This window comes from Myroides sp., from assembly GCF_032073645.1.
GTDB classification, from domain to species: domain Bacteria; phylum Bacteroidota; class Bacteroidia; order Flavobacteriales; family Flavobacteriaceae; genus Flavobacterium; species Flavobacterium odoratimimum.
The window spans coordinates 269,889-326,557 of record NZ_DAMANB010000001.1 but is presented as its reverse complement, the minus strand read 5'-3'; the positions used below and the strand labels follow the sequence as shown (position 1 = coordinate 326,557).

Here is a 56,669-nt window from a genome sequence, read left to right as displayed (position 1 = left end):
AAAAACACCATCACAAAAAAACACCATCACAAAAAAACACCATCACAAAAAAACACCATCACAAAAAAACAAACCTACTATCAACTATCTTTTTTATTTAAGATACTTTGATTCTGTATCGAATGCTTTATCTTTGTGTCTTAACAACACAATCTAAAATATGCTAACAGAATTAAATGCTATTTCGCCTATCGATGGGCGTTATAGAGGTAAGACCAATGCACTAGCTAATTATTTCTCAGAAGAAGCATTAATCAAGTACAGAGTATTAGTAGAAGTAGAGTACTTTATTTCTCTATGTGAGCACAATGTCCCTCAATTAGCCAATGTCCCAAGTTCTATCTTTCCTGAATTGCGTAAACTGTATCAAGAGTTTACCACAGAAGATGCTTTGTGGATCAAGGAGATGGAGAAAACGACGAATCACGATGTGAAGGCAGTAGAGTACTTTCTGAAAAGCGCATTTGACATTTTAAAGTTAGAAGAGTATAAAGAGTTTATTCACTTTGGACTAACTTCTCAGGATATTAATAACACCTCTATACCTTTATTGACTAAAGAAGCATATGAGGATGTGTATAAACCATCTTTACTAACTGTTATCAATAGATTAAAAGAGTTGAGCATAGAGTGGAAGGATGTACCTATGTTAGCACGTACACATGGTCAGCCTGCTTCTCCTACACGTCTAGGTAAAGAGATTTACGTATTTGTGGAGCGTTTAGAACAGCAGTTAGCATTATTAGAGCAAGTACCTTTTGCTGCTAAATTCGGTGGTGCTACAGGTAACTTTAATGCCCACCATGTAGCTTACCCAAAACAAGATTGGAAACAGTTTGGAACTGACTTCGTAGAATTGACTTTAGGGCTTAAGCATTCTTTCCCGACTACACAGATAGAGCACTATGATCACTTCGCAGCATTCTTCGATGGATTAAAACGTATAAACACGATACTGATAGACTTAGATAGAGATATCTGGACGTATGTATCGATGGATTACTTTAAACAGAAGATTAAGGCAGGAGAGATAGGTTCTTCGGCTATGCCTCATAAAGTGAATCCTATTGACTTCGAAAATTCAGAAGGAAACTTAGGTATTGCTAATGCGATCTTTGAACATTTAGCTGCTAAGTTACCGATATCACGTCTTCAACGTGACTTGACAGACAGTACAGTGTTGCGTAATATAGGAGTGCCTTTTGGACATACGCTTATTGCATTTGAGTCTACATTAAAAGGATTGAATAAGTTATTGCTGAATGCAGATAAGTTTGCTCAAGACTTAGAGAATAACTGGGCTGTAGTAGCAGAAGCTATTCAGACTATCCTAAGAAGAGAAGGATACCCTAATCCGTATGAAGCATTAAAAGATTTGACTAGAACGAATACAGTGATTAATAAAGAATCAATGCATAATTTCATCGAGACATTAAATGTATCTGATGCGATTAAAACTGAACTTAAAGCAATCACACCAGCTAATTATTTAGGAGTAGATATTCTATCATAAGAATTTACTATAAAATGAATAAGCGAGTCTTTCGAAAGAAGGACTCGCTTTTTTATTTCATGGTTAGAACACTGTTTCTAGAATAGATAAATAAAAAACGGGCTACCTTAAGGCAGCCCGTTTCTATATATTGAATAATCTAATTCTTATAAGTGGATTACTTCACCGTAAGCATCAGCTACAGCTTCCATCACAGCCTCACTCATAGTAGGGTGTGGGTGCACAGCTTTAAGGATTTCGTATCCAGTAGTTTCTAATTTACGAGCAACTACAGCCTCAGCGATCATATCTGTAACACCAGCTCCGATCATGTGACATCCTAACCACTCACCATATTTAGCATCAAAGATAACTTTAACGAATCCATCAGGAGTACCAGCAGCTTTTGCTTTTCCAGATGCAGAGAATGGGAATTTACCTACTTTAAGTTCATAACCGGCCTCTTTCGCTTTAGCCTCAGTCATACCTACAGAAGCAATCTCTGGAGTAGCATAAGTACATCCTGGGATATTTCCGTAATCTAATGGCTCTACATGGTGTCCAGCGATTTTCTCAACACATAAGATACCTTCAGCAGAAGCTACGTGAGCTAACGCTTGTCCAGGTACTACGTCACCGATAGCATAGTATCCAGGTACGTTAGTTTGGTAGAAATCGTTTACTAAGATTTTATCTCTATCTGTAGCGATACCTACTTCTTCTAATCCGATGTTCTCGATATTCGTTTTGATACCTACAGCAGATAATAAGATATCAGCTTCTAATACCTCTTCACCTTTAGCTGTTTTTACATATGCTTTTACTCCTTCACCTGTAGTGTCGATACGCTCTACAGAAGAATTAGTCATAATGTTGATACCATTTTTCTTTAAAGAACGCTCAAATTGTTTTGAGATATCTTCATCCTCTACAGGAACGATATTTGGCATAAACTCAACAATAGTTACATCAGTTCCCATTGATTTATAGAAGTAAGCGAACTCAACTCCAATAGCTCCAGAACCAACAACAATCATTTTCTTAGGTTGTTGAGGTAATGTTAATGCTTGTCTGTATCCGATTACTTTTTTACCATCTTGAGGTAAGTTAGGTAACTCTCTAGAACGAGCACCTGTAGCGATGATAATATGGTCAGCAGATAGTTCAGTTACTTTTCCATCTTTGTCAGTAACGTCTACTTTCTTACCTGGTTTTACTTTTCCGAATCCGTCGATAACTTCGATCTTATTCTTTTTCATTAAGAATTGAACTCCTTTGCTCATTCCTTCAGCTACGTTACGAGAACGTGCGATAACAGCATTGAAATCTTTATCTACATCACCATTGATAGTCAATCCGTAGTCAGAAGCGTGTTTAAGGTACTCAAACACCTGTGCCGATTTAAGAAGAGCTTTCGTTGGGATACATCCCCAGTTTAAGCAGATACCTCCTAAATTTTCTTTTTCAACAACTGCAACTTTAAAACCTAACTGAGAAGCTCTAATCGCAGTAACGTAACCTCCAGGGCCACTTCCTAAAACAATAATATCGAATTTCATATATCTATATATTTCTATATTTTATGCTACGAAAATAATCATTTATTTCTGTTATTGAAACTTTCAATACGAAAAGTTGATAGGCTGTAACTAAGGTAATTGCAAGGAGTGTGGCTTATTTGGCTATTAAGACGTGACAATTATTATCAAAAAGGCAATATTGTTGATAATCTTTTAAAAAACTAGGAGAGAATAGCGTACTAAAAAATATTGAAATTTTAGAACAAAAGTATTTCTACTCTTCGGAAGTTTTCGTCTAATTCATTTTGGGTAGAGAAACCATTGTTATAATGAACAATAAAAAAGCGATAGATGTGGATCTATCGCTTCTGTATATTGAGCTATATTTGTTTGTTAAACTGTGACTCGTGTAGGTTTTTATAGTATCCGTTTTGGATTTCTAATAGGTCTTTATGAGTTCCTTTTTCTACTATTTTACCTTTATCCATTACGATAATTTGATCAGCGTTTACTATCGTTGCTAATCGGTGTGCTATAATGATAGACGTTCTATCTTTAGTTAGATAGTCAGTCGCTTTCTGTAGTAATTCTTCTGAATGTGTATCGATAGAAGAGGTAGCTTCATCTAGTATCAGAATACTAGGATTACTAACATACGCACGTAAGAAAGCGATCAACTGACGCTGTCCAGATGATAGCATGACACCGCGTTCCTTCACATTATAATCATATCCACCAGGGAGTTGTAAGATGAAGTCGTGTATCCCTATTTTCTTAGCAGCTTCGATGACAGTCTCTCTTGTGATACTCTCATCATGTAGCGTGATATTATTGTATATTGTGTCACTAAATAAGAATACATCCTGAAGTACCACTGCTACTTGTTTGCGCAGTGTAGCTAGTTTATATTCATTGATATTGACACCATCGATACAGATCGTACCACTGTCTATATCGTAGAATCTATTTAATAGATTGATGATAGTAGACTTACCTGCACCAGAACTTCCCACGATCGCAATGGTGCTACCAGCAGCTATATCTAGGTTAATCCCTTTTAGTACTTCTGTTCCTTCGATATAACTAAAGCGAACAGCTTTTAGTTCTATTTTACCATTAAACTGTGGGGCAGTGACTGTACCGCTATCGTCTATCTGTTCTTCTGTTTCTAATACTTCGAATACACGCTCTGCTGCGATAATCCCCATTTGCATGACATTGAACTTATCAGCTATCTGTCTCAATGGGTTAAATAGCATGGTGATCAACATCGTATAGGCGAATAAATCTCCGAAAGAAGTAAGGTTGTCTCCTTGTACGATAGACATCCCTCCATACCAAATCACAAAACCAAGAGTAAGAGAAGATACGATATCCGCTATCGGAAAGAAGATAGAGTTATACAGAATATTCTTTAGCCAAGCCACATTGTGTTTATGGTTAATCTCTTTGAATTTTTCGTATTCTATTTCTTCTCTCGTAAAGAGTTGTACGATCTTCATTCCCGTTAATCGCTCTTGTACGAATGTATTTAGATTAGATATCTGTGTACGTACTTCTTGGAATGCAGTTTTCATGTGTCGTTGGAACTCTCGAGTAGCATATAATAGAATAGGCATAGCTATCAATACGATACAGCTCAATTTCCAGTTCATATAGAACATGATACACAGTACCACGAACATCTTTAGTAAGTCACTGACGATCATAAAGAGTCCTTGACTGAAGATACTAGCGATAGATTCTATATCAGATACTGCACGTGTCACTAATTTTCCTACGGGTTCGTTATCGAAATAACGCATTCTGAAGTTGATGATTTTATCAAATAGTTTCTCTCGAATGTCTTTTACGATATCCTGTCCTAACCAGTTCGCCCAATAGGTAAAGAAGAATTGTGAAGATACTTCTAGTACGAGTACTAATCCCATCAGTAGGATATAGAGTAGCAACCCAGATTGATCTTGTTTCTGTACGTATTCATCTACAGTTATCTTTAGCATATACGGACGTATGGCAGCGAATATAGAAAGGGAAATCGCAAATACAACTACCCAATTAAATCGTTTTTGATACGGCTTAGTATATTGTAATAATTTCTGTAGAGGTAATGATTTTAGTTTTTTCATAAATAAGGGTAACTAACTTGAGTTAAATAAAGACCTTTTCCAGGTACAGAAAAGCCAGCTTTGCCTCTGTCTTTACTTTCTATTATCGTTCTGAAGTCATCTAGTGTTATTTTTTCATGCCCTACATTGACTAAAGTACCCACTATCGCTCTGACCATATTGCGCAGGAAGCGATTAGCAGAGATGGTAAATACTAGTCTGTTATCAGGTAGAATATCCCAATGTGCTTTATAAATAGTACAATTGAAGGTGAATACATCTGTATGTGTCTTAGAGAAACATTCGAAGTCTTCATACTCAAATAAGATTTGAGCAGCTTGATTCATTAATTCTACATTCAGCGGTCTAAAGTGGTAGTAGCTACCCGCATTACAAAACGCATCTTTATACTGATGAATGTGATACTCGTAGGTACGTGCTGTCGCATCAAAGCGTGCGTGGGCATCATCTGCTACCGTATGTATATTATAAATAACAATGTCTTCAGGTAAAAAAGAATTCATTCGTTGTACTAAAGAATCTTTGTCAAAAGGTAACTCGTGATCAAAGTGTGCATACATCTGTTTAGCATGTACTCCAGCATCTGTTCTACCTGCTCCCACTAGCTCTATAGGGATGCGTAGTAGAGTAGAGATAGCTTTAGTCAGTACTTCCTGTACTGATATAGCATCAGGTTGTAATTGCCATCCGTGATAATGTGTTCCGTTATATGCGAATTCTAAAAAGTATCTCAATGTAATTCTCTTTGTTTTGTAAAACGCAAATATACTTTAAAATCGGGACTAGGTAGTTGATGTTATTATAAAATTAGGAACTCATTTTTTGAATAGAAGAACAAATAACTAAGAAATGAAAGGGCTAGACGGATTACTATTGGTATTTAGTAAGAAGGCGGATTTTAATTTATTTAGGGCTGTATTGCTAGAATAGTGATCGTGGTTTGATGCCATAGTGGTCGCATAGTTTTAGCCCTTTTTTATGCGACCACTATGCGATCACTATCCGACCACTATGCGACCACCTCAAAAAACATCCCTTTTTCGACCTGTTATAATTATGTACTTAATATGTATAACTCTAGTGTGAACGGTGGATTAGGGAGATGGCTCTGATAAGTTTGCGTTGGTTATATTAGAAAAACTAGTTCTAAAGAGAGATCAATTAAATCGATCTGAAGTAAACAACGTTAAAAGCAAGAGATAGTTTAGAAATATGTTTATTTTTACGACTTGACTTGTTGTGACAAGTAACTAACCCAATTAACCTAACTATATTAATAATGAAAAAACTACTAGTATTACTGGGCTTGTGTATAGGCTCTTATGTACAGGCACAGGATTTTAATCAATATTTTGAAGACAAAACATTGCGTCTAGATTATGTATTCGGAGGAAATAACGAGAGACAATTTATCTTATTAGATGAATTAATTTCTTTGCCTTCATGGGCTGGGCGTACACATAACTTAGGAGAGAATGCCTTAAAAGGAAATGGACAAGTACGTGTATACGATGAGCAAACAAATACATTAATCTATACTAATAGCTTCAGTACACTATTCCAAGAGTGGTTATCTACAGAGGAAGCGCAGAAGAATACCAAGAGCTTTGAGAATGTATTCTTAGTACCGTTTCCGAAAGATAATGTGCGTATAGAATTAATCCTATTCGATGCTGATGGAAAAGAAAAAGATAAATTAGTACATCATGTAGATCCTAAAGATATATTAATCCATACTAAGGGAACTAAGGATGTGACTAAACATGAGTATGTACATAAAGCGAAAGACAATGCTAAGGCTATCAATGTAGTATTCGTTGCAGAAGGATTTAAGGAAGAAGAAATGGGGAAATTTATGGATGCTGTAAAGGTGTCTATAGAACAATTATTAGCACATAAGCCTTTCGATAAATTTGCTGATAATTTTAATTTTATTGCTGTAAAGAGTGCTTCTAAAGACTCAGGGGTAAGTGTCCCAAGACAAGGAGATTGGAAAAAGACAGCTGTAGAGTCTAATTTTGATACTTTTTATTCGGAGCGTTATTTGACTACGAACAGAATTAAGAAATTACACGATGTACTAGCAGGTATTCCTTATGAACACATTATCATTCTTGCGAATACAGATGTGTATGGAGGAGGAGGAATCTATAATTCTTATACATTGACGACTACAGGACATAAGGACTTTAAGCCTGTGGTAGTACATGAGTTTGGGCATAGCTTTGCAGGATTAGCAGATGAGTATTTTTACCCTAATGATGTGTTGAGTGATTTAATTTCTAATCAGACAGAACCTTGGGAGCAGAATATAACTACATTAGTAGACTTCGATAGCAAGTGGAAAAAAATGCTTAAAAAGGGAACTCCAGTACCTACATTAGAAAAAGACAGTAAAAAATACCCACTAGGAGTATATGAAGGACTAGAAGGACGCAAGGTGTATAAAGGTACGTTAGACTGTAGAATGAAAACGAATCAGTATCCAGAGTTCTGTCCAGTTTGTCAGAATGCAATAGAAGAATTAATTTTGTTTTATACAGAGTAATCATAGTATAGCCTCTCACTAAGAGAGGCTATCTTATTATAAATAGATAAAGGTGAAAAAAATATTATTATTATCGGATACACACGGCACTATAGATGAGTCTATCCTGAAGTATGTCAGACAGGCAGATGAGGTGTGGCATGCAGGAGATATAGGAGACTTAGTAGTGACTGATACCATAAAGGCGCTAAAACCACTTAGATGTGTATGGGGAAATATAGATGGTAAAGAGGCTCGACTAGAATTTTCTGAAGAGTTATTCTTTGAGTGTGAAGGGATGAAGGTCTATATGATCCATATAGGTGGATATCCAGGGAAATATAGAGCTAATGTAAGAGAGCGAATCAAGCAAGAGAAGCCTGCTATCTATATCTGTGGGCACTCACATATACTGAAGGTACAGTATGATCAGATGATGGGAGTACTACATCTAAATCCTGGTGCAGCTGGTATAAGTGGTTTTCATCAGGTGCGTACGATGTTGCGCTTTGTGATAGATAACGGAGCGATAAAGGATATGGAAATTATCGAATGGCCTAAAAACAAAAAAGCCGAACTCATATAGGTTCGGCTTTTTTAACGCACTAATAAACTAAGATGTTAGGTTTATCGTAAACGATCCACAGATTTTACGAGATCTTCATCCTTCTTAATGGCTCTGTTCGCTAAGACAAGGAACAGGATAGAAATAATAGGGAGGAACATCCCAATACCTTTCTCAGAAATAGCTTCCGCAGTTTCTCCAGATACTGTTAGCGCACGATATACAAATAATCCTAATAGTATAAAGTTTGATATTATATTCAATCTATTAATTACAAACTGTCTCTTTCTATTTTTATACCCCATAATAGCTACTACTGTAAGAGCAGTAGATAATCCGAATAGGATAGTAGATGAAGGCATCATCATGAAATAGATAGGTTCATTCGCACCATTTGTCCATAATGGGATGAAAAAAGGTAGTACTCCCATAATGATAAAGACAAGAATCAAATAAACAGTCTGTATTCTCTGTAACATAATTGTAAAAATGTATGAAGTACAAAAATAGTGTTTCTTTTTTATAAAAACCTATTGTTTATAAAATTTTATTCGTAATATTGCATCAGTACTGTCGTAAGTTCTTCATAATACGGCAATTCTATTTTAAATTTCCATTCTTATTTAAAATTACACAACTCAATATTTTTATAATCTATAAACATTTATATGTTTGAAATTTCCGAACTAAAAAAAATGAAGGTCGCAGATCTTCAGGAGATTGCTAAAAAAGCAAAAATTGCTAAGGTGGCTTCTTTGAAAAAAGACGAACTTATAGGGCAGATATTAGAACATCAACAAGCGACAAATGCAGAGGAGAAAAAAGCACCTGTAAAAGCTAAACCTGTGGATAAAGCTCCTTTAGAGGAAAAGAAGGCTCCTGCAGTAGCTAAAAAAGTAGCTGTGGATAAGGCTAACAATGATGTAAAAACAGATAAAACAGTTAAACAAAATACAACTCCTACTACTGAGAAATCAAGAAGACCGAGACTAGGTAAATCTAATGAGGATGAGGGGAAGGTAGAGAGTAAAGTGGAGCAGGCTTCTCGTGTATTAGCAGATAATACACAACGCAAAACAACTCACCAGAGAAATGAAGAAGCTCCTGCGAAACAAGAACAAAAGAAAGAAACCGTAAGTGAATCAACTGCTGAAGAAAAAGGAGGTTCTACAAACGAAAATAGAAGGGATTTCAAAAAGAGACAACCTGATAATAATAGACGTGATGGGCAAAAACGTGATTTCAAATCTCGTCAGCAACAATCACAACCTAAGAATAATGCTTCTACTGAAGTAACTAATGTTGCAGCAACAGATAGAGAGCCTGTAGCGAAAGAGGAAATATCTACTGTAGATAATACTGCTCCTCAACAGTCTGAAAACGACAATCAAAAAAGAAATAACAATCAACAGAATAGAAATAATAACAACAAAAAGAATAATTTCAGAGAACCTGATTATGAATTTGATGGTATTATAGAGAGTGAAGGGGTATTAGAAATGATGCCTGATGGATATGGATTCTTGCGTTCTGCGGATTACAACTATTTATCTTCTCCAGACGATATTTATTTATCTCAGTCACAGATTAGATTATTCGGTCTGAAAACTGGTGATACTGTAAAAGGAGTGGTGCGCCCTCCGAAAGAAGGAGAGAAGTTCTTCCCATTAGTAAAGGTGTTGAAAATTAATGGTCACGATCCTCAGTCTGTTCGAGATAGAGTATCTTTTGAGCATTTGACTCCTTTATTCCCGAATGAGAAGTTTAATCTAGATGCGAAGAGTAGTACTATTTCTACTCGTCTAATGGATATGTTTGCTCCTATCGGTAAAGGGCAACGTGGTATGATCGTAGCTCAACCAAAGACAGGTAAAACTGTTCTTTTAAAAGAGGTAGCGAATGCTATTGCAGCTAATCACCCTGAGGCATACTTAATCGTGTTACTTATAGATGAGCGCCCTGAAGAGGTGACAGATATGCAGCGTAGTGTGAATGCTGAGGTAATTGCTTCTACATTCGACGAACCAGCTGAGAGACATGTGAAGGTAGCTAATATCGTATTAGAGAAAGCAAAGAGATTAGTAGAGTGTGGTCATGATGTAGTAATCTTATTAGACTCTATCACGCGTTTAGCAAGAGCTTATAATACCGTACAGCCAGCATCTGGAAAGGTATTAAGTGGAGGGGTAGATGCTAATGCATTACAAAAACCAAAACGATTCTTCGGAGCGGCTCGTAATATAGAAAATGGTGGATCTCTTAGTATCATCGCTACAGCGTTAGTAGATACGGGGTCTAAAATGGATGAAGTGATTTTCGAAGAATTTAAAGGTACTGGTAATATGGAGTTACAGTTAGATCGTAAGTTGGCAAATAAACGTATTTTCCCTGCGATAGACATTACTTCATCTAGTACACGTAGAGACGATTTATTATTAAACGAATGGGAGCTTAAGCGTGCTCTTATGGTTAGAAGATATATAGATGATATGAACTCTGTGGAGGCGATGACATCTATCATTGACAATGTGAAAAATACTACGAATAATGACGAGGTATTAAAAACATTAAGCAAGTAAAAATAACCTGTATGTATATTGAAAAAGAGGACATTTATAATTTATAAATGTTCTCTTTTTTTTATAAATAGTTTCTTAATTGTTATATAAATGCGTAATTTTCAATACTAAATGTTTTGAGAATAAAACAAAAGTTGTTTCTTTGACTCAGTTTTAATGACAGAAGAAATGACGATATAAAGAGAAGATAGTAGTAGAATGCTGTATCGGTTTTTATCTAGTTGTTTTTTGTCAGAGTATAGGGTGTAAAAGAAGAAGATTATGTATGAACTAACAATATTTATAGTAGTAGCTATACTAGCCTATTTTATCGTTAGAAGGTTTTTCTCTATTAAGCGTTTTAATACCAAGGAAGAATATCTTCAGTATAAACGGGAACAAGAGGAATTGTTGAGAGAGGAAGAAGAGGAATGGGACGATGATTTAATCGATAAAAAGAGTTTTGACTTCTTATTTATAGGAGTTGTAGCAACTGTGTTATTTTTGGTCTGTGGTCTTTTTACAGGTAATCCATTCTATTTTGTTTTGATGATTTTCGTTATTACAGCGATATTATTCTTGCACTATTTTCCCTCTAAAGGAGATTTTTAAAGTTTTTGTTGTCACTAATACTGTCTGTGGTGTTAGATATAGACTCACTTTTGACGCGTTTTTCTCTTATAGATTCAAATAAATATTACCTGAGAAATGAAAGAAGCTAATGTTTTAGTAGAAAAGGTCAAATAAAAGAGATGTTAAAATTACTTTTTTTTAGATCATTAAACGATTAATAGTAAGAAAGTTAAAAAATAGAGGTAAAAATTAATTGATATTTTTTGATTGCTGAGTTTGTATTTACGGAATATCGTCCTATATTTGCACTCGCAATTAAGCAATAGGCCACGTGGCGCAACTGAATAGCGCATCTGATTACGGCTCAGAAGGTTGCAGGTTTGAATCCTGCCGTGGTCACTAAAGTCTTGATTCAAATCAAGACTGTGATAGAAATAAATAAAAGAATAATGGCCGCGTGGCGCAACTGAATAGCGCATCTGATTACGGCTCAGAAGGTTGCAGGTTTGAATCCTGCCGCGGTCACTAAAAGCTTCTCATTCGAGAAGCTTTTTTTATTTATATGTATTTTTGTAGAAGAATCTTTACTATAATGCGATGGCTAAGAAAGAAAACTATTTTAGATATTGGTGGAAGTCAAGTAATGAACATGGGGTGCATTCTCCATTTATATTTAATTTATTGACTAAAGGATTATATCCTAAAGATAGCAGATGGAGAGGGATGGCAAAGAAAGATGTTTTTATACTACGCATGCTAAATTACTATCAGCCTCAGTCTCTCGCCGTACATGGGACACTCTCTGTGGAGGTGGCTTGTGTTAAATCATTAAAAGAATCTTCTGATGCAGTAGATATGATCTATATGTCTAGTGTGAACGATATTGCTATAACTGATGTATGTACTCGTATGCATAATGATAGCGTCCTTGTGATTGATAGAAGAGAAGGGCGAGAAGAGATAGAGGCTTTCTGGGAGCAGATCGTGTTAGATGAGCGCTTCAGTGCTACGATCGATTTCTATTATTACGGTGTAGCATTTATTAGATCAGAACAATTAAAACAACATTTTATTCTACGTATGTAATTTGTTCTGTTAGATAGTTAGTAAGTAGATGTATTATTTCTAGTAATTTATTTATCTTAGAAGAGTCTTTCGGATTATTAGAAAAGATAATGAACTAAAAGCATAACTAAACTATCTATTATGTCTACTCATATTATTCAAGTAAAAGATATTAAACGCGATTTTAAATTGGGATCTGAAACAGTATATGTGCTGAAAGGTGTGAATTTAGAAATAGCAAAAGGAGATTATGTTGCTCTAATGGGACCTTCAGGAAGCGGTAAGTCTACCTTGATGAATATCTTAGGATGCTTAGATACGCCTACTTCCGGTAGTTATTACTTAGATGGTAAAGATGTTAGTGCTCTAAAAGATGATCAATTAGCAGAGATTCGTAATAAGCATATTGGTTTTGTATTCCAGACTTTTAATTTATTGCCTAGAACGACTGCGTTAGATAATGTGGCATTACCTATGGTGTATGCAGGTAACTCTAAAGCAGAACGCAATGCTCGTGCAAAAGAAGTGTTAGATCAGGTGGGATTAAGTGATCGTATAGATCACCATCCTAATCAACTCTCAGGAGGGCAGAGGCAACGTGTAGCTGTAGCTCGTGCTCTAGTAAATAAACCAGCTATTATATTAGCTGATGAACCAACAGGAAATTTAGATACTAAGACTTCTGTTGAGATTATGAGTCTATTCGATGAAATACATGCGAATGGAAATACGGTTATACTAGTAACACATGAAGAAGATATAGCTGCACATGCACATCGCATCATCAGACTTAGAGATGGAGTGATAGAGAGTGATGAACGTATTAAGTAGATCGTAGTTCTTAGAAAGTTATTTTTATGTGTTATTAAGGTTTATCTTATATCAATAGATCTTTGATTAGAAATAATAGAGATTTCGTTAGAGAATAAGCTTTAGACATTTCTTTTTTTGTTGTACTTTGTGAGTTAATTAAACCAAGAACAATATTATGAAAGTATATACAAAAACTGGAGATAAGGGAACAACAGCATTATTTGGTGGTACACGTGTGCCAAAACATCACATCAGAATAGAAAGTTATGGTACGGTAGATGAATTGAATTCATATATCGGTTTAATTCGCGATCAAGAGATAAATCCCTTGTATAAAAAAGTATTGATAGAGATTCAGGATAGATTATTCACTGTAGGAGCTATATTAGCTACTGATCCAGAGAAAGCAATTTTGAAAAATGGAAAAGAAAGACTAAATATTCCAAAAATAAGTGTGGCTGATATAGAGCTATTAGAAAATGAAATTGACCGTATGGAAGATTCATTACCACAGATGACTCATTTCGTTTTGCCAGGTGGACATACTACTGTGTCATATTGTCATATCGCAAGATGTGTTTGTCGTAGAGCAGAGCGTTTGTCAGTGAGTCTGAATGAGTCAGAGCCTGTAGACGAGTCAGTTTTGAAGTATTTAAACCGACTTTCTGACTATCTTTTTGTGTTGGCACGAAAGTTGACTTTTGATTTACAGGCTGAAGAAGTGAAATGGATTCCAAGAAAAGAAGACTAAAAAAGTGTTATTTTTCTTAAAATCTGTAGATTTTAAAAAGCTACGTTCTTGAAAACAGCTGAAATAAATAAAAAAAAGCTTGATAATTTCATAATAAAAATTATTTTTGCATTAAAAATTTAAAACGAATAGAGATGTATTGGACATTAGAATTAGCATCTTACCTAAGTGATGCTCCATGGCCTGCGACGAAAGATGAGCTTATTGATTATGCAATTAGAACAGGTGCTCCTCTAGAGGTAGTAGAAAACCTTCAATCTATAGAAGATGAGGGAGAAATCTATGAATCAATGGAAGAGATATGGCCAGACTATCCGACTGACGAAGATTACCTTTGGAACGAGGATGAGTATTAAGATATAGATAAGAAAAAAGCCTCTAAAAAGGCTTTTTTTTTATTTAATTTTACGATTTGACAGTAATAAAAAAATAAACCACATAAATTTATGAGTATCATAAACAGCATATTAAAGGTGTTTGTTGGAGATAAATCAGAAAGAGATATCAAAGACATCAAGCCTTTAATTGAGAAAATAAAAACGTATGAAGGAGCTTTATCTAGCCTTTCAAACGATGAACTAAGAGCGAAAACAATTTACTTCAAAGAAAAGATACAGCAATCTAGAGCAGATCAAGATGCTAAAATCGCTTCTTATAAAGAAGAAATTGAGAAAACGCAAGATATCGATAAGAGAGAGTCTATCTACGCTAGCATTGATAGCTTAGAAAAAGAGGCTTATAACAACTCTGAGAAATTGCTATTGGATATTCTACCAGAAGCATTCGCTGTAGTAAAAGAAACAGCTCGTCGATTCAAAGAAAATGAAACAGTAATCGTTACTGCAACAGAACAAGATAGAATCTTCGCAGAGACTAAACCTTATGTGACTATCGTAGATGATAAGGCACATTGGGCGAATACATGGTCTGCTGCAGGAAAACAAGTTACTTGGGATATGATCCACTACGATGTACAGTTAATCGGGGGAATCGTATTACACCAAGGTAAAATTGCTGAGATGCATACAGGGGAAGGGAAAACGTTAGTAGCAACTTCACCATTGTACTTAAATGCATTAACAGGAAATGGAGTTCACTTAGTAACAGTGAATGACTACTTAGCAAAACGTGATAGTCAGTGGAAAGCTCCATTGTTTGAGTTCCACGGAATGACTGTTGATTGTATTGATAATCACCAACCAAACTCTCCAGGTAGAAAAGCGGCTTATGCTGCGGATATTACATACGGTACAAATAACGAATTCGGTTTTGACTACCTACGTGATAATATGGCACATACGCCAGAAGAATTAGTACAGAGAAAACACAACTTTGCAATCGTGGATGAGGTGGATTCTGTATTAATTGATGATGCTAGAACGCCATTGATTATTTCTGGACCTGTACCACAAGGAGATCGTCATGAATTTAATGAATTAAAACCAGAAGTAGCTAACTTAGTAGAGATGCAAAGAAAGCTAGCTAATGGATTCTTAGCAGAAGCTAAAAAATTAATTCGTGAAGGAAATACTAAAGAAGGTGGATTCTTATTGTTTAGAGCATATAGAAGTTTACCTAAGAATAAAGCGTTAATTAAGTTCTTAAGTGAAGAAGGAGTAAAACAATTACTTCAAAAAACTGAGAACCACTATATGCAGGACAACAATAGAGAAATGCATAAAGTAGATGAGGCGTTATACTTCGTGATCGAAGAAAAGAATAATCAAGTACAGTTAACTGATTTAGGTATTCAATTCTTATCAAAAGATACAGATCAAAACTTCTTCGTACTTCCAGATATTGGTGTTGAAATCGCTAAGATAGAAGCACAGAATCTATCTAAGGATGAAGAGGCTGAAGCAAAAGAAGTATTGTTCCAAGACTTCGGAGTGAAAAGTGAGCGTATCCACACTTTAAGCCAGTTATTAAAAGCTTATACTCTATTCGAAAAAGATACTGAATATGTAGTAATGGATAACAAAATTATGATCGTAGATGAGCAAACGGGACGTATCATGGATGGTCGTCGTTACTCAGATGGATTACACCAAGCTATCGAGGCTAAAGAGAATGTGAAAATTGAAGCAGCTACTCAAACATTTGCTACAATTACATTACAGAACTACTTCCGTATGTATAACAAACTAGGAGGTATGACTGGTACGGCGATTACAGAAGCAGGTGAGTTCTTACAGATTTATAAATTAGACGTTGTAGAGATTCCTACGAATAGAGGTATCGCTCGTCATGACAAAGAAGATAAGATTTATCGTTCAGTACGTGAGAAATTTAAAGCAGTAATCGAGGATGTGGTAGAGTTATCAAATGCTGGACGTCCAGTATTGATCGGTACAACATCAGTTGAGATTTCTGAGTTATTAAGTAGATCATTGAAAATGCGTGGTATTAGACACAATGTGTTGAATGCTAAATTACATAAACAAGAGGCTCAAATCGTAGAAGAAGCAGGACAATCAGGTATCGTAACTATTGCTACAAACATGGCAGGTCGTGGTACAGATATTAAGCTTTCTCAAGAAGTAAAAGACTTAGGAGGTCTTGCTATCATCGGTACTGAGCGCCATGACTCTCGTCGTGTAGACCGTCAGTTAAGAGGTCGTGCAGGTCGTCAAGGGGATCCAGGTAGTTCACAGTTCTATGTGTCACTAGAGGATAACTTAATGCGTCTATTCGGATCTGATCGTGTAGCTAAATTAATGGACAGAATGGGATTAGAGGATGGAGAAGTAATCCAACACTCTATGATGACAAAGTCTATCGAAAGAGCTCAGAAAAAAGTAGAAGAGAATAACTTCGGTATTCGTAAGCGTTTATTAGAATATGATGACGTGATGAATGCACAACGTGAAGTAATCTATAAACGTAGAAAGCATGCCTTATTCGGAGAGCGTCTTAAAGTGGATATCGCGAATATGATGTATGACCTATGTGAGCGTATTGTAGAGACTAACAAATTAGCTAGTGACTATAAAAATTACGAATTTGATATTATCCGTAATTTCGGTACGAACAATGTGGTTAGTGAAGAAGAGTTTGCAAAAGGTGATGTAGTTGCTATCGCTAATAAGCAATACGATATCGTTTATAATGCTTATGCAGATAAATGTAAACGTAGTGCAGCAGAAGCATTTAAAGTGATCAAAAATGTTTATGAGAACAATGCAGGTCAGTTTGAGCGTATTGTAGTTCCTTTTACAGATGGTGTTAAAACGATTAATATCGTAACTAACTTAGAAGAAGCTTATGCAACAGAAGGAATGTCATTAATTAATGATTTTGAGAAAAACATTACTTTGACTATTCTAGATGAGGCATGGAAGAAGCATTTAAGAAAAATGGATGAATTAAAGCAATCTGTACAGTTAGCTGTACATGAGCAAAAAGATCCATTGTTGATCTATAAATTCGAAGCATTTGAGTTATTTAGAAAGACTATTTTCGAGATTGATTCAGAGGTAATGACATTCTTGACTAGAGCAGATTTGCCACAACAAGAACAACCAGCAGAAGAGGTATCTGAAGCTTAAAAATAGATATGTCATAATAAGATGATATATGAAATAAAAAAGACGTGTTTTAACCACGTCTTTTTTTGTTTCTATAGATTTTGTAGTTAGGAATATTAAATGGTTTTATACAGTGCTAAATGAGTAAATAAGGAGTGCTCTGGTATGTGGAAATAAAAAAGGATTGACGTACGTCAATCCTTTTTGTAATTTTAAATATCTCGGAATATTACTTTTCAGTAGTCATTTCTAATTGGAAAACTAAATCAGTGTTAGGAGGGATAGGACCAACTCCACGTTCTCCATAAGCTAAATGAGAAGGGATAAAGATAATCGCTTTGTCTCCTATTTTCATTTGCTCTATTCCTTCAATAAAACCTGGTATTAAACCTGTTTTAGTACCATATTTAAAAGGGATAGGGATGTATTGGTTAGCGTTAGCTCTTCTTTGATCAAAAGTACCGAATAGCTTAGATAATTCTTCATTACTTGAATCAAACATAAGTCCGTTTTCAAAGAATCCTGCGTAGTCAATCATTACATCTTGCCCGATATTAGGTTTTTTACCTTCTCCTTCATTAATGATAACGTAAGATAGACCTGAGTGTGTTTTAGTAGCTTTTGCTTTTAATTCTGCGAATTTAGTAGCGTATTCTTTTTGGGCACCTTCTACTTTGTCTGCTTGATCTTTTTTAGCTTTGTCAGCGTCTTCAAAGTATTTTTTAAACACTTTGACTGCGTTGAATTTTTTAGCTTCTTTTCCTACTCTAATGATTTTTACAGACTCCATTTTGTCTCCTTGAGTGATAGCATTAACTATATCAAGACCTTTTACAGTATATCCAAAAACTGAATGCATTCCATCTAAATGTGGAGTAGCTTTATGTGTAATAAAGAATTGACTTCCGTTTGTAAAAGGACCGCTGTTTGCCATAGATAAAGTACCTGCTTTATCATGTTTTAAACTTGGGTCAAATTCGTCTTTAAATACATATCCTGGTCCACCAGAACCTGTACCTGTAGGGTCTCCACCTTGTATAACAAAATTAGGTTCTACTCTGTGAAAGGCGATACCATCAAAATAAGGTTTGTCTTTATATTGTTTGTCCACAAAAGGGTTATTACCTTCTGCTAATGAAACGAAGTTAGCAACTGTTACTGGTGCTTTCTCATATTCTAGTTCAACAACGATATTACCTTTTGATGTTTTGATATCAGCATATAAACCATCAGGTAAATCTGTCTTAGCTGAAGTACAAGAAGCAGCTAATGCTACAATACTTAGAATTAAACTTGTCATTTTTTTCATATTATTTTAGTTACTTTTTTCTATTGATTTTAAATCTATAGTGAATATTAATGGTTGATTTTTACCTATTTTGTTTCTGTCGCCTAGATAGCTGTATGCTAATATAGAAGGGCTAAGTACTTTGATAGACTCATTTTTCTTCATGAGCTTGATAGAGTGTCTTAATATAGGAAGGATGTCTTCTTTATCAACTATATAAGATAGTACTCCGATGTCATTAGAAGAATATAATAAACTGTCTTGTAAAGTGCTTATTTCATAAGTGTACATGACAGTATTACCTTCTGAAGGTCTGATAGAGTCATGTATTTTTCGTTCTTGATAGCTGTACCAAAAACCGTTTTTAGAATTGATATATGTATTATCTTTATCTGTTTCTATGTATTGGCTTATGAGTTCTTCTTCACTTTTAACCATATCCATATTTTTCAAAGCAGAGCTTTGTATAATGCTTTCTTTTGACTTTGATATCGGTTTTCTTGCTTCTTTATCTTGATTACAACTAGTAGCAAAAACAGCAAATAATGCTATACTTAGAAACTGAATAGATTTATACATAGAATTCTTTTTTATGCTTTTTAATGATGTCTGTAAATCGAGTTATTGTATCTTCTAAAGATAGTGTAGATTTACCACCTGCGGCATTTACATGCCCTCCACCTTCGAAATATTTACGTGCTAGTTGGTTCACGTCCATATTGCCTTGTGATCTTAGTGATATTTTTACAATGCCTTCATCTTTTCTTTCAATAAAGAAAAAGGTTAGGTCAATCCCTTTAATTGATAATCCGTAGTTAACAAAACCTTCTGTGTCTCCTTTTTGATGTTGGAACTCGTTAAGTTCTTTATCAGTCAGATATATATATGATGTATTGTATTCAGGTAATATTACCATGTTTTGGAGTGCTTTACCTAATAATTGTAATCTGTTGTAATTACTGTTGTCAAATAAAGCATTGTGTATAGCAGGGTTGTCTATTCCTTTGTCTATCAATTCTGCTACAACACGGTGAGTGTTGGCATTTGTTTTAGGGAACCTAAAAGAACCTGAGTCAGTTACAATACCTGTGTATATACATGTAGCAGCATCTTTATCAACTAAATGAGTTAGTTTTAATGCTTGTATAATAGTGTATAGAAGTTCGCATGTAGACCCAAACTCTGGATTAGAGAAGGTTAATGTAGCATAGTCACCGGGCATTTGGTGGTGGTCTATCATTACAAATGGAGCAGTCATCTTTTCAAGAACTTTTTCCATATCCTCCCCTGTTCTTAATAGAATATTAAAGTCTAAAGTGAAGATATAGTCACTAGAAGAAAGAATCTGATTAGCTAATTCTCTTTTTTTATCAAAGATGATAATGTTTTCACTAGCTGGCATCCAGGCAAGGAAGTGTGGAAAATCATTAGGAGATATAATATATGCGTCATGTCCTAATGCTTTTAAAATATGGTACAACCCTAATGTAGAGCCAATGGCGTCACCATCAGGATTTCTATGAGGGATAATACTTATCTTTTTTGGCGAGCTTAAAATAGATTGTAGTTGCTCTATATATTTTTCATTCATCATGTTGCGAAAATACATTATTTTAAGAATATTAAATAATGATATCTAAGTTTAAATGATAAAAAGTTACGTTAAAGAATGAATGATATTATTGAGCTAATGCTTTTAGTTCGTTTTTGTCTTTTAGAATAATCTTTTTACCAGATAATTCTATTATACCGTCCTTTTTAAGCTCTGATAATAAGCGAATACAGCTTTCTGTGGCAGTACCGACCATATTAGCAAGATCTTCTCTTGATAATTGGATATTCAGTGCATTATTTTCTGGATTAATACCACCTACTTCCTCAAGTTTTAGAAGTATAATAGCAAGACGCTCTTTAACTGTCTTGTGAGTGTGATCAGCTAAGCCTTTGTCTGCATCTTTTAAGTGGTTACAGATGTCTCTTGTTACAAGTAAAGAGAATTTATTGTTATCTGTGAAGTATTCCATCATTTCTTTCTTAGGAATAAAACAGATTTGCATATCTTCAATCGCTGTTGCAGTAAGATTAGATGTCTCTTCATTAATGATAGAGCGTTGTCCTAGAAGGTCTCCATTCTTAGCAAGCTTAACAATTGTGTCTTTACCATTAGAGTTGAGTTTTGTTAATTTACAAAAACCGTCCTTGATACAAAATACACCATTAAGGTTATCACCTTCACTGAAGATGGTTTCCCCTTTCTTTACGATAAAGTGAGTTTTAGTTTCAGATATTGTTAAAAGCTCTTCTCTAGTTAATGCTTTTAGAGAACTAAATTCTCTAATAATACACTGTTCACATCTGCCCATGACCAAGTAGTTTTTGTTAAAATAACTCTACAAAGATAGTGATTTTTTATGATAAATGTCATATATTCTCCATTATTAAACGTAGACCTTTGGTATAGGTAAAATGAGCAATAAATTATGGATAAAAATAAGTGTTATCACTGTGGTAATGAGGTGACAACCTTTAACCGCATTGACTTCGATGATAAAGAATTTTGCTGTAATGGGTGTAAGACAGTTTATGAGATTTTTAGCGATAATGATTTAAGCTGTTATTATGATATGGAGACTACTCCAGGGGCTACTCCAGAAGAAGCAAATGGTAAATATGATTTTTTAGAGAAAACAGAAATTATTAACAAACTCCTAGAGTTCAATGAAGGAGCAACTAATATTGTTTCTTTATATATCCCACATATTCACTGTAGTTCTTGTATCTGGATATTAGAGAATCTGCACAGACTAAATGACGGTGTGATTCGAGTATTGGTTAATTTCCCTGAAAAGAAAGCAACAATTACATTTAATTCTGAAAAGGTATCTTTAAAAGAGTTAGTTCTTCTACTAACGAAGATAGGTTACGAACCTTATATAAGTTTAAAAAATTATGAAGATAAGCCTCAGGCTATAGATAGAAGTTTAATTTATAAAATAGGGATAGCATTTTTTAGTTTTGGAAATGTTATGATGCTTTCTTTCCCAGAGTATTTTAATATTGATGATATCTGGATGAGAGAATATAAGGATTTTTTTAGATGGCTTATATTACTTATTTCTTTACCCGTATTTTTTTATTCTGCTTCTCCTTACCACTTGGCTGCTTGGAAAGGGATTAAAACAAAAAATTATACCATAGACATTCCTATGTCTTTAGGAATTATAGTGATGTTTATTCGAAGTACGATAGATATTATATTTGATTTAGGCCCAGGTTTTTTTGATAGTATGACTATGTTAGTCTTCTTTATGTTGTTAGGAAAACTGTTTCAACAACGTACTTATAACTTCCTATCTTTTGAAAGAGATTATAAATCCTATTTTCCTATTGCGATTACTAAAATTGGAGAGGATGGAGTAGAAGAACCTATTCAAGTCTATGAGGTTGTAAAAGGGGATCGTCTTCTGATCCGTAACCAAGAACTAGTACCTGTGGATTCAATATTGATTTCAGAATCAGCTTTTATTGACTATAGTTTTGTAACAGGTGAAGCTGTTCCTGTAGAAAAGAAATCAGGAGATAAAGTTTTTGCAGGAGGAAAACAAGTGGGAGACGTTATTGAGATAGAGGCAGTGAATACTGTTTCTCAAAGTTATCTAACTCAGTTATGGAGTAATGATGTCTTCCAGAAAAAAGTGGATATTAAGTATAAAACTATTACGGATACGATTAGTCATTATTTTACCCCTGTATTATTGCTGATTTCTATATCTGCTTTTATAGGTTGGGCTTTTGTGGATATCAATGCCGCTTTTAATGTGTTTACAGCTATTCTAATCGTTGCTTGTCCTTGTGCCTTAGCTTTGACTGCTCCATTCACTTTAGGTAATGCTATCCGTATTTATGGTAGAAATAAGTTCTATTTAAAAAATGTTACTGTCGTAGAACAAATGGCAAAGGTGAATACTATTGTTTTTGATAAGACAGGTACTATTACTACTAATGCAAGTTCAACTATACAGTATGTCGGAGAGGAGTTATCTAAAGAAGAACAAGGCGATATTAGAAATATTATTAGAGCATCTAATCATCCCTTGAGTAGAAAACTGTATAACTTTTTGTCTACAAAGGTGGTTGTCAAACCTGAGTTATTTGAAGAAATACCAGGAAAAGGACTGTTGGGTACGATAAACAAAAATAGTTATCTAATAGGATCTCCTAGTTTGTTAGGGATTCAAAGTGAACAAGTGTTAAATGAAACATCAGTTCATATCCAAATTAATGGGGAGTATAAAGGGAAGTTTGTATTTGCTAACCACTATAGAGAAGGCGTTACAGAATTGTTTGATAATTTAACAAATATCGGATATAAATTAGCTATTCTTTCAGGAGATAATGATGGTGAGAAAGAAGTGTTAGAAAAGTTGCTTCCTAGTTCTACTTCGTTGGTTTTTAATCAGAAGCCAGAAGAGAAATTAGAATATGTCAAAAGATTGCAAGAAAATGGGGGGAATGTAATGATGGTTGGAGATGGATTAAATGATGCAGGAGCATTAGCTCAAAGTAATGTAGGAGTGTCTGTTTCTGAGAATGTTAATGTGTTTACTCCAGCAAGTGATGCCATACTAGATGCTAAGATGTTTAAAAGCTTAAAGTCATTCTTAAATTATTCAAAGAAATCTGTTAAAATTATCAAATTAAGTTATATCTTAGCTTTAAGCTATAATGTGATTGGTATAACGGTTTCTATAATGAATAAAATGTCTCCATTGGTAGCGGCTATATTAATGCCCATAAGCACTGTTTCTATAATCAGCTTTGTAACGATCATGAGTAATTACTTTGCAAAGAAGATTATAAAGAAAGATTAAGATAAAAAGCTAAATATGATAGTTATCATGTTTTAAGGCATCAGATAATGTTAATTTTGACAAGTAAATATTAGGTATGAGTGTTATATATTTCTTAATTAGTATCAGTGTAGTAGTAGCTGGTATATTTCTATACTTATTTATACGGTCAGTAAAAAGCGGTCAGTTTGATGACGCGTATACCCCTTCAGTGCGTATGCTTTTTGATGACGAAGTAAAAGTTACTTCAAAAGAGAAGAAAGACAAAAAAACAGATAATAAACAAAAAGAAAATCAAATATAAACAACTATGGAAGTGCAACAATTTTATTATGACAACAAAATTGTAAAGAAATTTCTTTATGCTTCAATATTTTTTGGAGCTGTCGGGATGCTTGTAGGATTAGTTTTAGCAGTGATGTTTATATTTCCTAACTTAACAGATGGAATATCTTGGTTGAGTTTCGGGAGATTGCGTCCATTGCATACTAATGCTGTGATTTTTGCGTTCGTTGGTAACGCAATTTTCGGAGGAATATACTATTCTTTACAAAGGTTATGTAAAGCCAGAATGTACAGTGACTTTTTAAGTAATCTTCACTTTTACGGATGGCAATTAATTTTAATTGGTGCTGTAATTACCTTACCATTAGGATTTACAACATCAAAAGAGTACGCTGAATTAGAATGGCCTATAGACATCGCGATTGCAGTGATTTGGGTGACATTCGGTGTTAATATGATTATGACGATTATCAAAAGAAGAGAGCGTCATATTTATGTTGCAATTTGGTTCTACTTAGCGACTTTTGTTACTGTAGCTGTATTACATATCTTTAACTCATTAGAGTTACCTGTAAGTGCATTTAAATCTTACTCTGTGTACGCAGGGGTACAAGACGCATTAGTGCAGTGGTGGTATGGACATAATGCGGTGGCATTCTTCTTAACTACACCTTTCTTAGGTTTAATGTATTATTATTTACCAAAAGCAGCGAATAGACCAGTTTATTCTTATAGACTATCTATCATTCACTTCTGGTCTTTAATTTTCTTATACATCTGGGCAGGTCCTCACCACTTATTGTATTCAGCATTACCAGAATGGGCTCAAAACTTAGGAGTTGTGTTCTCAGTAATGTTAATTGCACCATCTTGGGGAGGTATGATCAACGGTCTTTTAACTCTTCGTGGAGTTTGGGATAAAGTAAGAGTTGATCCAGTATTAAAATTCTTCGTAGTAGGTATTACAGGATACGGTATGGCTACTTTTGAAGGACCAATGTTATCTCTTAAAAATGTAAACGCTATTGCTCACTATACTGACTGGATCGTAGCTCACGTACACGTTGGAGCATTAGCTTGGAACGGATTCATGACATTCGGTATGGTGTACTGGTTAATTCCTAGAATGGTTAAAACAGAGCTTTATTCTAAAGCTGCTGCTAACTTCCACTTCTGGATTGGTACATTAGGTATTATCTTATATACTATTCCATTATATGTGGCAGGTTTCTCTCAACACTTAATGTGGAAAGACTTTAACCCTGATGGAACTTTAAAATATGGTAACTTCTTAGAAACAGTTACAGCTATTATGCCAATGTATGCAATGCGTGCTATTGGAGGAACATTGTATTTAGCAGGGGTATTAGTATTGATTTACAATATCTATAAAACTGTAAAAGCTGGTCAACCAGTTCAAGATGAATTAGCTGAAGCACCTGCATTACAAAGAATTTCTGCTGGTAGATTAAAAGGAGAAGGATGGCATACTCATTTAGAGAGAAGACCTATTCAGTTTACGATCTTAACTACAGTAGCTATCTTAATTGGAGGATTGGTACAGATTGTTCCTACAATATTTGTGAAGTCAAATATTCCTACTATTACAAGTGTTAAACCATATACTCCTCTAGAGTTAGAAGGTCGTGACCTTTATATTAGAGAAGGATGTGTGGGGTGTCACTCACAAATGATTCGTCCTTTCCGTTCAGAAGTTGAAAGATATGGTGAGTACTCAAAATCAGGGGAATATGTTTATGATCACCCATTCTTATGGGGTTCTAAGAGAACAGGTCCAGATTTATTTAGAGTAGGAGGTAAATATTCTGATAGTTGGCATTATAACCACATGTATGACCCTCAGTCAACATCTCCTAATTCAATCATGCCTGGATATAAATGGTTATTTGCTAATAAAAATGCAGATTACTCAGATATAGAAACTAAAATGAGTGTAATGAGAACTTTAGGAGTTCCATATACAGATGAGGATATTGCTAACGCGAAGGCTTCTATAAAAGCACAGTCTGAAGAGATTGCTAAGAACTTAGAAGGTGATCCTGATTATGTGAAGTCATATGAGGATAGTAAAAAACGTGCACAAGCAAAAGGTGAAGAGTTTATACCTATGAGTGATCGTGAGATTGTAGCAGTGATTGCTTATCTACAACGTTTAGGTACCGACATTAAAAAGGTAGAAGAATAATATTTTAAAAATGAATCAATATGCTAAAATTCATTAAACATAATATGGAAACAATAGGTGGAGTGGAGATATTCCCTATTATATCACTTATTATTTTCTTTACATTCTTTGTTGGACTTTTCGTGTGGGTTGCTACTTATAAGAAAGACACAATAGAAGAATTGAGCAATATGCCATTCATGGATGATGAAGAGCACAATGTTGATAGTAATTCACGAAAATTATGAAAAAGTTTTTTCCAGTATATGTAAGAGTTCCTCTTCTATTTGCTATTTTCTTTTTAGCGATAGAATGGTTAGTAGGGGGGGATAGTGATAAACCGGCTTTTGTAGAACATCCCGTTGTTCTAATATTATTAGGTTTATTCTTGTTCGCATTGATTGCTGTTGAAATTGTAGCATCTGCAACAAACAAGATTTTGGATCGCTTAATGACTCCTGAAGAGAGAGCTCTAAAACAAAAAGAAGCTAGTCGCCCATTAAGAGATGCCCCTTGGGTAAAACGCTTAATGCAGAAATTGACTAATACTAAAACAATTGAGCAAGAAGGCGATATCATGATGGATCATGATTATGATGGAATTAAAGAGTTAGATAATGATTTACCACCATGGTGGGTTGGACTTTTCTATGTGACTGCAATTTTTGCTGTAATCTATATGTTGAGATATCACGTATTTGATGCAGATAATCAAGTTGCTGAGTTTGAAAAAGAAATGATTGCTGCTAAAGAACAAGTTGAGGAGTACAAGAAAAATGCTCCTGATATGTTAACAGCTGATCAAGCAGTATTCTCTGATGATCCAACTGTGTTAGCTGCTGGTAAGGCACTTTTTGATACAAATTGTGCTGTATGTCATAAGAATGATGGTGGGGGATCTATCGGACCTAACTTAACTGACGACCACTGGATATTAGGTGGAGGTATGAAAAATGTCTTCAATACAATTTCTGAAGGTGGACGTCCTGGTAAAGGAATGGTGCCTTGGAAGTCAAATTTCAAACCATCTGAAATAGAAAAGTTAGCTTCTTATGTTATTTCTCTTAATGGTACAGTTCCAGCAGAGGCTAAAGCTCCAGAAGGAGATATTGTATGGTCTAAAGCAGAATTGACTGGAGGAGATGCTTCAGAAGAAGGTGCAAAAGAAGAAGCTTCTGAAGAGGTTGCTGTAGATGCAGAAACTGTTGAAGTAAAGAATTAAAATAATATAGTCTATACTAACTGTATTATTAGTATAGACTGGTAAAAAGAATAGAGGGCTAAGGTTGACAATTTAGCCCTCTTTTATACCAAATATTTTCTATTGATCAAGAGGTGTTGACTTATTTCGTTTATTGGTGTTAATAAAGACATTATCTATAGTATTATTATCATAAATACAATGCATATTGAGAGCTTTTTTCGTACCTTTCTAGTATAAAAAAAGTTTATGTCTGTCAAGGTTTTATTTAGTTGTTAAACGAGGACTTGGTAGAGTTAAACTGTTTAAAATATAAGGTATTTAGAAGCGATTATACTGTTTTAGGATTTATATATATAGATGTTGATATAACAGTAGATGAGAAGTAAATCTTATCTTTTTAATAAACGAATATGATTGTTTGTGTTTTTTACTTTGGTTAGGGAAAGCGGAACAGTTAGGTATATTTCAGATTAAGAGAATAAGGAATCTTTTAGGCGACAATAATTAGAAGATTTCTGACAGATTATCTGTCAAAAACTTGTGCTTAGGCACTATTATAAACTAACATAATAAGAATAGAGTATAAGTAGTTTATTACTTTATTACTCATTGAAAAACATTTTACTATGGCTACAATACATGATGAGAGTTTCCGTGACTCCATAGGTACAATTGACAAAGATGGTAAAAGAGCTTGGATCTATCCTAAAAAACCTTCGGGCCCTTTTTATAATAAACGTAAGATCGTAAGTTACGCTCTTATCTTGTTTCTTTTTGCTGCGCCATTTATTAAGATAAATGGAAACCAGTTTTTATTGTTTAACGTAATAGATAGAAAGTTTAATATTTTTGGTTTTCCTTTCTGGCCACAGGATTTTTATCTTGTAGTAATATCTATGATTATTGGTGTAGTTTTTGTTACCCTATTTACAGTTTCATTTGGTCGTATATTTTGTGGTTGGATTTGCCCTCAAACGATTTTTATGGAAATGGTTTTTAGACGTATTGAATATTGGATTGATGGAGATAGAGGAGCTCAAATGCGTTTAGATAAACAACCATGGACATCTGAGAAAATAAGAAAGAGAGTTTTAAAGTGGTTTATATTTTTTGTTATTTCCTTTTTGATTGCTAATGTTTTCTTAGCTTATATTATTGGAAGTGATGTCGTTCTTCAAATGATGAAAGACGGACCAGCAGATCACATGGGGCGTTTTATTGGATTAATAATATTTACTGGAGCTTTCTACTTTGTATTTACATGGTTTAGAGAGCAAGTATGTGTTATTGCTTGTCCTTATGGTAGATTACAAGGAGTTTTATTAGACAATAAATCTATTATTGTAGCTTATGACCACGTGCGTGGTGAAGCGACAAATGGTAGAGCTAAGTTTAAAAAAGGAGTTGATAGAACTGCAGAAGGTATAGGAGATTGTATCGACTGTAAGCAATGTGTAAATGTATGTCCAACAGGTATTGATATTCGTAATGGTACTCAGTTAGAGTGTGTGAACTGTACAGCTTGTATTGATGAGTGTGATCACATGATGGAGAGTGTTGGTTTACCTACTGGTTTGATACGTTATGCATCAGAATCAGAAATATCAGAAGGTACTAAGTTTAAATTTAGTTTGCGTCAGAAAGGTTATGTAGCTGTTCTTTGTATCCTAATGACTATTCTGGTAGGGTTATTGTTCTTAAGAACAGATATTGAAGCTACTGTGCTTCGTGTGGCAGGTCAAACGTATACCCATGTCACCGTAGATGATAAGGAGAATATTAGAAACGTTTATACCTTTAAGGTAGTTAATAAAACGATGAAGGATTTCGAGAATGTAACCTTTAAGTTATCTTCTCCAGAAACAGGAATTATTACTTTAGTAGGGAACCCAATTATAAAAGTGGTTAAAGAAGGATATGCAGAAGGAACTATGTTTATTGATGTTCCACAGTTCTTATTAGAAAGTCATCGTACAAAAGTTAAAATAGAGGTGTATGAAGGAGATAAGTTGATTCAGACAACTTCAACAAACTTCTTAGGCCCTAGAACATTGGATTAATATTAAAATTTGTTAGGTATGAAATTTAATTTTGGAACAGGTATTGTTATTGCTATGGGGATTTTTATGGTCTTCATTTTGCAATATGTTATTAGAGTACAGATTGATAGTAAATATGATAATGAGTTAGTTACTGAGAATTATTATCAACAAGAAATAGAAGTAGATGGTAAACACGATAGAGAAGTAGCTGCATTGAAGCTTGCTACTCCGGTATCTATTGAGTCTACTAAAGCAGGAGATATATCGATTGTGTTTCCTTCAGATTTTGACGCAAAAAATATTACAGGAAAAATATTCCTATACAGACCGTCTAACCAGAAATTAGACTTTGATATGCCTATATCACTGTCTTCTTCCAATTTGCTCATACCTAACAATACGCTGGTAGACGGTCGTTGGGATATTGCAGTAGAATGGTCTTATAATGGATCAGATTACAGAAATAAACAAAGTTTAACTGTAAAAAAAGATTAACTAGTGATTACAGCTCTTATTTTTGGACTGATTAGTAGTCTGCATTGCATTGGTATGTGCGGACCTATAGCTATGATGTTGCCAGTTTCTAAGAGTAATGGTACTAAAAAAGCTATGCAGATATTCACCTATCATTTAGGGAGAATATCTGCATATTCTATTTTAGGACTTGTTTTTGGTATGTTTGGTAAAGGCCTTTACTTAGCTGGACTACAGCAGCAGATGTCTATTGTTGTAGGGATTTTAATGATTGTCTTTATATTAATACCACAAAACAAGCTTGGAAACTTTGGCTTTCTAAAGCCTTTTTACTTTATAGTGAGTAAGATTAAAACTAAACTAGGAGGTCAGTTTAAAAAACAAAATAAAGGAACACTGTACTTTATTGGTTTTTTTAATGGCTTTTTGCCATGCGGTATGGTCTATGTCGCATTGTTTGGTGCATTAGCTACACAGAGTGTATTTATGGGGATGCTTTATATGGCTCTATTTGGAGTAGGAACTATTCCTTTGATGAGTTCTATTATTTATGTAAGAGATATGTTTTCTCCTAGAGTAAGAAACGGTATTATGAAGTATTACCCTTATGTTATCGTAATCTTCGGGATGTTGTTTATTATACGCGGTCTGGGATTAGATATTCCTTTTTTATCTCCAGATAATTTAAATCTTTTTGTAAGGGGAGAGGCTGATTGCTAGTTAAGTACAATTTATTTAAAATAAATTGTATAAAATGATGTGACTTTTTTCAGAATTATTGTCTTAAGTGTATAACGATAAGGTCATCAACGATTTTTAATGCTATGAAAAGGAAAAGATATGTTGATTGTTTGTTACTTATAATTTATCGTTATAGTACTTAAAATAAAAGTATAAAATTGCGCTATGAAAGAAAAAAAGCTGACCACTGGTCAGCTTTTTTTTTATATGCTTAATGACTGCTTTTTAAGATAATCTATAGCATGTCTTCCTTCATTGAATAATAAGTCTAGAATACTTAGATTGTTTAAGTAGCCATGTTTTTCATCAAAAACTTGGATGTATGGAGTGTAGATATTAGTATCTTTCTTACCATTTATTAAAGTTCTCAAATCAGTAATGTCATTACTTACTTCTTTATGGTAGTCTTTAGTTTGTTCATAAGGGAGGTCTATCCCTAAGCAAGAACATAACACTTCATGTATTTGAAGGTTAAGATCTAACATAAACTCTGGTTTTCCTTCAAAAATAGGACGAATCTCATCTTCAAAGTACTCGAAGTAAGGAGAAGTTCTATAAGCAGCTTCTAGGCTCTTAAAATGCTGTTTTTGCCAGCCAAAAGCATGCTCTATTCTTACATCCTTATATTTTTGTTTAAGTTCTTTTGAGTGTTTGATTGGAATATTAAGCATTTGCTTTCCATTAGCACTATAGATGAACGCTCTATTTCTATTGGTTTGTTTTTGAAAGTTATCTTCCATCTCAAATGTTATTTTGTCTGCTTGTAACATAGCTACAAAGTGACTGATAGAAGGGAAGTAACTAGGATGAATAAGTATGTTATTCATGTTTTAATTTAATATTTTGAATTCTTTTTTTCTTTTCTCTTTTTGTAAGTATTATAACCTACTAAACCTATCACGGCTACTAAGAAGTAAGGGAAGTAAGAAGTCTGCTTACCATTACCATTAACAGTAGTAAACATTCTATCCCAACGAATCTTATCTAATGCTTTTGACCATGGAACGTATTGATCTATACTTAACCATACAAAAACAGGTTTTCCTACAATGTGATCTTCAGGTACAAATCCCCAATATCTACTATCTTCAGATCTATTTCTATTGTCTCCCATCATGAAGTAATAATCTTGTTGGAAAGTGTATTTATCTGTAGCTACATCGTTGATATAGATTTTATTGCCTCTAACCTCTAATTTATTGCCCTCATATACCTGAATAACTCTTTGGTACATTGGGAAGTTATCAGCATTTAGCGTAACTGTCTCTCCTTTAGCAGGAATATGTAGAGGACCTAAGTCATCATTTGTCCAAGTTTTAGAGTTATGAGGGAATATTACATTAGCATACGCTGCTTGAATATAGGCTTTAGCTTCTTCTGGATATCCTTTTGTAACACTTACTATTTGAGACATAGACTTTAATACTTCTACATTTTCATCTGTTAAAGCGGCGAAGATTAATGTTTTCGGATCATTGTTAAAGTATTCAATACCTTCTCTTGTATCTAATCGTTTTACTAAAGCATTTAGATCTATTGGTGTACCGTCTGTTTTTACAGTATAAGTGCTCTGTAATCTAGCACGATCATTAAGCTTTAATTTCTCATTATTGATGTAAACATCACCATTAACTAACGAAATGTTTTCTCCTGGTAAACCTACAGCTCGTTTAACATAGTTTGTTTTCTTGTCGATTGGTTTATCTACAGCAGGTCTTCTAAGTGGATCGTTGAACTGATAAACAGTATCGGTTGGCCAGTTGAACACGACGATATCGTTGTGTTGTATCTTTTGAAAACCAGGTAATCTAAAGTATGGTAAATGTGGCTTTTTTAAGTAAGAATTCTTCTTTGTAAATGGTAAAGTATCATGTACCATTGGTAACGCTACCGTAGTCATAGGAGTTCTTGCCCCATAGTGGAACTTACTTACGAATAAGAAGTCTCCTACTAGTAAAGTCTTTTCTAATGAAGACGTTGGTATTGTATAAGGTTGAATTACATAAGTGTGAATCACTGTAGCAACAACAACTGCAAATAGAATTGAACTAACAGTCTCTCCTGAGCTTGTAGCTGCTTTTGTACTTCTGTTTTCTACATATTTTACATCGACAGCATAGTTGATATAATAGATATAAAGACCTAGTGTTACTACTCCTAGTATAGTGTCTACTGTTTTGTTTTTTCCGAAGCTTCTAAGTGTCTCTACCCAAACTACTGGAAACATGATTAAATTCACAATAGGTACAAACAATAAGATAACCCACCATCTAGGACGGTTTATGATTTGCATTAAGACCACAGCATTATATACAGGCACGATAGCTTGCCAGCTTTTCTTTCCAGCTTTTACGTATAATTTCCAAGTTCCAAGAAAGTGTATAACTTGTACTAAAAGAAAAAACAAAAACCATTGAGACATTGTCATAGTTTAGTATTGTTTAATGATTATTAGTGAAGGTAATTATTTTTTTAGATTCAGAACATCTTTCATAGAGAATATTCCTTTTTTATTTTGTATCCATTCAGCGGCTACTACTGCTCCTAGAGCAAAGCCTTCTCTATTATGAGCTGTGTGCTTGATCTCTATCTGGTCGATAGCAGAGTCATAGAATACACTGTGTGTACCAGGTACGCTATCTATGCGTTTTGCATTGATATGTATCTGATTAGCATCTGGTGTATCTAATGTCCATGCTGTATAATCTGTATTTTCGATAATACCATTAGCCAAAGAAATAGCTGTACCGCTAGGAGCATCTAACTTTTGGGTATGATGTATTTCTTCCATAGATACTTTATAATCATTAAGATTATTCATCATCTTAGCTAAATAGCTGTTTAGCTCAAAGAATAGGTTTACTCCTAAACTAAAATTAGACCCATATAAAAAAGCACCATTGCTTTTCGTACATAGATCTACCATCTTATCATATTCTTCTAACCAACCTGTGGTACCTGATATAATAGGGATATTTAGTTCAAAACAAGTTGTAATATTCTGTACAGCAGCAGAAGGCACACTGAAGTCTATCGCTACATCTGTCTCTTTTAGTCCTTCATAAGTATCAGAACTTCTTTTGCGAAGTACTATTTCGTGGCCTCTTTCTATGGCAATTCTTTCAATGATTTGACCCATTTTGCCATATCCTAATAAAGCAATTTTCATTGGATAAATATTTTAAAAGCGATATTCTACATTTATCGCATATTGGAACTGATTTTGATTCTGAAGATTCATTCTGTCTATCTCAAAGGCAGGCTTAATAGTCAAGTTCTCATTAACGTTGAACTGCATCAAGTGAGCATCTACGTTAGCGTCGATGATACTTAGAACATAAAAACCAACTGTGATTACGACAGATAAGTCTCTATTACGTCTATAGAACTTTTGAGCTTCTAATATACGATCGTTGTCTAATCCTCCAAAAGTAGGGTCGTTAGGATCGTTAACACCTTGTAGACGTTTCTTATATTCGTCTCTATATCTATTATACTGTCTTTGGTTATCCATCCAGAAGTATGTAGGTATTCCTATACCTGCATATACTAATGGTACTTTCCAGTATTTCTTATTATAGATTTGACCTACTCCAGGAATAACAGAGGCATAGAATGCCGCACGAGAAGGAGCTACAGGATCTAATGGTTTATAGTCTGCAGACTCTTTTTTCGTAGTAGGTTCATCTTCTTCACTTACAGACTGTGCATAGGTGGGGTGACAGACTGCTCCTATGAAGAATAATAGGATTAATAACTTGTGTTTCACTAATTTTCTAATAGTTTGATAATACGATTTAAGTCTTCTTCAGAGTGGAAAGGAATAGATATCTTTCCTTTTCCATTATTAGAAACTTTAATATCTACTTTTGTTCCAAAGAATTGTCCGAATGATCTCGAATAACTTTCTGGAATATTAAACTCTGTATTTTTCTTAGATAGAGCAGGTGATACTATACCTCTTAGTTGTTCTTGATATTTTTTTACGATAGCCTCAGTCTCTCTTACAGATAAGTTTTCTGTAATGATTTTGTGATAGATATCTGTCTGTACATCTAAGTCTTCTATATTAATAATAGCACGACCATGTCCCATAGTGATAAATCCATCTCTTATCCCTGTCTGAATGATTGGGTCTAGACGCAGTAGGCGCAAGTAATTAGCGATAGTAGAACGTTTCTTTCCTACGCGATCACTTACTTGTTCTTGTGTCAGATTTATTTCTTCCATTAGACGTTGATACGACAGTGCTATCTCGATAGGGTCTAGATCATGACGTTGGATATTCTCTACTAAAGCCATAGTTAGAGACTCATTGTCATTCGCTATACGGATATAAGCAGGCACAGAGTCTAATCCTACTATTTTAGAAGCTCTTAAACGGCGTTCACCAGAGATTAATTGGTATTTGTTGAACTCAATTTTTCTAACCGTAATAGGTTGTATTACACCTAATTCTCGAATACTTGTAGCTAACTCTTGTAAAGACTCTTCGTTAAAGTTCGTTCTAGGTTGGAATGGATTTATCTCAATAGAGTCTATGTCTAGCTCTATAATATTGCCGATTACTTTATCTGCATTATTATCTTCGATTGATCTAATATCGTTATCTGGATCTTTTAATAGAGCCGATAGTCCTCTTCCTAAAGCTTGTTTCTTAATTGCCTTTGCCATAATATTCTAAATAATAATTCTAGAGAAGTCTAACTATTTTTTCGAATAATTTCTTCTGCTAGATTGATGTAATTTGTAGCCCCTTTACTAGTAGCGTCATAGTTAATGATACTTTCGCCAAAGCTAGGTGCTTCACTTAATTTTACATTTCGTTGGATAATAGTATCGAATACCATATCGTTAAAATGTTTCTGTACTTCCTCTACCACTTGATTAGACAAGCGTAAGCGAGAGTCGTACATCGTTAATAGCAATCCTTCTATATCTAGATTAGGATTGTGTATTTTTTGAACACTTTTAATTGTGTTTAATAATTTACCAAGACCTTCTAATGCAAAGTATTCACACTGAATCGGAATAGCTACAGAATCAGCAGCTGTCAACGCATTTAGTGTAAGTAAACCTAAAGAAGGAGCACAGTCGATTATGATGTAATCAAACTTATCTTTGACAGATTTAAGTGCTTCTTTAAGCATGTATTCTCGGTTTGGTTTATCCACCAACTCAATTTCAATAGCCACTAAGTCAATGTGGGCGGGGATTAGATATACATTCGGAGCTGTACATTCCACAATCGCTTCTTCTGGCGTATTACTGTGCTCTAATATTTCATAAGTACCAATCTCAACAGAGTCTACATCGATTCCTAATCCAGAGGAAGCATTGGCCTGAGGATCTGCGTCTATGATAAGTACTTTTTTCTCTAGTGCTCCTAATGAAGCAGCAAGATTAACTGATGTTGTAGTTTTTCCTACACCACCTTTTTGATTAGCAATAGCAATGATTTTACCCATTTTACCAAAAGAATGTTTTTATAATTGGTAAAAATACGATTATTTGCGACTCTACGAAATCTTATTTATCAACATTTCCCTAAAAACCTTAAAATTCAATATCTTATAAAAATAAATGCCATCTGTGCTATAAATGGCATTTATTCACTAATATCTTTATTTTAATCTAAATATGTTTCTGTAATAGTTAATATACTAGTTTTTGCTTTGTATTAAAGAATGACAATGTCAAATTCTTGATTTAGTGGTTCTAATTGTGCAAATAGTGCCTTGATCAGCTGGTCTCCATATTCTTTGTAATACACAGAGAAGTTAACGATACGCTCTTGTAGGCTATTATTAGGGAATAGTTCATTCTGTAATAAGGTAATGCGCTCTAGCTTGTCAGCGTGATTTCTTTTCTCAGCGATACGCAGTCTTTTCTCTAAGTTGTCTAATCCTTTTAGTTGTTTGACTTTCTGTGCATTTACTGCTCCGATAAAAGATTTATCCGTTTGTAAAGCTATTTCTTCTAGTGTTTTAAACTGCTCTTCTAAGAACTGGCGTTGTTGTTCAAAATCAAATTGAATAGAAGAGAACTCTTTCGTTTTCGCATTGATTAAGTGACTTTGTTTCATGAACATATCTTTCCAAGAGAGTTCTAGTTTATCCATTTTCTCTACTTGTTTAGAAGTCGCTAATAGCACTGAATTTCTCAGTAATAGCATCGGGAAAGTGATCTTGTGTAAATCAAATACTTTTTTTAATTCTAACCAGTATGCCAATTCTCCACCACCTCCAGTATAGCATAGATTAGGCAATATTACTTCTTGATATAACGGTCTCAGTATCACATTAGGACTAAAGCATTCTGGGTGATTCTCTAGTTCTGTTAGTATTGCTTCTTTAGTGAAGGTAATAGACGTATTATTTACCTTATATATATCATCTTCATAGATAATTCTTTCTCTCAGATTATCCTGTATATAGAATAAGTTGATATCACGAGGATTGACCTGTATGAAGTATTCTGATAGTGTATCGTAGCTTTTTTCAACTTCTTTGATAGCACTCTGATGAAGTAATTCTTCTTTGATATGAGGAGCAAATAACTTTTTCAGTTCAGCGTCATCACCATCTATGATTACCAGTCCGTACTCTGCGAATAGTTCATTCGCTAAGTAACGTGTAGCATCCGTCAGATTATCGTGTTTTAGATAAGCATTTTCGAATAGCTCCTTGATATAAGTAGCATTACTACCTACCCCGATATGAGATTGGAATACTTCATATACTTTATCCAGACCTTCTGTACTTAATCTTCCTACAGGACCTTTGCTCTCTCTGTTCCAGCAAATCACTTTTTCTTCAAATACGAAGTGATTAATTTCTTCGAAGTCGTGATCTTCTGTTGCCATCCAGTACACTGGGACAAAGTTTTCGTTGGGATACTTAGCGTTCAGTTCTTTGGCTAAGTTGATCACAGAGATGATTTTGTATAAGAAGTATAACGGTCCCGTAAATAAGTTTAACTGGTGTCCAGTCGTAACTGTAAATGTATTTTCTTTCGCTAATGCGTTTATATGCTCTAAAGTCTTCTCAGAAGTCTTCGTGTTTTTATATTGACTTAACAACGCCTGACAGAGTACAGTTCTATGTTCTATCGGATAGTTAGCACGCTTCTCGTCTAACTGTTGTTTAAAGTTTTCTATAGTAGGAAAGTGATTATATAAGTGTTTTAGATTAGCCTCTTGATTAAGGTAATCTAACATTAGTTTTGAAAAATAGCCCGCGTTCTGAAACGTAATTTTGTCTAAAGGCATAGTGTTTATTTTTTGCTAATTTAAACAATAATCAGTTTTTAAATGAAGGTTTAACGTTGTTTAAAGATTAAAGTTTAATTTAAAAAAGGAAACAGAGTAGAAGGCTATTAAGACTAATCTATCAATAAATCAATTGAGAATAAGGTATAGAACATTATTCTTTCCTTACAAAGAACCATCCTTTATAACAATTAAGTTCTCTAATAGGAGCTGTGTGCTGTACAATCTTTATATGCTGATATAGGAGCTGAGGCAGAGAGGCCAATATCTCTGTGACAGCGATATCTATAGTCTCATAATCCTCTTCTGTAGGGACGGTACTTGTATAAACATATAGAGAGATTGTATCTTCTGTATAGTCATAAGCGATAGCCCTGATATGATGATCTATGACACCTAAGAAAGCAGGTATCATGGCTAATAGTATATCTTGTTGTATCATAGTGTATATTTATAAACAGTGCTGAAGGGCATGGAGCACACACTCTTCTAAAGAGGCAAATGATTTACAGTTCTCTTTATATAAGGGAGCTTCCCAGTCATAATTAGAAATAACTTGTACACAGAAATGCCCATCGACATCAAACTCTGGATACCAACCAATATCAAGTAAGGTATGGTTACCAAACTCTGCTTGAAACAAATCTTCTTTTAACTCATCTATTACCTCAGCAGGAGAGCCATTAAAATTTAAATGAGATAAGGTGTCATACGTGATGATACCTTTATGTTTTTCTATAAGTAACTTTATCATTTAGAAGATGTATTTGTATTTGAGCATATTGCTTGTTATTGAACTCGATTTCGGACAATGTCTATTATAATACTTGATATGGTGTTAGAAAATTCATTTTAGTAATTGAATTACCCTGGTTAAAAGTAGTTTATTTTAAAAGAATTATATCTGTTAAAAAATCAATTCATCTTTTGAAGAATAGAAAGCATAAGTAAGTGTACAGCTAAAAGTAGGATTATAAACAATAACTGTACAGCTATAGTAGGATGAGACAGTCTTTTTTTGATGTGGTCGCATAGTGGTCGGCTTGTGATCGCATAGTGGTCGCATAATTTTAGCCTATTTTAATGCGACCACTATGGTATCACTATCCCATAATATTACTATCATGCTGTGCCTTCTTAGTACGTGAATAGTTGGAGTAGGAAGTTTAAGGAGATGGAGAGCTTGTATTGAGGAGATTTTGTTAGAGCGAGATATCTTATTTGAACCTAATTATTAGCAGTAGAGTAGGTGTTTTCTTATCCCTGATTATAGCTAATTATGTCCTATATCGTGTAGTTTACTATGGTTTATGATTATAGGATTTGATATATAGGGGTTAAAATCTTTTCTTTGGAACAACTAAACTCTTTAACTAGATGATTGCACAAGAAAAGAGATTGTCCTATCAGTATTCATTAGGGCATCTGATACTAAATATATTGTTGACCATTCTGTTTTGTAGCATTGTTACAATCAGTCATGATGTTGGAGATTATTGGTTTGTGATTATAAAGTATGTAATTACGGTGTTAGTTACATGTATAACAGTGAATCAGGTTATATATCTCTGTACTGCTTATATAAGAGGAGATAAGCTGATACTCAAAAAGTATTTTAGAAGTGAGAAACAGTATACAGCTAAACAGCTAGTCAATATAAAAAAGTATAATCTTGGGCGTATTCACCTCATCATGGTATCTATGAAGAGTGTAGATGGAAGCATAGAAAGATATATGATTATGAATATCTATGCATGGTATGCACAGTCTTTATATGATGCAGAAGAGGAATTGAGTAATTGGTCTAAGAAGTAAAGAACAGTGTTATAACCTGAAGTAGATAGAATAAAAATATCCCCCATTAGAATAGATAAGGTATTGGGAATGGTGATGTAAGTAATCTATAAAAAAGAGAGTTTTGGGAGCATTCTCTTGATATGACAATAATAGATTACCTTACAGGAAATACAATACTTACCTACTAATGAGGGATACGATGTGCGCAGTGCTGGGGAGAACACTGAGTTAGTAAAGACCTTTTATAAACTGATAGTCTTTTTCTTCTTTAATTTCTTTTTTCCACATCTCTTTATTCTTAGAAGAGTAGAGATAGATTTTAATCACCTTAGAAATGATAACACCTGAGATGATCAGTATGGCTAAGATGAGAAATAGTGATATCGTAATAATCATAATCTACTTATTTAATGTTTAAGATATATTGAGTCAGATCTTCCATATCCGTATCATTGATCTGAGGGAATGGAGGCATCTGTGGTGCATCAGGACGTTTCTTACCTGGAGACTTAATCCACTTGATTAGATCCATTTTATTGTCTGCATATATTTCTTGCATTTCTGTCACAGGAGGCCCTACTAGTGGTGCCTTCTCTTTATGACAGGCAGCACAGTAGCTATTAAAGACTGCTTTACCCTTAGCTGTATTATCACCAGAAGCTTCGGCAGTAGCTATCGCTTGTTTTTCTTCTTCTTGTTGGTTAGCTGCTTGTTCTCTAGCTTCTTTTGATGCTTGTTCAAATTCGGCTGTCTTTTGAGCCATCAGTTCTCGGTGTGGGTTGATAGCATTCGCTCTATAGACATGACGTCCACTTCCCATGAATACGACTACAATCCCCATAGAGATCACTATTCTTCTGAAGTATCTGTCTAGTTGGTCATCTGTACCTCTTAGTGTTTTGATCATATAGTACACTGCATATACAGCTACAGCTACACCAGATAAGATCACTCCCATCATAGCCCAACTAAACCCTTTGGCAGGTAAAGTAGCCATCACGATAGGACCAAATAGGAATTGAGCTACAGATGCTCCTAACGCTAACTGATATCCAAGACGTTTAACCTTCGCTCTAGTGAATACTTTAAAATATTCTTCAAAAGGATAGTTCTTACGCCCCATATACCAAGTGATAAATAGACCTGTCAGGGCTAGTGAAGCACAGATAAAATGGAAGTATCTCGGGAATACATTTGGCAGGGCTAAAGCAGATAAGAATCCTCTTACACTCATCCATTTCTCAGGGAATAACATCAGATTGATATTCACTAAGAAGATTAGGGGAATGAATAAGAACATAATTACTGCTAGAGCATTGATAGATATGTGTAACAATTTCATATTCGCCATTGCTTCCCAAGTGTACTTGTGTAAGTAGGTCAATAGGAAAACAATCGCTACCATAGGGATAATCAATATCCACATAATCCCTGTCAAGGAGTTAGCTGTGTAAAAATAAATGGTGTACAGTGCATTAATACTCAGTAGAGGAGCTACCCCTAGTACTACAGCTAATGATTTGTTTACTGTTATTGTCGCAGCTATTTCTTGTGCTAGTACATCGTATTCTTTGTTTTTAAGTCCTTTTATTTCTGCCCATAGCGTAGCTATAGAACCTCCTACCATTAAGTTTACAAACACAATATGTGCTAAGAATGAAACTACTAATAGAATAACTAGTAACCACTCTGGTAATGGTAAGTCTAAGGGTATATCTTTAGGTAATGGAGTATTATTCATTTTTGTTATTGTTTAATTTTTGTTCTATAAAATGTTCTACAGAGTGAGTAGGGTTAAGATGTGCTCCAGCACTCTGCGCCCCTTCTAGTGTCGCACCACTCTGTTGTAAATAGAAAATATAATGGGCTAGTGCATCTAGTTCTTCTTCGTTACCTGGATAAGGAGGCATATAGGTTCTACCGTTGTGCATATTAGGTATATACGCTTTCATCGAGTTGATATCTAAAGGCTTTCCTATTCCATACATTTTTTCGAATACATATATGATAGAGTTAATCCCCTGACTGGTATGACATCGAGAACACGCTATCATAAACACATCTTTACCAGCCTCTAGTTTATTCTCTTCTGTAATCTCTGTGATAGAGGTATAAGTAGAGTGCTTCAGTATACCGTCTCGCTGTAGCAGAGGATAGTCTTCTTCTCTGATCAGGTTAGAGTACATATAGTTACCGATGACATAAGGCTTACGGATAAATTCTCGTACACGTTCGAATATTCCTAAGAAACCAAGCGATAGTACAAAAGGAATAATCACAATGATAAGATTGACTTTCTTAGGTTTCCACAGTGTCCAGATTGCTAACAGAGCTAGTGAGCTAGTTGCTATTAGGATAATGTATTTTAATAAATCATAGTATTTAGCAAAGTCCATAGTACCTACCGCTGTACTCATATTCGCTGTCATCGCATCAGGTATCACGTTATAGTAATAAATAGAAGCTAGAATAGATAGTGGTAACCATAGTAATACCCATATAGCTGTAGTCTTAAGAGCCGTAGGTCTGATAGCACTAGACTTCTTAGTGAACAACATAATCAGTAAGAAACCAAAGGCTCCTGCTACAACCATCGCTGTAGGTGTTCTAAATAATAGCTGAGGTAAGTAAATAGGGTTAGTCAATGCACTTACTAAAGATTGTTCTTGTATCCAGTTACCAGGATCCATCATAAATCCTAATATCGCTACGATAATAGCCATAGTCAGCCATGAGAATCCAGAAAGGAACCAACCGAATCGGATATGGCGTTGTTTAGCACGTAGAGATTTATTAGAGTTCTTCCATGTTAAGAAATAGATCATGATAAAAACTACTTCTAATACGAATACAATCCATTCTGTAAACCATCCCCAGTAGAAAACACGGATTAAACTACCAATAGAGTTAGGACTAATTAGTGCTGCTGAGAACCATATACCGACTCCTGTCATCGCTCCCATCGTGGTTGTGATCACAAAACCGACCATCATCATACGGTGTACCATCTTATCCCAGGCAAGATCAGTGATGTCTTCTGGTCCACTTTTGACTACTCCTTGTTGTTCTAATAATGTAATATAAGGCAAGAACCCAACGGCTAGCCCATGGTTTATAAATACGTGAATAATCGCTATCATCGCAATGAGGAAACGATCGTTCAACCAGTCTAAATGAAATAGAGGGAAATCCATAATGTATTATTTTTCAGCAAAGTTAGAACCCTATCTACTGAAATATATTACACTAAACGTGGTGATATTTACACTAATCAATTTAGAACAGTGTGATAAAAGCGAATTGTATTTAAGTAATCAATTCTTAGTTCTGTTTTCTAAATTCTTCAGGGGATAGCCCTGTATTCTTTTTAAAGAATCTAGAGAAGTAAGCATTGTTCTTAAAGTCGAGTTCGTAAGAGATCTCTGTAATCGATAAATCGGCATTGACCAATAATCGTTTGCATTCTAAGATAACTCTGTTACGGATAACTTCACCTGCTGTTATACCTACTACTTTTTTGCATAAAGAGTTGAGGTGATTAGGAGTGATGTGTAGCATATCAGCATATTCTCCAGGCAATCTCTTTTCTATAAAATGATCTTCTACAAGCTTCTCAAAATTCTTGATGATGAAGTGTGCACCCTTCGTCTCATTTGGTTCTTCTGGCTCGAATACTTTTTTGACTAAGAATAGCTGTGTCTCTAAGAACAGTTCTAGCATTAAGACTTTGATATAGTCTTTCTGTAAAGGTTGGTTTTCTGTATAGGCATAATACATCTTCTCGAACTTCGTGTGTAGTGTCTCATAGCACTTCTCACAAGAGAACTTAGAGTACTGCGCATTACCTCCGAAGAAGGTAAACTCCTTTAGATAGTTCGGGTTAACTAAGAATGTACGCAGAAAGTTATCATTGAAATTGATAAGAAACCCTTTGGTACCAGGTTCGAATTCCCATTTGTGTACTTGCGAAGGGTTGAGATAAAATAAGCATTTCTCCTCAATAGAGAATTTCTCAAAGTCAATAGAGTGTATTCCCTTCCCTTCTGCTACGAAGAGGATCTGATAGAATGCATGTCTATGAGGAGCAGATACCATATTCGGTCTATTAGAAATAAACTCTTCAAGTCGATATACTACACAGTCTTGTGATATATTGTTATTGTCGAGTAGGTTACAGATGTTGTAAATTGGAATACTATTGTTCTCCATATTTCTAATATTTTAGGCAAAGATAGGAATATGTTAAATTCTTTAAATGGTGATTGAATAGAAATAAGTTATGGTGTGATTAAGATTTAGTACTTTAGGAGTGATATTGTCGTTTATATATAAACATATTTAAAGCCTATAATCCATATCAAATGAGTCAGAATAATTATAATCCAGAATATATAAAAAGTCTGTTTAATCAGATGAGTGGTTCTTATGAACGGATGAATTATATTACTTCATTTGGATTCTCTATTCGTTGGAGAAGGCAGTTGATTAAAGAATTAAAACCTACACCCGAAAAAGTAGAAGTAATAGACCTTATGACGGGGATAGGGGAAATGTGGGGTGTTATAAAAAGAAATTTCCCACAGGCTAAGCTATCTGCTTTAGACTATAGCGATGAGATGATTAAAAGAGCAGAGCATAGAAATCAGACAGAGTATAAGGGAGAGGTAGATCTACTTCATCAGAATGTATTAGTGAGTAGCTTGCCTTCAGAACACTATGACTATGTTACTTGTGCTTTTGGTTTAAAGACATTTAATGAAGAGCAAATTCAAATATTGGCTAAGGAAGTAGAAAGAATACTCAAACCGAATGGGCAATTTGCTTTTATAGAAGTTTCTGAACCCAACAATAGTATACTTAAATTCTTTTATGGTTTTTATTTAGGGAGTATTGTCCCTGTATTAGGGGCTTTATTGTTGGGAGGAATTAATGAATATAAGATGCTGTGGAGATATACGAATAAGTTTAAAGATGTGACTAAGAGTGCACAATGTTTTGAGTCAGTAGGACTACACGTTAAAAAGCATTCTTATTTCTTTGGTTGTGCTACAGGATTTAGTGGATATAAGAAATTAATATAAAGGGAATAACAAGTGGATTTTAGAAGTAATAAGTTATGGAAATAAAGATAACCACAGAGATAGATGATCATAATGCGATGGCTATTAAGGAGATATTATCTTCTTATAATGTAAGTCATACGACACATTTATCAGCTTGTATCAATGAATCACTAGAGGTTACTTTAGTAGAAGAAGGAGAGGTAATCGGAGGGATATTAGGACGTTCATTATGGGGAACACTAGAGATACAGAACCTCGCTGTGAAAGAGAGTCATAGAGGACAAGGCCTTGGTAAGAAACTCATGTTAGCAGCAGAGCAGGTAGCTGTAGAACGCAACTGTAAGTATATATCACTGAATACTTTTTCGTTTCAAGCTTCTTACTTTTACCAATCTTTAGGTTATGAGATTTTTGCAGAAGAGAAGGACTATCCTTTAGGATATTCTAAGATATATCTGCGTAAGGTGTTGGTGTAGTGTTCTCTGAAAAAGGAGTAGAAACTTTTGTAATTGTGTAAAGTGTTGATTTTTTGTTTGTTAAATGTTGATTAAATAAGAAGTAATGTATGTTAGATACAGTTTTTTACTCGGTTGAATAGTAGTATCTTTGCACTCCAAAATTAGATACAGTGAATACAACAATAGCATTTATAACTCCTCCGTTTACGCAGTTAAACACACCTTATCCAGCGACAGCATATATTAAGGGGTTTCTGAATACCCTAAATATAGATAGCTACCAAGCAGATTTGGGAATAGAGGTTATATTGAAATTGTTTAGTAAACAAGGTTTGATAGACTTGTTCGACTATGTACATGAACACATAGAAGAAGTATCACCTAATATACATCGTATTCTTGCTTTAGAAGAGGACTATATCTCTACTATCGACGCTGTAATTGCATTTTTGCAAGGGAAGAACTCTACATTAGCACATGCTATCGTACAAGAGGATTATCTTCCACGAGCATCTCGCTTTGAACAACTAGAAGAATTAGAATGGGCATTCGGTACGATGGGAATACAAGATAAGGCGAAGCACTTATCTACACTGTACTTAGAGGACTTGTCTGATCTGATTGTCGAGACAGTAGATACCAACTTTGGGTTTAGTAGATATGCTGAGCGATTAGGTCGTTCTGCGCATACCTTTGATGAGATGTATGATGCACTACATCAACCTTTGACTTATATTGATGAGATTACGCTTGATTTATTACAACAGCTAATAGATAAGACTAATCCTAAGATAATGGGATTCTCAGTACCCTTCCCTGGTAATTTATACAGCAGTTTTAGATGTGCTCAGTACATTAAGAAGAACTATCCTCATATCAAGATCACGATGGGAGGAGGGTTTCCGAATACGGAGTTACGCTCATTAAAAGATGTGCGTGTATTTGAGTTCTTTGACTTTATCACCTTAGATGATGGAGAGGCTCCATTAGAGAACTTGATTCTCTATGTAGAAGGAAAGATAGCACAAGAGGAGTTAAAGCGTACGCTTATCGCTAAAGATGGAGAGGTAGTGTATATCAATAATCCACTGAAGCGTGACTATAAACAGGCTGAGGTAGGTACTCCTGATTATTCAGACTTACTATTGACAGAGTATATCTCTGTGATAGAGGTAGTGAATCCAATGCACCGTATGTGGAGTGATGGACGATGGAACAAACTAACGATGGCACATGGATGTTATTGGGGTAAGTGTACCTTCTGTGATATTAGTTTAGACTATATCAAGGTATATGAACCAATAACGGCAAAGCAGATCGTAGACCGTATGCAGACGTTAATTGAGCAGACGGGAGAGACAGGCTTTCACTTTGTCGATGAAGCAGCACCACCAGCACTAATGCGCGAGGTAGCGTTAGAGATTATCAGACGTAAACTAACGGTATCATGGTGGACGAACATCCGCTTTGAGAAAAGCTTTACGAAAGACTTGTGCTTATTATTAAAAGCCTCTGGATGTGTAGCTGTATCAGGAGGATTAGAGGTAGCCTCAGATAGATTATTAAAATTAATAGATAAGGGAGTTACGGTAGAACAAGTAGCTCGTGTGAATAGAAACTTTACAGAGGCAGGTATCTTAGTACATGCTTATCTAATGTATGGTTTCCCAACACAGACTGCACAGGAGACAATAGACAGTCTAGAGATGGTGCGTCAGTTGTTTGAAGCAGGAGTAATGCAATCGGGCTTTTGGCATCAGTTTGCGATGACTGCTCACTCACCAGTAGGGATGAACCCAGAGGAATACAAGGTAGAGCGTGTAAATGCTGAGATGGGAACATTCGCTAATAACGATGTACCTCACATAGAGATGAATGGTGCAATACACGATAAGTTCTCCTTTGGACTGAAGAAGTCACTGTTTAACTTTATGCATGGGATGTGCTTTGATATGCCATTACATGAATGGTTTGATTTTAAAGTACCTCGTACGAGTATATCACCTGATTATATATTCAGTTGTTTAAACAACGAACCTTTGACGGTATGTAAACCAAATCAAAAAGTAGTATGGTTAGGGACATTCCCTTATATTGAGTACTTCGAAAAGAAGAAAAAGAACAGAGTGTTTGAAATGGCTCAATTGGTGTTCTATACTAAAAAAGAGACGATAGGTGTAGATGTAGATAGAGTGGTAGGGGATTGGTTTGTACATTTTGTCGAGACTTTGAAGGAGAAAGCTTCTCAAACAATGACTTATCAAGAAATGAAAAAGAGCTTTGAAGAGTTTACGAATGAAGACTTTGAGCCATTCTGGTATTCTAAACCAGCACAAGCATTAAAAGATATGGCACTACTAGTGCTTTAGATATAGAAAGCCTCGCATTTGCGAGGCTTTGTTATTCTTATTGTTGAGGTTTATCTTGTTCTTTTAAACTAATGTTCATAAAGATTGTTCTGTGATTTGCTTTGATAACAGTATCTTTAGCAGGAGTTCTGTTGTATTGTACAGGTTTTAATTTATGAATTGCACCAGTGATAGGGTCAACAATAAGTCCTATAATCCCTCCCAAACCAATATTACCAATGTACCAAGCATTAAAGCTTCTTTCAAAATCAGTTTTATAAGTGTCATATCCTTCACTTGCTATCTTAAGTGTATAAGATTGGTTTTTCTTTAGTTTAGTATTGTATGGTGTTTTACCTACTTCTTTATTGTCTATATAGACTGTAGAGTTCGTAGGAGTAGAGTAGATCTCTATTTTTTGTTTGCTTCCAGATACGATAGTAGCACAACTTGTATTTAATAATAGTAATGCAGAAGAGATTAGTAAGAGTGTTTTTTTCATTAATTGTTATTTTTAAGTGTTTGTGTTTTATAATAATCAACGTTCACTCTATGGCAAGTGCTCCATAGGTTAGGGCGTTTGTGTTTTGTTATTTTAATGACATCTGCTCCAAAGTCTTGAGCAATTTTACGAGCATTATTTAATATATAATTTAGGTTACAGTTGACAGAAAAACCTGAATCTCCAAATTTGCTACTACCTACTTTTGTATTTGGTGTAGGAACTTCTTCATTAAGTTTAAGTACTATAACTTCTGTATTAAGAGGTGTGTTAACTTTTGTAGTAGTCATAGTAGTACTCATCGAAGAACTGCATGCTCCAAGAGCTATACAAGTGATTAAAAGAAATATTTTTTTCATAGTAGGTAAATTTGGGCGCAAATATAGTAGTTAAAAATTATAAAAAAATTAAGAGGATGAAGTATTATAAATATTTGTAAGGAGTGATGATTTGTATTTTATATATTCCTTTTAAAAATAGAAAAGCTCCGTTATAAACGAAGCTTTTGGTTTTAATTATAATAATAGCAGTTTTTTATTTCTTGTGCATATTTGCAAAATGCTTAATATCAACTTCTGCATTAGTAAACTCTTTATTACTAGCATTAGTCATAATGTCTCTATCATTGACGAAAGAGTTTATTTTAATAAAAGTCATTAGATTTGGATCATTTAGTTTCTCTACAGTTAAGAAAGCATAAGTTTGATCTGTTGTAATCTTTGGAGAAGTAAATTCTTTGAAGTCTTTTATCACTAGCTTTTTTAGGATGGTTTTATTCTCTTTACGATCATAAGTACCATAGGTGATGATTACATCTATTGTATGTTCTTGTTCGCTGTATGTTTTAATTGTAAAATGGACATTGTCATCATTAGAAGAAACGTTGTCATCATTAGAACAAGAGAATGTCAATAGAAGAAAGAATAGTGAGAATAATTGAGTTAGTCTTTTCATAGTAATTTTTAATTATCAATAAAGATAATGCTTTAAGTGTTACTTAATAGCTAATGCTTTGATTTGTAAACATGTTTTGTAATTACGTGTGGTAGCAGTTACCTTTAGTTTATTCTCTATTAGAGTATTGTTAATCTTCGTTTTTCCATATCCAATATTTGCGACGAGGTATATTGCATTATCAGTAGTATGTAGTAATTCTAAAGTATCTTTCTTTTCTTCAAGGCTGTTAATTCCCTCTTGTTGAGGCGTACCATCTATAAAAGTGAGATATAATTGTGCTAGTTCTTCTTCTTTAGTAAAAGGATGTTGTGCAAGTATTTCTTCGAACTGATCAATATCTAGAGTAAGAATAGGTACCGTGAGGTTTAGTGTACTCAGTATTTTATCTTGTATCTTTTTTGATAGTATTGAAGAATCTACTTCTACAGACTGGTATATTATATTCCCACTCTGAATATAAGTCTGGACATTGTGTAAACCTAAGTCAACACACAATTGTTTTAATACATTCATTTTGATGATGTTCTTGCCACTGACATTTATTCCTCTGAGGAGTGTGATATAAGTTTTCATGATTACTCATCTAGTTTCTTTAATCCTTGTTCTGTTTTATAAATAATAAATGCTAAACTGAGTATCATCGGTAAGAAGTATATATTGTTTAATAGCTTTGAGTAAGTAGGAAGTAGATAAGAAATACCACTGTATATACCCGTACCTATACCTAAGTATACAAAGTACTTACCACTTAGCTTTTGTGCAAACTCCCAGTTGCGTTGATTCTTCATCGCACGGTGTGTGCGATACCCTAGTATGCTATTTATTGTTTTGACATGAGGAACTAGTAGTCCTAAGACAATAAATAGACACATAAATATAAGTAGTTCTGTTGCTATCATAGTGTGATTAGTATTACAAAAATTAGTACTGCTATAGGTATAATGATATCAAAAGGTTTTATAGGATCAGTAGAGTATTTTTTCTTCGTATAAATATTTACTCCTAATAGAAATACTAAAGGTAAATACATGACAAAAATATCCCTTATAATTTCCAATCCAGTCCATTGATATAGTGCTGCACCTATTAAAATTATTAATGCTGCAATTCTTAGAGAATTATTGAGTATACGAACTATGTTTTTTATATCATAGAGCTCTTGCTTCTCTTTACTCATTGTGTTATACCCTGCTAATAAGTATTTTGCTGTTTTTGGAGTAAGGATAAAACTCATTATGAAAAATAATGCAGATGTTATTAAGATAGGCTCCATATTATTTCTTTATAAAGTTAACAATAGTAGGTACTAGTTCAGTGTGAAGAGGCACATCAGGCTTCATGTATAGTGCTAAGTTCTCCTCCTCTTTTACAACTGTTTTTAGTACGTGATTCATTCCTTTTATTGTCACAAGAGTTGCAGTAGGTACAGCTTGTTTTAAGTTGTCTCCCTGATCTGTTTTGACTTGTAAGTCTTTATCTCCTTGTAAGATTAAAATCGGTTGTTTTACTTTTTTAAGCTCTACAGTAGGATCATACTTCATCCACGAGATAAGGTAAGGCTGAGCAGAAGTGCGATATAAGCTTTGTAGCATAGGAGGGATGCTGTCTACTATTTCGCCTTTTCTAAGTTTAGCGTGAATGTCTTCTATTGATTTTGCAAAGAAAGGCGCTTGTGCTGTTATCTGTTTATACAGTACTTTATCAACTGATTCTCCTGGCCCTTGTAGTGAGATAAGCTTTGATACAGCACTATTGTCTTGGCTAGCTAATGTAGCTACCATGGCTCCTTCACTGTGCCCTATCAAGATAATATTAGGATAGTCCTTTTTGAAATAGTCAATAACTATATTTAAGTCACTCACATTGTCTTCAAACTTAATATCTGCCTCATTAATAGTCTGGTTCTTCATCTGAGCGAACATCCTCTTGTTATACGTGAAGGTGTTGATACCATTCTCTTTTAGCCCTTGGGCAAGGTACTTATACGAGTTCGCATTTACTCCAGCAGGATTGTTTCCATTCTTGTTAGTAGGACCAGAGCCTGCTATTATAATGGCAAGTTGTTTACTGTCTTTATTCGCTAAGTATAAGTCCCCATCAATTTCACTGTCTACCTGAACAGCTGTTTGTGCAAAGCTAAATGTAGTAGCAAAGCATAAGGTAAGTGTAGTTAATAGTTTTTTCATAGTGTTGTTGTGTTGGTTAATATAATGTAGTGATTAGCCTTGTCAGAGTATCTACAAGTAAGATGATTAGTACGAAGGCAATAATCATATATTTCTTTTTGAGGTGTGTAGCTAGTTTGAAACCTTGGTAGATATAGTATCCAAAACCAACTAGACAGAGAATACTAGCAAATGACGTAATGATAAAATAAACAAAACCTTGTGGATTACTTTTGAACAATATTTCAGGATTAGCAATATTGTCAATAAGTTGAAGAGAGAAATCACTTAGGTATCCATTGATATCAAATAGTACACTTATATCTAGACATATACGTGCAATCAACACGGTGTTGAGTATATCTATTAGTCGAGTCTTTTTGTTGATGATTTTTCCAAATACAAATAAAGCAAGTGTCATTACTATTGTTGTGATAGCAAAGTCACTCAAGGTTTGGACAAGTGTAGGTGCTGATTTGAGAGTTACTTGTTTTAGAATTGCTATACTACGCATATGAGTTAATAGTTGAAGACAACTAATAACTACTCCAGTTAGTACACCGATTGCTAAGAGCGTTTTATCTTGTATGCTTTCAAATGGTTTAAGAATATAGTTTTTTGTCATAAGGTTGTTGGTTAGTAGTTGATTATTCTTTTTTCTGTAGTTGCTGGATATGTTCTATCATGTCATCTAGTTTGTTTCGAACAGTAGGGTAACTGATATTCATCTGTTGTGCCATTTGCTTTAGACTCCCACTGTTTAGAAAGAAAGCCAGTATAAATTCTTGTTCTTCTCTACCCAACTGTAAGAGGAGTGGGAGAGAGAAGTTACCATTGACAATAGTCTGACAGTGCTCACAAGAAAGCTGGGTGACCTTTAGTTCACTTTCACAACTAGGGCAATGTATAGGTAGTTTGGGCTTAATTGACATAATGTGGATAGTTTGTTTAGTTTTATTGAAGTCTAATTTAATAAAATTAATATTTATATCAAAATAGTTAATTAAAATAAATGAGAATGATACTTCTATAAAACAAAAAAATCCCAAGTATAACACTTGGGATTTAATGGTTCTTATCTAAGAATATTTTTATTCATAATATGCACTAGCAGTAGCTTCTACTGCCGCTGCGTCAGCTGCTACAGCAGTAGCTGCTGCATCTACTGCATAGTCATAAGGACTACTGTAGTATGACATTACATTATACTCATTGTTTGGGTATAAGTTTTCTAGTTTTATTTTTTTACTAGCCAATGGGTTTAAACTATGGTCTCCTTTTTTAACCTTCGCTTCCATTTTAAATACCTCTTTATTATCATCCGTATTTAAAATACTGATCGTATAAGTACCTTTTTTATTACTTAGTACTGTGTACTTAGAAGTATCTTCAGAAGCTTCGTATGAAGAATAATAGTTGTATGGTTCATAATTAAAGTCTACTATACCTACAGAACCATCTACTAATGTTCCGTCCTTAAAAGTAGCTTGATACTTCACCTTACCATTTTCATAGTACTGGTATGCTCCATCTAGCTCACTATCTGTAAGATTATATTTATACACTATAGCTTCTGTTTCTGCATGATAGATAGTTCTCTCAAATGAAGTATTAGTTCTATAATGCTCTTCCATTAGTAAGTTCGTAGGAGAATAAGCATCATCTACATTGTAAACTTTTACATAAGTTAACTCTCCATTCTCAAAACCTTTAGTGGTGAAGTTTATATATGACGCTTCAGTTAACACTCCTTCATAAGGAACTCCCTCATTATAAGTCAGCGTAGATAATACTTCTCCTTCACTATCGTAGTAAGTAGATACACCATGTATCACATTATCTTTATACTCACTAGATGTTTTCAGAGTACTATTCTCATAAGACTCTATTTTAGTAAGGTCACCTTTATCATCATAGTAGTTGATATTGATAATCTCATCTCCACTAGAGTACTTAATAGTCTCTTTACCTACTTTATGTCCGTTTTTATAAACAGTTTCTGTTTTGTAATACGAGTCTATGATAGTCACTGTTCCTTCATAAGGAACACCTTCTTTATAAGTAGCTGTAGAGATTATTTCTCCTTTTTCATTATAGAATTTACCTTGCTTATTATAGTCGATATCAGCCTGTAAGAAATAAGAGTTACTAGCGTATGAGTTACTACCTGTTTTTAACGCATATCCCTTTTTAGAAAGAAGGTTTCCATCTTGTAGTTTCTCGATAGAAGTTACTTGTTTATCATAAGATAACTCTATACGAGTTCCTGTCTGAGGGATATAGTCATATGTACCTATTTCTTTCCCTGTTTTGTCGAAATGTGTTTCTTTTACAGGAGTATAAGAGTAGGAGTTAGGTGAGTAAGTAGATACCTTAGCTTTTTTACCATTGTCATGATATTCTACTTCTTTGATTAACGCATTGTTAGAATAGTATGACTCTGTTGACAATACTGCTTTATCAGCATTAGTATCATAATCAGCTTGATATACTAATAATTCTTTTTCATACTTAGCAACAGTAGAAATCAAATCATTAGATAATACATATCTAGTACCAGTGATATAAGACATAGATCCATAGATAGGGTCTAGTTTAAAGTCAATACGACCTATCTCTTTCCCCTTTTGGTCATAGTATACAGAAGTATTGTTTTTTGTAACCTCGAATACTTTACCGTTTTCATACGTTTCTGTTCTTTCTACTAGTTTGCTGTTTTTATAGATAGAGCTTACATTCCCTACTATCATAGTCCCTTCTTTAGGAGTATATCCATCCTCGTTATAAGTGATTTGTCCTTTAGAACTACCATCTTCATTGAAGTATTCTACTTTCTGGATATAACTCTCTTCATTGCTATACGTGATAGATTTCACTGCATTCTTTTTAGGGAATGTATAGTATTCTTTTACCAGTACAGGTACGTTTTGTTTATAAGTATAGATAGAGTAGATCTCATCAGGATGACTATCATACGTATTGAATATGTAGTTTGTTCCTTCCTGATAAGTAGAGTATCCATCGTCTTCTAGTTTACTTGTAAAGGTACCCATCTCTTTACCCGCTTGATCATAGTATACATCTGTTGTTACATTAGCTACAGTTGTAGATTTACTCTTCACTTTTCCTGTTGTATAGTAAGCCACAGTAGAGATCATCGTTCCTTCTCCATATTCGCTGATAGACTGTACTGTGAAGCTGTCATAGTCTAATGCAGTCACGTACCCATCATAAGGTGTCCCACCACTATAAGTAGCTTGTTGCTTTACCTCTCCATTTACATCGAAGTATTTCTCCCCTGTGATATAATTATTCTCATCGAAGAAATAGGCGATATAGTTCTTTTCATTTTTAGGATTGATGATCTCATAGCGAGTATATATACCTCCTTCAGCTTCTACATAGATATATGTTCCTTGCCAGTTATAAATAGCCTGACCATCTTGAATCATATTATCACTATAAGTACATATATATTTATTGCCATTACGAGGATCTATAGTCTCTGCCTTAGCGATCATATTATCCTGATCATATGTATAAGTAGCGTCTATTTTTCCTTCTTTATTATAGTAGTTTACAGCTCCTGTGTATAGAACTTGTCCTCCTTCTTGAAGAGTTCCTTTCCCTTTACTCTCTATCTTCTTAGAAGCTGCATTATATACCTCTATTGATTTTAGTGTCGGTTCGCCTTTGATATCTTTTGCAATTTTAAAAGATTCAGCATTTTTTCTAGCTGTTACATAGTCATAGCTATCTACCCAGATAGTATCTCGTGCTACCTGACTGAACATCGGTGTAGAGAATAAAATGGCTAATGAGAAAATCTTTTTAATCATAGGTTCTTTTTTAAATGGTTTTGTTTGTGTCTTATCGAGGGTAAAAGTAAAGAAGTCTCCCTTATTATTTTCGCATATTAGCAATATTTTATGGTCTGATTCACAAAATCACTATTTTCAGTGAGGCGCTTAGTGCGTATCTGGACTAGCTCATATTATTAAATCTGTGTTATCTATTTGATCAAAAGGAGTATTACATTTGTAGTAACAGTAAAGGATAATAGTCTAAAGTAAAATCTAACTGTTGTTTAGTTCATGATATCCCTTAGTAACAATCTTTGGGATATCCTTTTTTTAAATCGAGAAGTATGAAAACTAGAATAAAGGATAATTTAGCAAGTTTAGAAAAGCGTATTACAGCAGCATGCGCACACAGTGGTCGTTCTAGAGATGAGGTACAACTATTGCTCGCTACTAAGACGGTAGATGCAGATAGAATAAAGATAGCGATAGAGGAGGGATACCCTCTGATAGGAGAGAATAAGGTACAAGAGCTAAGAGATAAGTATGAAGGTATAGGCACTGATAATTGTACTAGACACTTTATCGGACATCTACAGACCAACAAGATCAAAGATATCCTGAAGTATGGAGTAACTTGCATAGAGTCTATAGACCGCATCAGTGTAGTAGAAAAATTACAACAACTATTAGAACGAGATAACAGAACAATAGATGTATTAATCCAAGTGAATACTTCTGATGAAGATAGCAAGTTCGGGGTAGCACCAGAAGCGGCTGTTGAGTTTATAAAAGAAGTAGCTACGTATGATCGATTACACATCAAGGGACTAATGACAATTGGCTTATTCAGCGCAGAAGAGAGGTTGGTACGCCCTTGTTTTAAAATACTAAAGAAAGTACAACAAGAGGCGATAGCGCTCCAACTACCTAATGTAGAAATGAAAGAACTCTCTATGGGGATGAGCCATGACCTAGAAATAGCGATTGAAGAAGGGGCTACCATCGTGAGAGTAGGTACTGCCATCTTCGGCGAGCGCATTTATCCAGATAGCTACTACTGGAACGAAGAGAAGAATATAAAGTAACTCAATCCAATAAAAAAAGCCTTCTTTTGATCAACAAGAGAAGGCTTTTTAAATTTATATAAAAACTACAATGAGGAAGTTATTCCACTACCTCAATTTTTTTCTTTTTAAATAATAGGTTGCTATTCATTAGTACGATAGCTCCTAGTATCATTAATATTCCCATCCATTGAATGAAGATAACTTCTTCTTTTAGTACAAAGAAAGCTACTGTCACGGAAGCAGGTAGTTCTAATGAAGAGATAATACTTCCTAGGCCAACTCCTGTCAATGGGAATCCCATATTCAAGAATATAGGAGGTAATACAGTACCGAATAAGGCTAATATAAGTCCCCATCCGTAGAAGATACTCCAGTCAAAATCACGGATACCAGAAGTATTGTCTGAGAACATCGTATAGAAGCTCATCATCGCATCAGAGTTATTAGGCCCTATCTGTGTTATGATCACAAAGATAGATACGATAGTCGCTGCACCACATAGCATAAACATACTTCGCTTAGGAGCTGCTAAGTGATTAGCGATACGCCCTGAAGCAAATAGTGTAGTAGCAAAAGAGCACGCTGCCATAAAACCAAATATCACTCCTCTAATATCTAACTTGATTTCACTAAACAATACATTAGTCGCT

At 34.5% G+C, this 56,669-nt stretch carries 55 protein-coding genes and 2 tRNA genes (1 of these 57 only partly in view); 25 read left to right on the top strand and 32 right to left on the bottom strand.

From position 1 onward, the window contains the following. Positions 1-160: 160 nt before the first annotated feature. Entirely contained in the window at positions 161-1,513 is a 1,353-nt protein-coding gene (purB, locus tag RT228_RS01535) for an adenylosuccinate lyase (protein ID WP_006257124.1), read from the top strand. Positions 1,514-1,659: 146 nt separating this feature from the next. Here purB and lpdA read toward each other — a convergent pair whose 3' ends face one another. The 3 genes from lpdA to truA all read right to left on the bottom strand — a co-directional run bounded on the left by lpdA (position 1,660) and on the right by truA (position 5,875). Next, positions 1,660-3,051, bottom strand: a complete 1,392-nt coding sequence (gene lpdA, locus RT228_RS01530; RefSeq protein WP_006257123.1) for a dihydrolipoyl dehydrogenase — start codon at positions 3,049-3,051, stop codon at positions 1,660-1,662. Between the two features lie 341 nt (positions 3,052-3,392). After that, positions 3,393-5,141, bottom strand: coding sequence for an ABC transporter ATP-binding protein (locus RT228_RS01525; protein ID WP_006257122.1), 1,749 nt, complete (start codon positions 5,139-5,141; stop codon positions 3,393-3,395). Then, positions 5,138-5,875 (bottom strand): tRNA pseudouridine(38-40) synthase TruA, encoded by a 738-nt coding sequence (gene truA / locus RT228_RS01520; protein WP_006257121.1) that lies wholly within the window; start codon positions 5,873-5,875, stop codon positions 5,138-5,140. The genes RT228_RS01525 and truA overlap by 4 nt, the downstream gene beginning before the upstream one ends. A 545-nt stretch (positions 5,876-6,420) precedes the next feature. Here truA and RT228_RS01515 point away from each other — a divergent pair. Both RT228_RS01515 and RT228_RS01510 read left to right on the top strand, forming a co-directional pair. Beyond that, positions 6,421-7,689, top strand: a complete 1,269-nt coding sequence (locus tag RT228_RS01515) for a M64 family metallopeptidase (protein ID WP_006257119.1) — start codon at positions 6,421-6,423, stop codon at positions 7,687-7,689. 52 nt (positions 7,690-7,741) lie between these two features. Continuing rightward, complete coding sequence (locus tag RT228_RS01510) at positions 7,742-8,254, top strand: metallophosphoesterase family protein (protein ID WP_006257118.1); 513 nt, start codon at positions 7,742-7,744, stop codon at positions 8,252-8,254. Positions 8,255-8,295: 41 nt separating this feature from the next. On the opposite strand, the gene RT228_RS01505 is transcribed toward RT228_RS01510, so the two are convergent. Next, on the bottom strand, positions 8,296-8,712 hold the full coding sequence (locus tag RT228_RS01505) for a DUF4293 domain-containing protein (protein WP_006257117.1): 417 nt from the start codon (positions 8,710-8,712) through the stop codon (positions 8,296-8,298). A 189-nt stretch (positions 8,713-8,901) separates the two neighbouring features. Here RT228_RS01505 and rho point away from each other — a divergent pair, with 189 nt between their 5' ends. The 9 genes from rho to secA all read left to right on the top strand — a co-directional run bounded on the left by rho (position 8,902) and on the right by secA (position 17,541). After that, entirely contained in the window at positions 8,902-10,812 is a 1,911-nt protein-coding gene (gene rho, locus RT228_RS01500) for a transcription termination factor Rho (RefSeq protein WP_006257116.1), read from the top strand. Positions 10,813-11,073: 261 nt separating this feature from the next. Then, a complete protein-coding gene (locus RT228_RS01495; protein ID WP_006257115.1) occupies positions 11,074-11,403 on the top strand; it encodes a hypothetical protein in 330 nt (109 codons plus the stop codon). Positions 11,404-11,689: 286 nt separating this feature from the next. Continuing rightward, a tRNA-Arg gene (locus tag RT228_RS01490) sits at positions 11,690-11,763 on the top strand. 52 nt (positions 11,764-11,815) lie between these two features. Then, positions 11,816-11,889 (top strand) — tRNA-Arg (locus RT228_RS01485). Between the two features lie 72 nt (positions 11,890-11,961). Beyond that, positions 11,962-12,450: a hypothetical protein gene (locus RT228_RS01480; RefSeq protein ID WP_006257114.1), complete on the top strand. Its 489-nt coding sequence runs from the start codon at positions 11,962-11,964 to the stop codon at positions 12,448-12,450. A gap of 120 nt (positions 12,451-12,570) precedes the next feature. Next, positions 12,571-13,260 carry an ABC transporter ATP-binding protein gene (locus RT228_RS01475; protein ID WP_006257113.1) on the top strand — a complete coding sequence of 230 codons (690 nt, stop codon included), beginning with the start codon at positions 12,571-12,573 and terminating at the stop codon, positions 13,258-13,260. A gap of 157 nt (positions 13,261-13,417) precedes the next feature. Beyond that, positions 13,418-13,993, top strand: coding sequence for a cob(I)yrinic acid a,c-diamide adenosyltransferase (locus tag RT228_RS01470; RefSeq protein WP_006257112.1), 576 nt, complete (start codon positions 13,418-13,420; stop codon positions 13,991-13,993). A 134-nt stretch (positions 13,994-14,127) separates the two neighbouring features. After that, complete coding sequence (locus RT228_RS01465; protein WP_002986941.1) at positions 14,128-14,349, top strand: DUF2795 domain-containing protein; 222 nt, start codon at positions 14,128-14,130, stop codon at positions 14,347-14,349. 90 nt (positions 14,350-14,439) lie between these two features. Next, positions 14,440-17,541, top strand: a complete 3,102-nt coding sequence (secA, locus tag RT228_RS01460; RefSeq protein WP_006257111.1) for a preprotein translocase subunit SecA — start codon at positions 14,440-14,442, stop codon at positions 17,539-17,541. A gap of 208 nt (positions 17,542-17,749) precedes the next feature. Here the strand turns inward: secA and RT228_RS01455 are convergent, their stop codons facing one another. The 4 genes from RT228_RS01455 to RT228_RS01440 all read right to left on the bottom strand — a co-directional run bounded on the left by RT228_RS01455 (position 17,750) and on the right by RT228_RS01440 (position 21,171). Beyond that, complete coding sequence (locus RT228_RS01455) at positions 17,750-18,829, bottom strand: peptidylprolyl isomerase (protein ID WP_006262988.1); 1,080 nt, start codon at positions 18,827-18,829, stop codon at positions 17,750-17,752. Positions 18,830-18,835: 6 nt separating this feature from the next. Continuing rightward, positions 18,836-19,387 (bottom strand): gliding motility-associated peptidyl-prolyl isomerase GldI, encoded by a 552-nt coding sequence (gene gldI / locus RT228_RS01450; RefSeq protein ID WP_006257109.1) that lies wholly within the window; start codon positions 19,385-19,387, stop codon positions 18,836-18,838. Continuing rightward, positions 19,380-20,402 (bottom strand): DHH family phosphoesterase, encoded by a 1,023-nt coding sequence (locus RT228_RS01445; RefSeq protein WP_006257108.1) that lies wholly within the window; start codon positions 20,400-20,402, stop codon positions 19,380-19,382. The genes gldI and RT228_RS01445 overlap by 8 nt, the downstream gene beginning before the upstream one ends. Before the next feature lie 85 nt (positions 20,403-20,487). Continuing rightward, a complete protein-coding gene (locus tag RT228_RS01440; protein ID WP_006257106.1) occupies positions 20,488-21,171 on the bottom strand; it encodes a Crp/Fnr family transcriptional regulator in 684 nt (227 codons plus the stop codon). A gap of 117 nt (positions 21,172-21,288) precedes the next feature. On the opposite strand from RT228_RS01440, the gene RT228_RS01435 reads away from it, so the two are divergent. The 8 genes from RT228_RS01435 to RT228_RS01400 all read left to right on the top strand — a co-directional run bounded on the left by RT228_RS01435 (position 21,289) and on the right by RT228_RS01400 (position 30,568). Beyond that, entirely contained in the window at positions 21,289-23,679 is a 2,391-nt protein-coding gene (locus RT228_RS01435) for a heavy metal translocating P-type ATPase (protein WP_006257105.1), read from the top strand. Positions 23,680-23,755: 76 nt separating this feature from the next. After that, on the top strand, positions 23,756-23,962 hold the full coding sequence (gene ccoS, locus RT228_RS01430) for a cbb3-type cytochrome oxidase assembly protein CcoS (RefSeq protein WP_006257104.1): 207 nt from the start codon (positions 23,756-23,758) through the stop codon (positions 23,960-23,962). Between the two features lie 6 nt (positions 23,963-23,968). After that, entirely contained in the window at positions 23,969-26,149 is a 2,181-nt protein-coding gene (gene ccoN / locus RT228_RS01425) for a cytochrome-c oxidase, cbb3-type subunit I (RefSeq protein ID WP_006257103.1), read from the top strand. Between the two features lie 20 nt (positions 26,150-26,169). Then, entirely contained in the window at positions 26,170-26,376 is a 207-nt protein-coding gene (locus RT228_RS01420; RefSeq protein WP_006257102.1) for a CcoQ/FixQ family Cbb3-type cytochrome c oxidase assembly chaperone, read from the top strand. Continuing rightward, on the top strand, positions 26,373-27,350 hold the full coding sequence (locus RT228_RS01415) for a cbb3-type cytochrome c oxidase N-terminal domain-containing protein (RefSeq protein ID WP_006257101.1): 978 nt from the start codon (positions 26,373-26,375) through the stop codon (positions 27,348-27,350). The genes RT228_RS01420 and RT228_RS01415 overlap by 4 nt, the downstream gene beginning before the upstream one ends. A gap of 608 nt (positions 27,351-27,958) precedes the next feature. After that, positions 27,959-29,392 carry a cytochrome c oxidase accessory protein CcoG gene (ccoG, locus tag RT228_RS01410; protein WP_006257100.1) on the top strand — a complete coding sequence of 478 codons (1,434 nt, stop codon included), beginning with the start codon at positions 27,959-27,961 and terminating at the stop codon, positions 29,390-29,392. 18 nt (positions 29,393-29,410) lie between these two features. Continuing rightward, the gene (locus tag RT228_RS01405; protein ID WP_006257099.1) at positions 29,411-29,869 is read left to right on the top strand and encodes a FixH family protein; all 459 of its coding nucleotides are present in this window, start codon (positions 29,411-29,413) and stop codon (positions 29,867-29,869) included. A gap of 3 nt (positions 29,870-29,872) precedes the next feature. Continuing rightward, the gene (locus RT228_RS01400) at positions 29,873-30,568 is read left to right on the top strand and encodes a sulfite exporter TauE/SafE family protein (protein ID WP_006257098.1); all 696 of its coding nucleotides are present in this window, start codon (positions 29,873-29,875) and stop codon (positions 30,566-30,568) included. A 224-nt stretch (positions 30,569-30,792) separates the two neighbouring features. Here the strand turns inward: RT228_RS01400 and RT228_RS01395 are convergent, their stop codons facing one another. From RT228_RS01395 to RT228_RS01355, 9 genes are all read right to left on the bottom strand, one after another. Further along, positions 30,793-31,416, bottom strand: a complete 624-nt coding sequence (locus RT228_RS01395) for a WbqC family protein (RefSeq protein ID WP_006257097.1) — start codon at positions 31,414-31,416, stop codon at positions 30,793-30,795. 8 nt (positions 31,417-31,424) lie between these two features. Next, a complete protein-coding gene (gene lepB / locus RT228_RS01390) occupies positions 31,425-33,017 on the bottom strand; it encodes a signal peptidase I (protein ID WP_006257095.1) in 1,593 nt (530 codons plus the stop codon). 36 nt (positions 33,018-33,053) lie between these two features. Then, entirely contained in the window at positions 33,054-33,758 is a 705-nt protein-coding gene (gene dapB / locus RT228_RS01385) for a 4-hydroxy-tetrahydrodipicolinate reductase (protein ID WP_006257094.1), read from the bottom strand. 12 nt (positions 33,759-33,770) lie between these two features. Continuing rightward, positions 33,771-34,358 carry a DUF5683 domain-containing protein gene (locus RT228_RS01380; RefSeq protein ID WP_006257093.1) on the bottom strand — a complete coding sequence of 196 codons (588 nt, stop codon included), beginning with the start codon at positions 34,356-34,358 and terminating at the stop codon, positions 33,771-33,773. Next, positions 34,358-35,263, bottom strand: a complete 906-nt coding sequence (locus RT228_RS01375; protein WP_006257091.1) for a ParB/RepB/Spo0J family partition protein — start codon at positions 35,261-35,263, stop codon at positions 34,358-34,360. Before RT228_RS01375 ends, RT228_RS01380 begins: the two co-directional genes overlap by 1 nt. Before the next feature lie 29 nt (positions 35,264-35,292). Next, positions 35,293-36,057, bottom strand: coding sequence for a ParA family protein (locus tag RT228_RS01370; RefSeq protein WP_006257090.1), 765 nt, complete (start codon positions 36,055-36,057; stop codon positions 35,293-35,295). A 212-nt stretch (positions 36,058-36,269) separates the two neighbouring features. After that, entirely contained in the window at positions 36,270-37,859 is a 1,590-nt protein-coding gene (bshC, locus tag RT228_RS01365; RefSeq protein ID WP_006257089.1) for a bacillithiol biosynthesis cysteine-adding enzyme BshC, read from the bottom strand. A 154-nt stretch (positions 37,860-38,013) separates the two neighbouring features. Next, positions 38,014-38,301: a hypothetical protein gene (locus RT228_RS01360; protein WP_006257088.1), complete on the bottom strand. Its 288-nt coding sequence runs from the start codon at positions 38,299-38,301 to the stop codon at positions 38,014-38,016. 9 nt (positions 38,302-38,310) lie between these two features. Beyond that, complete coding sequence (locus RT228_RS01355) at positions 38,311-38,613, bottom strand: hypothetical protein (RefSeq protein ID WP_006257087.1); 303 nt, start codon at positions 38,611-38,613, stop codon at positions 38,311-38,313. 623 nt (positions 38,614-39,236) lie between these two features. Here RT228_RS01355 and RT228_RS01350 point away from each other — a divergent pair. Further along, the gene (locus tag RT228_RS01350) at positions 39,237-39,674 is read left to right on the top strand and encodes a hypothetical protein (RefSeq protein ID WP_006257086.1); all 438 of its coding nucleotides are present in this window, start codon (positions 39,237-39,239) and stop codon (positions 39,672-39,674) included. Positions 39,675-39,884: 210 nt separating this feature from the next. Here the strand turns inward: RT228_RS01350 and RT228_RS01345 are convergent, their stop codons facing one another. From RT228_RS01345 to RT228_RS01330, 4 genes are all read right to left on the bottom strand, one after another. Further along, positions 39,885-40,052, bottom strand: a complete 168-nt coding sequence (locus RT228_RS01345) for a hypothetical protein (RefSeq protein ID WP_006257085.1) — start codon at positions 40,050-40,052, stop codon at positions 39,885-39,887. 7 nt (positions 40,053-40,059) lie between these two features. Next, entirely contained in the window at positions 40,060-41,397 is a 1,338-nt protein-coding gene (locus RT228_RS01340) for a c-type cytochrome (RefSeq protein ID WP_006257084.1), read from the bottom strand. After that, positions 41,390-42,850: a c-type cytochrome gene (locus tag RT228_RS01335; RefSeq protein WP_006257083.1), complete on the bottom strand. Its 1,461-nt coding sequence runs from the start codon at positions 42,848-42,850 to the stop codon at positions 41,390-41,392. The genes RT228_RS01340 and RT228_RS01335 overlap by 8 nt, the downstream gene beginning before the upstream one ends. A 127-nt stretch (positions 42,851-42,977) precedes the next feature. Next, positions 42,978-43,865: an AraC family transcriptional regulator gene (locus RT228_RS01330; RefSeq protein ID WP_006257082.1), complete on the bottom strand. Its 888-nt coding sequence runs from the start codon at positions 43,863-43,865 to the stop codon at positions 42,978-42,980. Positions 43,866-44,017: 152 nt separating this feature from the next. Here RT228_RS01330 and RT228_RS01325 point away from each other — a divergent pair, with 152 nt between their 5' ends. The 3 genes from RT228_RS01325 (at position 44,018) to RT228_RS01315 (ending at position 47,546) form a co-directional block, all read left to right on the top strand. Then, on the top strand, positions 44,018-44,737 hold the full coding sequence (locus tag RT228_RS01325) for a class I SAM-dependent methyltransferase (protein WP_006257081.1): 720 nt from the start codon (positions 44,018-44,020) through the stop codon (positions 44,735-44,737). A 35-nt stretch (positions 44,738-44,772) separates the two neighbouring features. After that, positions 44,773-45,195: a GNAT family N-acetyltransferase gene (locus tag RT228_RS01320; protein WP_006257080.1), complete on the top strand. Its 423-nt coding sequence runs from the start codon at positions 44,773-44,775 to the stop codon at positions 45,193-45,195. Between the two features lie 152 nt (positions 45,196-45,347). Continuing rightward, positions 45,348-47,546: a B12-binding domain-containing radical SAM protein gene (locus tag RT228_RS01315; RefSeq protein WP_006257079.1), complete on the top strand. Its 2,199-nt coding sequence runs from the start codon at positions 45,348-45,350 to the stop codon at positions 47,544-47,546. 37 nt (positions 47,547-47,583) lie between these two features. On the opposite strand, the gene RT228_RS01310 is transcribed toward RT228_RS01315, so the two are convergent. The 10 genes from RT228_RS01310 to RT228_RS01265 form a co-directional block, all read right to left on the bottom strand. After that, positions 47,584-48,027, bottom strand: coding sequence for a PEGA domain-containing protein (locus RT228_RS01310; protein ID WP_006257078.1), 444 nt, complete (start codon positions 48,025-48,027; stop codon positions 47,584-47,586). Next, positions 48,027-48,386: a hypothetical protein gene (locus RT228_RS01305; protein WP_058699319.1), complete on the bottom strand. Its 360-nt coding sequence runs from the start codon at positions 48,384-48,386 to the stop codon at positions 48,027-48,029. Before RT228_RS01305 ends, RT228_RS01310 begins: the two co-directional genes overlap by 1 nt. 175 nt (positions 48,387-48,561) lie before the next feature. Then, positions 48,562-48,981 carry a hypothetical protein gene (locus RT228_RS01300; RefSeq protein WP_006257075.1) on the bottom strand — a complete coding sequence of 140 codons (420 nt, stop codon included), beginning with the start codon at positions 48,979-48,981 and terminating at the stop codon, positions 48,562-48,564. A gap of 39 nt (positions 48,982-49,020) precedes the next feature. Continuing rightward, positions 49,021-49,557, bottom strand: coding sequence for a DUF1697 domain-containing protein (locus RT228_RS01295; RefSeq protein ID WP_006257074.1), 537 nt, complete (start codon positions 49,555-49,557; stop codon positions 49,021-49,023). A gap of 2 nt (positions 49,558-49,559) precedes the next feature. Continuing rightward, entirely contained in the window at positions 49,560-49,883 is a 324-nt protein-coding gene (locus RT228_RS01290) for an SdpI family protein (RefSeq protein ID WP_006257073.1), read from the bottom strand. After that, positions 49,880-50,257 carry a DUF3784 domain-containing protein gene (locus RT228_RS01285; protein WP_006257072.1) on the bottom strand — a complete coding sequence of 126 codons (378 nt, stop codon included), beginning with the start codon at positions 50,255-50,257 and terminating at the stop codon, positions 49,880-49,882. The genes RT228_RS01290 and RT228_RS01285 overlap by 4 nt, the downstream gene beginning before the upstream one ends. Before the next feature lies 1 nt (position 50,258). Next, entirely contained in the window at positions 50,259-51,170 is a 912-nt protein-coding gene (locus RT228_RS01280) for an alpha/beta hydrolase (RefSeq protein ID WP_006257071.1), read from the bottom strand. 16 nt (positions 51,171-51,186) lie between these two features. Next, positions 51,187-51,774: a hypothetical protein gene (locus tag RT228_RS01275; RefSeq protein WP_006257070.1), complete on the bottom strand. Its 588-nt coding sequence runs from the start codon at positions 51,772-51,774 to the stop codon at positions 51,187-51,189. Positions 51,775-51,796: 22 nt separating this feature from the next. Then, positions 51,797-52,081 carry a DUF2089 family protein gene (locus tag RT228_RS01270; RefSeq protein WP_006263001.1) on the bottom strand — a complete coding sequence of 95 codons (285 nt, stop codon included), beginning with the start codon at positions 52,079-52,081 and terminating at the stop codon, positions 51,797-51,799. 159 nt (positions 52,082-52,240) lie between these two features. After that, positions 52,241-54,988, bottom strand: a complete 2,748-nt coding sequence (locus RT228_RS01265; RefSeq protein ID WP_006257068.1) for a toxin-antitoxin system YwqK family antitoxin — start codon at positions 54,986-54,988, stop codon at positions 52,241-52,243. Between the two features lie 308 nt (positions 54,989-55,296). On the opposite strand from RT228_RS01265, the gene RT228_RS01260 reads away from it, so the two are divergent. Beyond that, on the top strand, positions 55,297-56,037 hold the full coding sequence (locus RT228_RS01260) for a YggS family pyridoxal phosphate-dependent enzyme (RefSeq protein ID WP_006257067.1): 741 nt from the start codon (positions 55,297-55,299) through the stop codon (positions 56,035-56,037). A gap of 79 nt (positions 56,038-56,116) precedes the next feature. On the opposite strand, the gene RT228_RS01255 is transcribed toward RT228_RS01260, so the two are convergent. Beyond that, on the bottom strand, positions 56,117-56,669 hold the 3' portion of the coding sequence (locus RT228_RS01255; protein ID WP_006257066.1) for an EamA family transporter. It continues 425 nt past the right edge of the window; 553 of the gene's 978 nt are visible here — the last part of the coding sequence; the start codon falls outside the window, past its right edge; it ends in the stop codon at positions 56,117-56,119.

Coding starts and splice junctions, on each gene's coding strand:
- RT228_RS01330 (WP_006257082.1), bottom strand. CDS start 43,865: ATGGAGAACAATAGTATTCCAATTTACAACATCTGTAACCTACTCGAC.
- RT228_RS01505 (WP_006257117.1), bottom strand. CDS start 8,712: ATGTTACAGAGAATACAGACTGTTTATTTGATTCTTGTCTTTATCATT.
- RT228_RS01455 (WP_006262988.1), bottom strand. CDS start 18,829: ATGAAAAAAATGACAAGTTTAATTCTAAGTATTGTAGCATTAGCTGCT.
- ccoS (WP_006257104.1), top strand. CDS start 23,756: ATGAGTGTTATATATTTCTTAATTAGTATCAGTGTAGTAGTAGCTGGT.
- RT228_RS01440 (WP_006257106.1), bottom strand. CDS start 21,171: ATGGGCAGATGTGAACAGTGTATTATTAGAGAATTTAGTTCTCTAAAA.
- RT228_RS01300 (WP_006257075.1), bottom strand. CDS start 48,981: ATGAAAAGACTAACTCAATTATTCTCACTATTCTTTCTTCTATTGACA.
- RT228_RS01310 (WP_006257078.1), bottom strand. CDS start 48,027: ATGAAAAAAACACTCTTACTAATCTCTTCTGCATTACTATTATTAAAT.
- lpdA (WP_006257123.1), bottom strand. CDS start 3,051: ATGAAATTCGATATTATTGTTTTAGGAAGTGGCCCTGGAGGTTACGTT.
- RT228_RS01445 (WP_006257108.1), bottom strand. CDS start 20,402: ATGATGAATGAAAAATATATAGAGCAACTACAATCTATTTTAAGCTCG.
- dapB (WP_006257094.1), bottom strand. CDS start 33,758: ATGAAAATTGCTTTATTAGGATATGGCAAAATGGGTCAAATCATTGAA.
- lepB (WP_006257095.1), bottom strand. CDS start 33,017: ATGACAATGTCTCAATGGTTTTTGTTTTTTCTTTTAGTACAAGTTATA.
- RT228_RS01475 (WP_006257113.1), top strand. CDS start 12,571: ATGTCTACTCATATTATTCAAGTAAAAGATATTAAACGCGATTTTAAA.
- RT228_RS01305 (WP_058699319.1), bottom strand. CDS start 48,386: ATGAAAAAAATATTTCTTTTAATCACTTGTATAGCTCTTGGAGCATGC.
- RT228_RS01435 (WP_006257105.1), top strand. CDS start 21,289: ATGGATAAAAATAAGTGTTATCACTGTGGTAATGAGGTGACAACCTTT.
- RT228_RS01515 (WP_006257119.1), top strand. CDS start 6,421: ATGAAAAAACTACTAGTATTACTGGGCTTGTGTATAGGCTCTTATGTA.
- RT228_RS01340 (WP_006257084.1), bottom strand. CDS start 41,397: ATGAATAATACTCCATTACCTAAAGATATACCCTTAGACTTACCATTA.
- RT228_RS01325 (WP_006257081.1), top strand. CDS start 44,018: ATGAGTCAGAATAATTATAATCCAGAATATATAAAAAGTCTGTTTAAT.
- RT228_RS01280 (WP_006257071.1), bottom strand. CDS start 51,170: ATGAAAAAACTATTAACTACACTTACCTTATGCTTTGCTACTACATTT.
- RT228_RS01525 (WP_006257122.1), bottom strand. CDS start 5,141: ATGAAAAAACTAAAATCATTACCTCTACAGAAATTATTACAATATACT.
- RT228_RS01265 (WP_006257068.1), bottom strand. CDS start 54,988: ATGATTAAAAAGATTTTCTCATTAGCCATTTTATTCTCTACACCGATG.
- secA (WP_006257111.1), top strand. CDS start 14,440: ATGAGTATCATAAACAGCATATTAAAGGTGTTTGTTGGAGATAAATCA.
- RT228_RS01375 (WP_006257091.1), bottom strand. CDS start 35,263: ATGGCAAAGGCAATTAAGAAACAAGCTTTAGGAAGAGGACTATCGGCT.
- ccoN (WP_006257103.1), top strand. CDS start 23,969: ATGGAAGTGCAACAATTTTATTATGACAACAAAATTGTAAAGAAATTT.
- RT228_RS01290 (WP_006257073.1), bottom strand. CDS start 49,883: ATGATAGCAACAGAACTACTTATATTTATGTGTCTATTTATTGTCTTA.
- RT228_RS01270 (WP_006263001.1), bottom strand. CDS start 52,081: ATGTCAATTAAGCCCAAACTACCTATACATTGCCCTAGTTGTGAAAGT.
- RT228_RS01495 (WP_006257115.1), top strand. CDS start 11,074: ATGTATGAACTAACAATATTTATAGTAGTAGCTATACTAGCCTATTTT.
- bshC (WP_006257089.1), bottom strand. CDS start 37,859: ATGCCTTTAGACAAAATTACGTTTCAGAACGCGGGCTATTTTTCAAAA.
- RT228_RS01285 (WP_006257072.1), bottom strand. CDS start 50,257: ATGGAGCCTATCTTAATAACATCTGCATTATTTTTCATAATGAGTTTT.
- RT228_RS01295 (WP_006257074.1), bottom strand. CDS start 49,557: ATGAAAACTTATATCACACTCCTCAGAGGAATAAATGTCAGTGGCAAG.
- RT228_RS01350 (WP_006257086.1), top strand. CDS start 39,237: ATGATTGCACAAGAAAAGAGATTGTCCTATCAGTATTCATTAGGGCAT.
- RT228_RS01355 (WP_006257087.1), bottom strand. CDS start 38,613: ATGATAAAGTTACTTATAGAAAAACATAAAGGTATCATCACGTATGAC.
- purB (WP_006257124.1), top strand. CDS start 161: ATGCTAACAGAATTAAATGCTATTTCGCCTATCGATGGGCGTTATAGA.
- RT228_RS01260 (WP_006257067.1), top strand. CDS start 55,297: ATGAAAACTAGAATAAAGGATAATTTAGCAAGTTTAGAAAAGCGTATT.
- RT228_RS01335 (WP_006257083.1), bottom strand. CDS start 42,850: ATGGATTTCCCTCTATTTCATTTAGACTGGTTGAACGATCGTTTCCTC.
- RT228_RS01320 (WP_006257080.1), top strand. CDS start 44,773: ATGGAAATAAAGATAACCACAGAGATAGATGATCATAATGCGATGGCT.
- RT228_RS01465 (WP_002986941.1), top strand. CDS start 14,128: ATGTATTGGACATTAGAATTAGCATCTTACCTAAGTGATGCTCCATGG.
- RT228_RS01360 (WP_006257088.1), bottom strand. CDS start 38,301: ATGATACAACAAGATATACTATTAGCCATGATACCTGCTTTCTTAGGT.
- ccoG (WP_006257100.1), top strand. CDS start 27,959: ATGGCTACAATACATGATGAGAGTTTCCGTGACTCCATAGGTACAATT.
- rho (WP_006257116.1), top strand. CDS start 8,902: ATGTTTGAAATTTCCGAACTAAAAAAAATGAAGGTCGCAGATCTTCAG.
- gldI (WP_006257109.1), bottom strand. CDS start 19,387: ATGTATAAATCTATTCAGTTTCTAAGTATAGCATTATTTGCTGTTTTT.
- RT228_RS01405 (WP_006257099.1), top strand. CDS start 29,411: ATGAAATTTAATTTTGGAACAGGTATTGTTATTGCTATGGGGATTTTT.
- RT228_RS01345 (WP_006257085.1), bottom strand. CDS start 40,052: ATGATTATTACGATATCACTATTTCTCATCTTAGCCATACTGATCATC.
- RT228_RS01480 (WP_006257114.1), top strand. CDS start 11,962: ATGGCTAAGAAAGAAAACTATTTTAGATATTGGTGGAAGTCAAGTAAT.
- RT228_RS01420 (WP_006257102.1), top strand. CDS start 26,170: ATGCTAAAATTCATTAAACATAATATGGAAACAATAGGTGGAGTGGAG.
- RT228_RS01415 (WP_006257101.1), top strand. CDS start 26,373: ATGAAAAAGTTTTTTCCAGTATATGTAAGAGTTCCTCTTCTATTTGCT.
- RT228_RS01370 (WP_006257090.1), bottom strand. CDS start 36,057: ATGGGTAAAATCATTGCTATTGCTAATCAAAAAGGTGGTGTAGGAAAA.
- RT228_RS01395 (WP_006257097.1), bottom strand. CDS start 31,416: ATGAATAACATACTTATTCATCCTAGTTACTTCCCTTCTATCAGTCAC.
- RT228_RS01275 (WP_006257070.1), bottom strand. CDS start 51,774: ATGACAAAAAACTATATTCTTAAACCATTTGAAAGCATACAAGATAAA.
- RT228_RS01470 (WP_006257112.1), top strand. CDS start 13,418: ATGAAAGTATATACAAAAACTGGAGATAAGGGAACAACAGCATTATTT.